Annotated in this window: 54 protein-coding genes and 3 pseudogenes (1 of these 57 cut by a window edge); 32 read left to right on the plus strand and 25 right to left on the minus strand. The window is 65.0% G+C overall.

The features are described 5' to 3' along the window. The 5 genes and pseudogenes from QU595_RS28975 to QU595_RS28995 all read right to left on the minus strand — a co-directional run. Nucleotides 1-122, minus strand: a pseudogene (locus QU595_RS28975) (S-(hydroxymethyl)glutathione dehydrogenase); the annotation flags it as partial. A 54-nt stretch (nucleotides 123-176) separates the two neighbouring features. After that, nucleotides 177-824 (minus strand): glutathione S-transferase, encoded by a 648-nt coding sequence (locus tag QU595_RS28980; RefSeq protein WP_315928589.1) that lies wholly within the window; start codon nucleotides 822-824, stop codon nucleotides 177-179. Between the two features lie 11 nt (nucleotides 825-835). Beyond that, complete coding sequence (locus QU595_RS28985) at nucleotides 836-2,602, minus strand: Rieske 2Fe-2S domain-containing protein (protein WP_315928591.1); 1,767 nt, start codon at nucleotides 2,600-2,602, stop codon at nucleotides 836-838. A gap of 37 nt (nucleotides 2,603-2,639) precedes the next feature. Further along, a complete protein-coding gene (locus tag QU595_RS28990) occupies nucleotides 2,640-3,545 on the minus strand; it encodes an aromatic ring-hydroxylating dioxygenase subunit alpha (protein ID WP_315928593.1) in 906 nt (301 codons plus the stop codon). Nucleotides 3,546-3,580: 35 nt separating this feature from the next. Then, nucleotides 3,581-4,447 carry an aromatic ring-hydroxylating dioxygenase subunit alpha gene (locus tag QU595_RS28995; RefSeq protein WP_315928595.1) on the minus strand — a complete coding sequence of 289 codons (867 nt, stop codon included), beginning with the start codon at nucleotides 4,445-4,447 and terminating at the stop codon, nucleotides 3,581-3,583. A 223-nt stretch (nucleotides 4,448-4,670) separates the two neighbouring features. On the opposite strand from QU595_RS28995, the gene QU595_RS29000 reads away from it, so the two are divergent. From QU595_RS29000 to QU595_RS29020, 5 genes are all read left to right on the plus strand, one after another. Then, nucleotides 4,671-5,474, plus strand: coding sequence for a GntR family transcriptional regulator (locus QU595_RS29000; RefSeq protein ID WP_315928597.1), 804 nt, complete (start codon nucleotides 4,671-4,673; stop codon nucleotides 5,472-5,474). Nucleotides 5,475-5,571: 97 nt separating this feature from the next. Continuing rightward, entirely contained in the window at nucleotides 5,572-6,666 is a 1,095-nt protein-coding gene (locus tag QU595_RS29005; protein ID WP_315928599.1) for a BMP family ABC transporter substrate-binding protein, read from the plus strand. An 85-nt stretch (nucleotides 6,667-6,751) separates the two neighbouring features. Beyond that, nucleotides 6,752-8,293, plus strand: a complete 1,542-nt coding sequence (locus QU595_RS29010) for an ABC transporter ATP-binding protein (protein ID WP_315928602.1) — start codon at nucleotides 6,752-6,754, stop codon at nucleotides 8,291-8,293. Continuing rightward, nucleotides 8,277-9,344, plus strand: coding sequence for an ABC transporter permease (locus QU595_RS29015; RefSeq protein ID WP_315928604.1), 1,068 nt, complete (start codon nucleotides 8,277-8,279; stop codon nucleotides 9,342-9,344). The genes QU595_RS29010 and QU595_RS29015 overlap by 17 nt, the downstream gene beginning before the upstream one ends. Continuing rightward, on the plus strand, nucleotides 9,344-10,264 hold the full coding sequence (locus tag QU595_RS29020; RefSeq protein WP_315928607.1) for an ABC transporter permease: 921 nt from the start codon (nucleotides 9,344-9,346) through the stop codon (nucleotides 10,262-10,264). Before QU595_RS29015 ends, QU595_RS29020 begins: the two co-directional genes overlap by 1 nt. Nucleotides 10,265-10,337: 73 nt before the next feature. Here the strand turns inward: QU595_RS29020 and QU595_RS29025 are convergent, their stop codons facing one another. Both QU595_RS29025 and QU595_RS29030 read right to left on the minus strand, forming a co-directional pair. Then, nucleotides 10,338-10,592 (minus strand): hypothetical protein, encoded by a 255-nt coding sequence (locus QU595_RS29025; protein WP_315928609.1) that lies wholly within the window; start codon nucleotides 10,590-10,592, stop codon nucleotides 10,338-10,340. A gap of 360 nt (nucleotides 10,593-10,952) precedes the next feature. After that, nucleotides 10,953-12,236 (minus strand): MFS transporter, encoded by a 1,284-nt coding sequence (locus QU595_RS29030; RefSeq protein ID WP_315928611.1) that lies wholly within the window; start codon nucleotides 12,234-12,236, stop codon nucleotides 10,953-10,955. A 464-nt stretch (nucleotides 12,237-12,700) separates the two neighbouring features. On the opposite strand from QU595_RS29030, the gene QU595_RS29035 reads away from it, so the two are divergent. The 8 genes from QU595_RS29035 (at nucleotide 12,701) to QU595_RS29070 (ending at nucleotide 20,246) form a co-directional block, all read left to right on the plus strand. Then, a complete protein-coding gene (locus QU595_RS29035; RefSeq protein WP_315928613.1) occupies nucleotides 12,701-13,252 on the plus strand; it encodes a MaoC family dehydratase in 552 nt (183 codons plus the stop codon). Nucleotides 13,253-13,254: 2 nt separating this feature from the next. Next, nucleotides 13,255-14,409 (plus strand): CaiB/BaiF CoA transferase family protein, encoded by a 1,155-nt coding sequence (locus QU595_RS29040; RefSeq protein WP_410000595.1) that lies wholly within the window; start codon nucleotides 13,255-13,257, stop codon nucleotides 14,407-14,409. Nucleotides 14,410-14,423: 14 nt separating this feature from the next. Next, nucleotides 14,424-15,554 carry an ABC transporter substrate-binding protein gene (locus QU595_RS29045; RefSeq protein WP_315928740.1) on the plus strand — a complete coding sequence of 377 codons (1,131 nt, stop codon included), beginning with the start codon at nucleotides 14,424-14,426 and terminating at the stop codon, nucleotides 15,552-15,554. A gap of 37 nt (nucleotides 15,555-15,591) precedes the next feature. After that, nucleotides 15,592-16,776 (plus strand): substrate-binding domain-containing protein, encoded by a 1,185-nt coding sequence (locus QU595_RS29050; RefSeq protein WP_315928617.1) that lies wholly within the window; start codon nucleotides 15,592-15,594, stop codon nucleotides 16,774-16,776. Nucleotides 16,777-16,851: 75 nt separating this feature from the next. Beyond that, on the plus strand, nucleotides 16,852-17,589 hold the full coding sequence (locus QU595_RS29055) for an ATP-binding cassette domain-containing protein (RefSeq protein WP_315928619.1): 738 nt from the start codon (nucleotides 16,852-16,854) through the stop codon (nucleotides 17,587-17,589). After that, a complete protein-coding gene (locus tag QU595_RS29060) occupies nucleotides 17,582-18,325 on the plus strand; it encodes an ATP-binding cassette domain-containing protein (RefSeq protein WP_315928621.1) in 744 nt (247 codons plus the stop codon). The genes QU595_RS29055 and QU595_RS29060 overlap by 8 nt, the downstream gene beginning before the upstream one ends. Beyond that, on the plus strand, nucleotides 18,322-19,278 hold the full coding sequence (locus tag QU595_RS29065; protein WP_315928623.1) for an ABC transporter permease: 957 nt from the start codon (nucleotides 18,322-18,324) through the stop codon (nucleotides 19,276-19,278). Before QU595_RS29060 ends, QU595_RS29065 begins: the two co-directional genes overlap by 4 nt. Beyond that, nucleotides 19,275-20,246, plus strand: a complete 972-nt coding sequence (locus QU595_RS29070; protein WP_315928625.1) for an ABC transporter permease — start codon at nucleotides 19,275-19,277, stop codon at nucleotides 20,244-20,246. The genes QU595_RS29065 and QU595_RS29070 overlap by 4 nt, the downstream gene beginning before the upstream one ends. Nucleotides 20,247-20,295: 49 nt before the next feature. Here QU595_RS29070 and QU595_RS29075 read toward each other — a convergent pair whose 3' ends face one another. Together QU595_RS29075 and QU595_RS29080 are read right to left on the minus strand one after the other, a co-directional pair. After that, a complete protein-coding gene (locus tag QU595_RS29075; RefSeq protein ID WP_315928627.1) occupies nucleotides 20,296-21,390 on the minus strand; it encodes a lactonase family protein in 1,095 nt (364 codons plus the stop codon). An 83-nt stretch (nucleotides 21,391-21,473) separates the two neighbouring features. After that, the gene (locus QU595_RS29080) at nucleotides 21,474-22,259 is read right to left on the minus strand and encodes an IclR family transcriptional regulator (protein ID WP_315928629.1); all 786 of its coding nucleotides are present in this window, start codon (nucleotides 22,257-22,259) and stop codon (nucleotides 21,474-21,476) included. Between the two features lie 163 nt (nucleotides 22,260-22,422). Here QU595_RS29080 and QU595_RS29085 point away from each other — a divergent pair, with 163 nt between their 5' ends. The 9 genes from QU595_RS29085 to QU595_RS29125 all read left to right on the plus strand — a co-directional run bounded on the left by QU595_RS29085 (nucleotide 22,423) and on the right by QU595_RS29125 (nucleotide 30,508). Further along, nucleotides 22,423-23,742: a sugar ABC transporter substrate-binding protein gene (locus tag QU595_RS29085; RefSeq protein ID WP_315928631.1), complete on the plus strand. Its 1,320-nt coding sequence runs from the start codon at nucleotides 22,423-22,425 to the stop codon at nucleotides 23,740-23,742. Nucleotides 23,743-23,905: 163 nt separating this feature from the next. After that, entirely contained in the window at nucleotides 23,906-24,802 is an 897-nt protein-coding gene (locus tag QU595_RS29090) for a sugar ABC transporter permease (protein WP_315928633.1), read from the plus strand. A gap of 2 nt (nucleotides 24,803-24,804) precedes the next feature. Beyond that, on the plus strand, nucleotides 24,805-25,671 hold the full coding sequence (locus QU595_RS29095) for a carbohydrate ABC transporter permease (protein ID WP_315928635.1): 867 nt from the start codon (nucleotides 24,805-24,807) through the stop codon (nucleotides 25,669-25,671). 4 nt (nucleotides 25,672-25,675) lie between these two features. Further along, entirely contained in the window at nucleotides 25,676-26,773 is a 1,098-nt protein-coding gene (locus QU595_RS29100; protein ID WP_315928637.1) for a sn-glycerol-3-phosphate ABC transporter ATP-binding protein UgpC, read from the plus strand. 2 nt (nucleotides 26,774-26,775) lie between these two features. Further along, complete coding sequence (locus QU595_RS29105; protein WP_315928639.1) at nucleotides 26,776-27,897, plus strand: mandelate racemase/muconate lactonizing enzyme family protein; 1,122 nt, start codon at nucleotides 26,776-26,778, stop codon at nucleotides 27,895-27,897. Nucleotide 27,898: 1 nt separating this feature from the next. Next, nucleotides 27,899-28,228 (plus strand): L-rhamnose mutarotase, encoded by a 330-nt coding sequence (locus tag QU595_RS29110; protein ID WP_315928641.1) that lies wholly within the window; start codon nucleotides 27,899-27,901, stop codon nucleotides 28,226-28,228. Next, nucleotides 28,221-29,294: a Gfo/Idh/MocA family oxidoreductase gene (locus QU595_RS29115; RefSeq protein WP_315928643.1), complete on the plus strand. Its 1,074-nt coding sequence runs from the start codon at nucleotides 28,221-28,223 to the stop codon at nucleotides 29,292-29,294. The genes QU595_RS29110 and QU595_RS29115 overlap by 8 nt, the downstream gene beginning before the upstream one ends. 8 nt (nucleotides 29,295-29,302) lie before the next feature. Further along, the gene (locus QU595_RS29120; protein WP_315928645.1) at nucleotides 29,303-29,755 is read left to right on the plus strand and encodes a MaoC/PaaZ C-terminal domain-containing protein; all 453 of its coding nucleotides are present in this window, start codon (nucleotides 29,303-29,305) and stop codon (nucleotides 29,753-29,755) included. 18 nt (nucleotides 29,756-29,773) lie between these two features. Then, nucleotides 29,774-30,508, plus strand: coding sequence for an SDR family oxidoreductase (locus QU595_RS29125; RefSeq protein ID WP_315928647.1), 735 nt, complete (start codon nucleotides 29,774-29,776; stop codon nucleotides 30,506-30,508). A gap of 126 nt (nucleotides 30,509-30,634) precedes the next feature. Here QU595_RS29125 and QU595_RS29130 read toward each other — a convergent pair whose 3' ends face one another. From QU595_RS29130 to QU595_RS29150, 5 genes and pseudogenes are all read right to left on the minus strand, one after another. Further along, complete coding sequence (locus QU595_RS29130) at nucleotides 30,635-31,117, minus strand: 3-hydroxyacyl-CoA dehydrogenase family protein (protein WP_410000598.1); 483 nt, start codon at nucleotides 31,115-31,117, stop codon at nucleotides 30,635-30,637. Continuing rightward, nucleotides 31,091-31,581, minus strand: a pseudogene (locus tag QU595_RS29135) (3-hydroxyacyl-CoA dehydrogenase NAD-binding domain-containing protein); the annotation flags it as partial. The gene QU595_RS29130 and the pseudogene QU595_RS29135, both read right to left, overlap by 27 nt. Beyond that, the gene (locus QU595_RS29140; RefSeq protein WP_315928653.1) at nucleotides 31,582-32,382 is read right to left on the minus strand and encodes an SDR family oxidoreductase; all 801 of its coding nucleotides are present in this window, start codon (nucleotides 32,380-32,382) and stop codon (nucleotides 31,582-31,584) included. A gap of 86 nt (nucleotides 32,383-32,468) precedes the next feature. Then, on the minus strand, nucleotides 32,469-33,608 hold the full coding sequence (locus tag QU595_RS29145; protein WP_315928655.1) for a ring-hydroxylating oxygenase subunit alpha: 1,140 nt from the start codon (nucleotides 33,606-33,608) through the stop codon (nucleotides 32,469-32,471). 125 nt (nucleotides 33,609-33,733) lie between these two features. Next, nucleotides 33,734-34,816, minus strand: coding sequence for a GlxA family transcriptional regulator (locus QU595_RS29150; protein ID WP_315928657.1), 1,083 nt, complete (start codon nucleotides 34,814-34,816; stop codon nucleotides 33,734-33,736). A 238-nt stretch (nucleotides 34,817-35,054) separates the two neighbouring features. Here QU595_RS29150 and QU595_RS29155 point away from each other — a divergent pair, with 238 nt between their 5' ends. Beyond that, nucleotides 35,055-35,507 carry a pyridoxamine 5'-phosphate oxidase family protein gene (locus QU595_RS29155; RefSeq protein WP_315928659.1) on the plus strand — a complete coding sequence of 151 codons (453 nt, stop codon included), beginning with the start codon at nucleotides 35,055-35,057 and terminating at the stop codon, nucleotides 35,505-35,507. A gap of 144 nt (nucleotides 35,508-35,651) precedes the next feature. Continuing rightward, nucleotides 35,652-35,981: a hypothetical protein gene (locus tag QU595_RS29160; protein ID WP_315928661.1), complete on the plus strand. Its 330-nt coding sequence runs from the start codon at nucleotides 35,652-35,654 to the stop codon at nucleotides 35,979-35,981. A gap of 78 nt (nucleotides 35,982-36,059) precedes the next feature. On the opposite strand, the gene QU595_RS29165 is transcribed toward QU595_RS29160, so the two are convergent. The 8 genes from QU595_RS29165 to QU595_RS29200 form a co-directional block, all read right to left on the minus strand. Continuing rightward, entirely contained in the window at nucleotides 36,060-36,857 is a 798-nt protein-coding gene (locus tag QU595_RS29165) for an ABC transporter permease subunit (RefSeq protein WP_315928663.1), read from the minus strand. Further along, the gene (locus QU595_RS29170) at nucleotides 36,841-37,716 is read right to left on the minus strand and encodes a 2-aminoethylphosphonate ABC transporter permease subunit (RefSeq protein ID WP_315928665.1); all 876 of its coding nucleotides are present in this window, start codon (nucleotides 37,714-37,716) and stop codon (nucleotides 36,841-36,843) included. The genes QU595_RS29165 and QU595_RS29170 overlap by 17 nt, the downstream gene beginning before the upstream one ends. After that, nucleotides 37,709-38,917, minus strand: a complete 1,209-nt coding sequence (locus tag QU595_RS29175; RefSeq protein WP_315928667.1) for an ABC transporter ATP-binding protein — start codon at nucleotides 38,915-38,917, stop codon at nucleotides 37,709-37,711. Before QU595_RS29175 ends, QU595_RS29170 begins: the two co-directional genes overlap by 8 nt. Then, nucleotides 38,917-39,945 carry a 2-aminoethylphosphonate ABC transporter substrate-binding protein gene (locus tag QU595_RS29180; protein ID WP_315928669.1) on the minus strand — a complete coding sequence of 343 codons (1,029 nt, stop codon included), beginning with the start codon at nucleotides 39,943-39,945 and terminating at the stop codon, nucleotides 38,917-38,919. Before QU595_RS29180 ends, QU595_RS29175 begins: the two co-directional genes overlap by 1 nt. A 335-nt stretch (nucleotides 39,946-40,280) precedes the next feature. Then, nucleotides 40,281-41,642 (minus strand): aspartate aminotransferase family protein, encoded by a 1,362-nt coding sequence (locus QU595_RS29185; protein WP_315928671.1) that lies wholly within the window; start codon nucleotides 41,640-41,642, stop codon nucleotides 40,281-40,283. A gap of 114 nt (nucleotides 41,643-41,756) precedes the next feature. After that, on the minus strand, nucleotides 41,757-43,211 hold the full coding sequence (gene phnY / locus QU595_RS29190; protein WP_315928673.1) for a phosphonoacetaldehyde dehydrogenase: 1,455 nt from the start codon (nucleotides 43,209-43,211) through the stop codon (nucleotides 41,757-41,759). 10 nt (nucleotides 43,212-43,221) lie between these two features. Next, nucleotides 43,222-44,499 carry a phosphonoacetate hydrolase gene (gene phnA / locus QU595_RS29195; RefSeq protein ID WP_410000596.1) on the minus strand — a complete coding sequence of 426 codons (1,278 nt, stop codon included), beginning with the start codon at nucleotides 44,497-44,499 and terminating at the stop codon, nucleotides 43,222-43,224. Between the two features lie 29 nt (nucleotides 44,500-44,528). Next, entirely contained in the window at nucleotides 44,529-45,728 is a 1,200-nt protein-coding gene (locus QU595_RS29200; RefSeq protein WP_315928675.1) for a 2-aminoethylphosphonate--pyruvate transaminase, read from the minus strand. Between the two features lie 119 nt (nucleotides 45,729-45,847). Here QU595_RS29200 and QU595_RS29205 point away from each other — a divergent pair, with 119 nt between their 5' ends. Further along, nucleotides 45,848-46,717, plus strand: a complete 870-nt coding sequence (locus QU595_RS29205; RefSeq protein ID WP_315928677.1) for a LysR substrate-binding domain-containing protein — start codon at nucleotides 45,848-45,850, stop codon at nucleotides 46,715-46,717. Nucleotides 46,718-46,893: 176 nt separating this feature from the next. After that, nucleotides 46,894-47,606 (plus strand): annotated as a pseudogene (locus QU595_RS29210) (DNA helicase). A gap of 6 nt (nucleotides 47,607-47,612) precedes the next feature. On the opposite strand, the gene QU595_RS29215 reads toward QU595_RS29210, so the two are convergent. From QU595_RS29215 to QU595_RS29225, 3 genes are all read right to left on the minus strand, one after another. Further along, a complete protein-coding gene (locus QU595_RS29215; RefSeq protein ID WP_315928679.1) occupies nucleotides 47,613-48,755 on the minus strand; it encodes a GNAT family N-acetyltransferase in 1,143 nt (380 codons plus the stop codon). Between the two features lie 76 nt (nucleotides 48,756-48,831). After that, a complete protein-coding gene (locus QU595_RS29220; protein ID WP_315928744.1) occupies nucleotides 48,832-50,196 on the minus strand; it encodes a lipopolysaccharide biosynthesis protein in 1,365 nt (454 codons plus the stop codon). Nucleotides 50,197-50,290: 94 nt separating this feature from the next. Beyond that, a complete protein-coding gene (locus QU595_RS29225; protein WP_315928746.1) occupies nucleotides 50,291-51,544 on the minus strand; it encodes a cysteine desulfurase-like protein in 1,254 nt (417 codons plus the stop codon). A 137-nt stretch (nucleotides 51,545-51,681) separates the two neighbouring features. Here QU595_RS29225 and QU595_RS29230 point away from each other — a divergent pair, with 137 nt between their 5' ends. The 6 genes from QU595_RS29230 to QU595_RS29255 all read left to right on the plus strand — a co-directional run. After that, complete coding sequence (locus QU595_RS29230; protein ID WP_315928681.1) at nucleotides 51,682-52,392, plus strand: FadR/GntR family transcriptional regulator; 711 nt, start codon at nucleotides 51,682-51,684, stop codon at nucleotides 52,390-52,392. Then, a complete protein-coding gene (locus QU595_RS29235; protein ID WP_315928683.1) occupies nucleotides 52,389-53,405 on the plus strand; it encodes a zinc-binding alcohol dehydrogenase family protein in 1,017 nt (338 codons plus the stop codon). The genes QU595_RS29230 and QU595_RS29235 overlap by 4 nt, the downstream gene beginning before the upstream one ends. A 2-nt stretch (nucleotides 53,406-53,407) precedes the next feature. Continuing rightward, complete coding sequence (locus QU595_RS29240) at nucleotides 53,408-54,190, plus strand: SDR family oxidoreductase (RefSeq protein WP_315928685.1); 783 nt, start codon at nucleotides 53,408-53,410, stop codon at nucleotides 54,188-54,190. A gap of 52 nt (nucleotides 54,191-54,242) precedes the next feature. Beyond that, the gene (locus QU595_RS29245) at nucleotides 54,243-55,214 is read left to right on the plus strand and encodes a C4-dicarboxylate TRAP transporter substrate-binding protein (RefSeq protein ID WP_315928748.1); all 972 of its coding nucleotides are present in this window, start codon (nucleotides 54,243-54,245) and stop codon (nucleotides 55,212-55,214) included. Between the two features lie 144 nt (nucleotides 55,215-55,358). Further along, entirely contained in the window at nucleotides 55,359-55,829 is a 471-nt protein-coding gene (locus QU595_RS29250; protein ID WP_315928687.1) for a TRAP transporter small permease, read from the plus strand. Continuing rightward, on the plus strand, nucleotides 55,826-55,876 hold the start of the coding sequence (locus QU595_RS29255) for a TRAP transporter large permease (RefSeq protein WP_315928689.1). Its footprint extends 1,224 nt past the window's final position; only the first 51 of its 1,275 coding nucleotides appear in the window; it begins with the start codon at nucleotides 55,826-55,828; the stop codon falls past the right edge of the window. Before QU595_RS29250 ends, QU595_RS29255 begins: the two co-directional genes overlap by 4 nt.

Here is a 55,876-nt window from a genome sequence, read left to right on the forward strand (position 1 = left end):
TGGCAGATGCCCGTCGCCTTCACCTCGACCAGGACCTCGCCCTCGCGCGGCCCCTCCAGGTCCACCTCCATCACCTCCAACGGCTTGCCGGCTCCAACGGCAACTGCGGCGCGGGTTTTCATGTCTTGCTGCTCCAGTTTTTCTTTCGGGCCGCGACGCGGCAGATGTTTCGACGACTAGGCCGCCTTGGCGGGACCGGCCGGGAACACTCCCGACATCACCGTAAAGCCCTTGATGCGCTTGACCCGGTCGCACCAGCGCCGGATCGCCGGATAGTCCTGGCGCGGAATGCCGCCCTCCTCGGACAGCACGATGTAAGGGAAGCAGGCGATGTCGGCGACGGTCGGCTGCGGTGCCGAACAGATCCAGTCGCGTCCCTCCTGCTCCGCGAACCACAGGTGCTCGTCCAGGATGCGAAACAGGCGGTGGGCGCCGGCGCGCGCGGCCTCGACGTCGAAATCGTAGAACAGCGCGTCATGGAGACGGGCCGCCGAGGCCGTGCCGGTGATGGAGTCGGCAAAGGCCAGCCATTGGCTGATCTCGCCCAGCAGCGCCGGATTGTCGCGCGGATACCAGGTGCCCGACGCGTCGTATTTCGCGGCGAGATAGACCAGGATGGCCTGCGCGTCGCGCAGGACGAGACCGTCGTCCTCGATGACCGGAAGCTGGCCGAGCGGATTGATCTTGAGGAACCATTCCGACTTGTGCTCGCGGCCGGGATAGAAGTCGACCGGTACGGTCTCGTGCTCGATGCCGAGAAAGCTCATCAGCAGCCGCAGCTTGTAGCAATTGCCCGACAGTTCGTAGTCGTAAAGCTTGATCATCGGGGAAACTCCTAGAGGTCGAGGACCAGCCGCGCCGATTTCGCGCGCGACACGCAGGTCATGATCCTGGTGCCGGATTTCTTTTCGACATCGTTGAGGTAGACGTCCTGATGGTCCGGCTCGCCTTCGATCACGGTGGCGATGCAGGTGCCGCAGGCGCCCTGCTCGCAGGAGGACGGCACGTCGATGCCGCTCTCGCGCATGACCTGCAGGATCGTCTTGCCGGCCGGCACCTGGAGCGTGACGCAGGACCGCGCCAGCGCCACCTCGAAGCTGGAACTGTCGTCGATCTTGTTGGTGTTCTTGAAATATTCGAAATGCACGGCGGTGTCCGGCCAGCCCTGCTCCGCCGCGATGGCGCGCGCCGCCTCCAGCATCGGGCCGGGACCGCAGATGTAGAGATGCATGCCGTTGCGGTAGCCGGCGAGCACGCGGCGAAGCTCGGCGCCGGTCGCGTCCGGCGACAGCCCGAGATGCGGCTTCAGCGCCGCGCCGAGCTCTTCCAGCCGATCGGCGAAAGCCAGATGCGCCTCGCCCTGCGCGAAATAATGCAGCTCATGCGCCAGCTCCTGGTTCTTCAGCGCCTGCGCCATGGCCAGCAGCGGCGTGATGCCGATGCCGCCGGCGACGAAGATCGTCTGGATCGCGTCGCGGCGCAGCGGGAAGTTGTTGCGCGGCTCCGAGATCGCCAGGACGTCGCCCTCGCGCACCGTCTCGTGCATGCATTTCGAGCCGCCCTTCGAGTCCCGCTCCAGCTTGACGCCGATGGTGAAGCTGTCGGTCTCGCCCGGCCCGTTGGTGATCGAGTACTGCCGGACCTCGCCGTTGGGCATATGCACGTCGATATGCGCGCCCGGCTGGAAGGTCGGCAATATGCCCTTGATCGGCCGCAGCTCGAAGCCGGCGATGCCGTCGGCCGCCTGCCATTTGCGGGCTACCGTGACGCGCAGCGCCGCCTTGCGTCCATGCGCGGTCGGTTCGGGCATTTCGGCAAGCTCGGGCGAAACGCGCTCGATCACGGGTTCGAGCGGCGTGGGCGCCGGCATCGCGGCGGCTTCGCGCTCCGCGGCGTCGCGCAGCCTGGACAGGCGTTCGTTGTGATGGCGAAGGACGGCGATGCGTTCGGCGCCTTCCGGCTGCGCATCGAGAACGCCGCGGATGACCGAACGGTTGGAATCGACCGGCTGCACGAAGAACACCGCCAGCGTGCTTGCCTGGTTCTCGCTGGAGCGGATCGCCACCGAGAAATCGTTTGCGGCTTCGACGGAAATCCCGGCCCCGTCTCCCGCCAGGCTGCCGATCGGCTGAAAGCGGTAGGATTTGAGCTTCGAGGCGACGAGATGGGCAGGTGCGGCGACGGCAATGCCGCGCAGCGCCAGCAGGCTTCCCTCGGCGAGGCCGCCGACATCGGGCACCTCGCCCTGCGGCTCCTCCGCCGACCAGACCAGCCCGTAGCGCTCCACCGCCGCGAAGGTGCGGTTGGTGATGGTGCGGGCCGGCGCGTCGGCCGGATGCGCGGGGATATAGGTGCAGCCGGCGGTGCGGTTGGAATAGCGCCAGCCATGATATTGGCACTTCAGCTCGCGGCCGTCATTGATGCCGATCGACAGCCTGACGCCGCGATGCAGGCAACGGTTCTCCCACACGTTCACATAACCGTCGTCGGCGCGCCAGACGGCGAACTCGCGACCGAGCAGCTGGGCGTGGAAGACATGGCGGAACGGCAGGTCATCGGACGCGGCGATGGGATGCCATCTGGTCTTGGCGGTATCAAACATTGCAGTCTCCGGAATTTGGGGCTGACGCGGCTCACGCTCACACGGCGGCGGGGATGACCCCGTAGGTCACGCCCTTCTGACTGAGCCAGCGGCGATAGGCGATGGCCGACTTGTCGGCCCTGATGGGGGTTTCGGCGCGCGGATCGAGCGGCAGCCGCTTCGGGAACTGGTTCTCCAGGATCGGCTTGTCCTGACCGAAGATGGTCTGCTGGAAGCGCTTGATCACCTTGTCCTCGTTCTCTTCGTCGAGGATGCACAGCATCATGTGCGCGCGCACGTGCTCCTGGTCGATCGGCTGGAGGAAGACGGCGATGACATCGCGCCGGCTTTCGTCCATCGGGCTCGATTTATAGAGCACCGAGCAATAGGGATGCGGCACGCGGTAAACGTAGTCCACGTCGGCGCCGCCTTCGGACGTCGCCGCCGCCATCGGCTGGAAGAAGCGGCAGCGGGTGGCGAGAATCTCGTCGCGATCCACCGAGATCTCGACGTCGTATTCCTTCACCTCCGTATGCGGCTCCGCGCCGAGGATATCGGTGTGGACATAGGGGAAATGCCCCATGTCGAGGAAATTCTCGATGGCGCGCGGCGCCGAGACATTGACCCCGAACGTCGCTGCGTTGAGCCGGCGCCGGTCCGCCTCTTCGAATTCCGGGATGGGAAACAGGTCGGCCGGCGGCGTGCCGAGCGAGGTCCAGATGTAGCCGTAAGCCGTCTTGGTCGGCAACGCATCCTTCAGCGCCGCGGCGTCGATCCTGCCGCCGGCCGGCACATCCGGGCGCGCCTTCCAGGCGGTGGCGTTGCCCTCGGCGTCGAGCGCAAAGCCGATGCGTTCTTCGAGCAGCACCGTTTCGGATACGACGCCGGGCACCGTTTCGGCAACGGCGGCTAGCGGGTGCCAAAGGTTGAGGATCACCTGATCCTGGCATCGGGTCTGGTTCATGGAGATGGTTCCTTCATGAAGGCACTGACCGTATCTCACAGCCGCGCGGGGATCGCGCCGTACGAGACCGAACGGTCGCGCAACCAGCGGCGATAATAGACGGAAACGGCATCCGCCCGGATCGGCGTCTCGGCGCGCGGATCGAGCGGCAGCCGCTTGGGCAACTGGTTTTCCAGGATCGGCTTGTCCTGGGCGAAGATGAGCTGCATGAAGCAGCGCACGGCGGCCTCGCCGGTGCCGTCCTTGACATAGCACAGGAACGGGTGGGCGATGCAGTTCTCCTCGTCCACCGGCTGCACGAACAGGGTGATCGTGTCCAGCCGGTCCTTGTGGACGGAATTGCTCTTGTAGAGCGCCACCGTGTAGGGCCGGACCACCTTGTAGATGTAGTTGACCAGGAAACCGTCCTTGGCCGAGGGCGATGCGAAAGGCTGGTAGAACTTGCATTCCGTCGCCAGCACCTCGTCGGCTTCCGTCACCCGGACATTGTAGGGCGCCACTTCCGTATGCGGCTCCTCCCCCAAATAGCCGGGATGGACGAAGGGAAGATGCCCCATGTCCAGGAAATTCTCGACGGCGCGCAGGCCGGAACTGCGGACCGCAATGGAGCCGCCGGTCACCAGATAGCGATCGGGTTCCTCGGCCTCCGGCACGAAGACGATGTCGCGCTCCGGCGTGCCCAGACACGCCCACAGGAAACCGTAACGCTTGGCCGAGTTGATCTCGCGGCCGGTGTCGTCGCGGACGATCTCCTTGTTGTAGCGGCCGCGGCAATGGACCGTGAGATCGACGCCCAGAAGACGCGTATGGAACGGTTTGTCAGGCGACAGGTTCGTCAAGTCGGCAATCACGTGCCAATCGTTGAGAAGAACCCGGTCGCTGCAAAGGGCTGCTCTGCTCATCGCACCCTCCCTTGGCTAGCACTTCCCCATGAACCTAGCTCTTGTATGGCTCTATTGGAAACATAAGATTGGATACCAATCAATCAGATTTTGCTCATCAATGGCTTTTTTTTGATTGACACATCCGTGCGATTGAATACCGATATGGAACTCGTAACCAGAGATATGAGCTACCGTCGGCAGTGCTCGATCGTCGAGCGCACTGGCAGGGAAGGATATCCTCATGAGCAGCCGCTCGCAGGCGATTGCCGATATCTTGACCCGGGCCATCATTGAGCACCGGCTGGTACCCGGCTGCAAGCTCGGCGAGCGCGAGCTTTCCGAAATTTTCGACGTCAGCAGGATCGTCGTGCGCCAGGCCCTGATCAGGTTGGCCGACGACGGGCTGGCGCAGATCGAGCGCAACCGCGGCGCCTTCGTGGCAAAACCCTCCATCCAGGAAGCGATCGAGATCTACGACGCGCTCACGCTCGTGGAGCAGGGCGTGGCCGCGCAATTGTGCGACCGGCTCGGACCCGCCGGCTGGGCGGAACTGCGCCAGCATGTGGAGCGGCAGCGCCAGGCCTATGCGGCCGGCAACCACGCCCTCGCGGACGTGCTCGGGCAGGAATTCCACACCATCTTCGTGCGGCTCAGTCGCAACCGGGTGATGCAGGAGATCCACGCCCAGCTGGTGCGGCGCACCAACCTCCTGCGCTCGCTGATCACGGCAGACTTCGACTATTGCAATCTGCTGGACGACCATTCGCGCGTCGTCGATCTCCTGGAAAAGGGCCGGCTCCGGCCGGCGATGGACCTGATCGACACGCATCACCGGGCCGTGGTGCGCGGCTACATCATGGACCGGCAGGTCTTTCCGGAGCTGACGCCGGCCGAAGCGCTCGCTCCCTATCTGGGACAGGAAGAGACCGGCGCCGGCGACGCCGCGAAGGCGAAGAAGCGGCCGGCCAAGGCAGCGGGAGGCGCCGCTTCGGGCAACGGCAGGACGCACAGGCACTCGCACCCCCATTCGCATGACCGCGAATAGCCGCGGCCGGTAGCGTCCGGCAGCGGCATCGAGCAAAAACCAACCGGCGTGAACAAGCCGGACAAAGCCAGAAACCAATAGCCAAAGAGGGAATTCCATGAACCGGCCTACCAGACGTCAATTCCTGCAATATACCGGCGCCGCGGCGGCGGCCCTGGGCACCGGCGGCCTTGTCGGCCCTGCCCGTGCCGAGGAGCCGCTCAAGATCGGCGTGGTCTATGTCTCGCCGATCGCCGAGATCGGCTGGACCAAGCAGCACAGCCTCGCCGTCGACGCGGTCAAGGCCGAGCTGGGCGACAAGGTGTCGTTCACGGTCATCGAAAACATCTTCATGCCGCAGGACGCCGAGCGCGTCTTCCGCGAGCTGGCCTCTTCCGGCAACCGGTTGATCTTCGGCACCAGTTTCTCGCACGGCACGCCTTTGCAGAAGGTCTCCCCGCGCTTCCCCAAGGTGGCGTTCGAGCACTGCTCGGGCATCGTCCACCGCGCCAATCTCGGCAGCTTCGAGGCCAAATACTACGAAGGCTGCTTCGTCGCCGGTGCGTCCGGGGCGCATATGAGCAAGAGCAACAAGATCGGCTTCATCGGCGGCTTTCCGATCCCCGACATCGTCGGCCCGGCCAACGCGCTGCTGCTCGGCGCCCAGAGCGTCAATCCGGACATCACCTGCAACGCCATCTTCCTCAATTCCTGGTTCGATCCGGGCAAGGAGAAGGAGGCCGTCAACACGCTGGTTTCGCAGGGCTGCGACGTCATCTGCTCGATGACCGACACGGCCACCGGCGTGCAGGTCGCCGGCGAGAAGGGAGCCTGGTCAATCGGCTATGCCAGCGACATGGCGAAGTTCGGCGGCGGCAAGCAGCTCACCGCCTTCACGCTCGACTGGTCGAGCGACTATCTGCGCGCCGCCAAGGGAGTGCTGGCAGGCGACTGGAAGTCGGAAGTGCGCTGGGACGGCCTCGCGGCAGGCGTGGTCAAGATGGCGCCCTACAACGAAGCCATCCCGGCCGAGACCATCGCGAAACTCAAGCAGCTCGAGGCCGATATCGGCTCCGGCAAGGTCCATCCCTATGCCGGCGAGATCAAGGACCAGGCCGGCAACGTCAAGGTTGCCGCCGGGTCGGTGCTTTCGGACAGCGATATCCGCGGCATGAACTGGTTCGTCAAGGGGATGATCGGCAAGCTTTCCTGATCCGCCACGCCAGGGCCGAAACCGGGACGGCGCGACCGTCCCGGTTTTCGGCTGCCCCACCCGCTCATGCATGGCAGGACCCGCGATGACGCCTCGTCTCGAACTGCGAAATATCTGCAAACGCTACCCCGGCGTCGTCGCCAACGACGCCGTCTCGCTCTCGATCATGCCGGGGGAAATCCACGCCGTTCTCGGTGAGAACGGCGCCGGCAAATCGACCTTGATGAAGATCATCTACGGAGCCGCGCAGGCGGATTCCGGCGAGATCCTGTGCGACGGCAAACTGATCGCGTCGCACGACCCGGCCACCTCGCGCACGCTCGGCATCGAAATGGTGTACCAGCATTTCGCGCTGTTCGAATCCGTGACCGTGGTGGAGAACATCGCCCTGTCGGTTAGCAGCAGCTTCCATCTGGAAACGCTGGCTAGGCAGATCACGGAGCTGTCGCAGCGCTACGGCATGCCTATCGATCCGTGGCGGCGCGTGCACGACCTGTCGGTCGGCGAGCGGCAGCGCGTCGAGATCGTGCGCTGCCTGCTGCAGGCGCCCAAGCTTCTGATCCTCGACGAGCCGACGTCCGTGCTGACGCCTCAGGCGGTGGTGAAGCTGTTCGACACGCTGCGCCAGCTCGCCGCCGAGGGCTGCTCCATCCTCTATATCAGCCACAAGCTGGACGAGGTGCAGGAGCTTTGCGATTCCGCGACGGTGCTGCGCAACGGCCGCGTCACCGGCACCGCGCGCCCCAAGCAATCCACCTCGCTCGAACTCGCGCGGCTGATGGTCGGCTCCGAGCTGCCCGAAATGCGCGTCAGCCCCTCCGTGCGCAGCCCGTCTCCGGTCCTGCGCGTGCGCGATCTTTCGGCGCCTGCCAGCCGCAGCGGCATCGAGCTGAAGGACGTGTCCTTCGAGGTCCATGGCGGTGAGATCGTCGGCCTCGCCGGCGTTTCCGGCAACGGCCAGGCCGAGCTGATCGCCCTGCTGAGCGGCGAGCGCCAGCATTCCAGGGCCGAGGTCATCGAGATAGGCGGCAAGCCTGCCGGCCGTCTCGACGCGCGGGCAAGGCGCCGGCTCGGCATGGCTTTCGTGCCCGAGGAAAGGCTGGGCCGCGGCGCGGTGCCGCCGCACGCGCTGTGGGAAAACGCGGTGCTGACCGGCCATCGCACGGGGCTCGTGCGCAACGGGCTGGTCGACCGCAAGCGGGCGCGGAACTTCGCCGGCTCGATCATCGAGAAATTCAAGGTCAAGGCCAACGGCCCGCAGGCGAGCGCCCAGAGCCTTTCGGGCGGCAACTTGCAGAAATTCATCGTCGGCCGCGAGATCGCCCTGCAGCCGAAACTGTTTCTGGTGTCGCAGCCGACATGGGGCGTGGACGTAGGCGCGGCCGCTTTCATCCGCCAGACGCTGGTCGACCTCAGCCGCTCGGGCGCGGCGGTTCTGGTGGTCTCGGAAGAGCTGGACGAGCTGTTCGAGATCAGCGACCGCCTACTGGTCATCTGCCAGGGCCGCGTCTCGCCGCCGCTGCTGCGCAGCCAGACCAATCGCGAGGAAGTCGGGCTGCTGATGACGAAGATCGCCCCAAACCCCACCGAAACCGGCAGGAGAAGCGAAGTTGCGCTTCAAGATTGAACAACGACCGGAACCCTCCGCCGCGATGCGCCTGGCCGCTCCCGTGGCGGCGACCGCCCTGACCCTGGCGGTCGGCTCGCTGCTGTTCGCGGCGCTCGGCTACGATCCGCTGACGACGATGAACGCCTTCTTCGTGGAGCCGCTGGCCTCCATGAACGGCCTGTCGGAATGGCTGCTCAAGGCCTCGCCGCTGATCCTGATCGGCTGCGGCCTCGCGGTGGGCTTCCGCGCCAATGTCTGGAACATCGGCGCGGAAGGCCAGTTCATCATCGGCGCCATCGCCGCCTGCGGCGTCGGCCTGTTCTATCCCGATCAGGAAAGTCCGCTGCTGCTGCCGCTTATGTTCGTGGCGGCCGCCTGCGCAGGCATGGCCTGGGCGGCGATCCCGGCCTTCCTGCGCGCCCGCATGAACACCAACGAGATTCTCGTCACGCTCATGCTGACCTATATCGCCACGCTGTTCCTGTCGTGGCTGGTGCACGGGCCGTGGCGCGACCCCGCCGGGTTCAACTATCCGCAGACCGCCCTGCTGGCGCCGGCGGCCATGTTCCAGCCCTTCAACGACGCCTACCGGCTGAATTCCTCGATCTGGATCACGGTGCTGGCGGTGGTGCTGACCTGGCTGTTCGCGGATCGCAGCTTCCTCGGCTACAAGATGTCGGTCAGCGGCGCGGCTCCCCTTGCTGCGCGCTACGCCGGTTTCCGCGAATCCTCCGCCGTCTGGACCGGCCTGCTCGCCGGCGGCGCGGCCGCGGGCATCGCGGGCATGGCCGAAGTCGCGGGGCCGCTCGGCCAGCTCTCGCCGCAGATTTCCCCCGGCTACGGCTTCGCCGCCATCATCGTCGCCTTCATCGGCAGGTTGAACGCCTTCGGCATCGTGCTGGGCGGACTCCTGATGTCGCTGCTGTTCCTGGGCGGCGAGGCGGTCCAGCTTTCGCTCGGCCTGTCTTCCGCCCTGACGCGGGTCTTCCAGGGCATATTGCTGTTCTTCCTGCTGGCGGCGGATTTCTTCATCTTCTACCGCATACGTCTGGTCCCGAGGTACGCCTGATGGAACTCTTCATCGCCATCTTCACCGGCACCGTCATCGCCGCCACGCCGCTGATCTTCGCCGCCCTCGGCGAACTCGTGGTGGAAAAATCCGGCGTGCTCAACCTGGGCATCGAGGGCATGATGCTGGTGGGCGCCGCCTTTTCCTTCTGGGCCGTCGTGGCCGGCCTGCCGATGCCGGTCGCGATCCTGGCCGGCGCGCTGGGGGGCGCGGCCTCCTCGCTGCTGTTCGGCGTACTGGCGCTCACCTTCCTCACCAACCAGTATGCCGCCGGGCTGGCGCTCGCCATCTTCGGCTCGGGCGTGTCGGCCTTCCTCGGCCGCAATTTCGGCAGCGCGCCCATCGACGCGCTGAAGCCGGTCCACGTCCCTTTGCTGTCCGACCTGCCCCTGGTCGGCCCGCTGCTGTTCGGCTTCGATCCGATGGTCTATCTGGCGCTGGCGATGTTCCTCGTCATCAGCTGGTTTCTCTACCGCACCAAGTCCGGCCTCGTCCTGCGCACCATCGGCGAGTCGCCCGAAACGGCGCATGCGATCGGCTATCCCGTGGTGAAGATCCGCTACATCGCCGTTCTGTTCGGCGGGCTGATGGCAGGCCTGGCCGGCGCCTATCTGTCGGTCGCCTATACGCCGCTCTGGGTGGAGAACATGACCGCGGGCAAGGGCTGGATTTCGCTGGCGCTGGTCGTCTTCGCCACCTGGCGGCCGCTGCGCGTGCTCATCGGCGCCTGGCTGTTCGGCGGCATGACCATCCTGCAATTGCAGGGGCAGGCGCTCGGCCTGTCGGTGCCGTCCGAACTGCTCTCCGCCCTGCCCTATTTCGCGACGATCGTGGTGCTGGTCATCATCTCGCAGAACCGGCAGATCCTGGCCCTGCACTTCCCCGCCTCGCTGGCGAAACCGTTCAGGCCGGCGACCTAACATTCCGCGCCGTCAACAAAAATGGCCGGTCGATGCCGGCCATTTTCGCTATCCCGCACCGGCCGCGCCGGTCTCATTCCCGCGCATAGGACATGCCGAGGCGAGCCGGCTGGCCTGTGCGGAAACGCACCCCCATAAGAAGCGCGATCGAAGCGAGATAAGGCAGCGCCAGAAGCAGCTGTCTGGGCACGTGAGCCCCCAGGACCTGAAGGTGCGTCGCCAGCGCTTCCAGGAAAGCGAAGGCGGTGACGGCCATGAGCACGCCGCGCGGCTTCCAGTTGCCGGCGATCAGGGCGACGATGACGATCCAGCCGCGGCCGGCGGACACCAGCCGATGCTTTCGCGAGACACGGATCCGTTATCGATCGAGCATCGTAACTTGAAGGATGTATGCGCTCATCTGAACTAGGCGCCGCGCAAATGCCTCGGATTCAGGACACCGCAGAAGTGTCGTGGCAGAAGGTGTCGTCGGCAAAGCAGTGAAGTAGCTACTTTACCCGAGTTGCCTGTCGCACTTCAGTGAGAACTCACAGCAGGCGTCATTCCGGCGCATCAAACGCGCGACAGCGCAGATATTGCGCCCCATGTGAGAGCTTGGCCGGTTCTTTTGTGACCCCGGAGGCCGCGCCACTGACGCGTCGCGCCCAAGCTCAATCCGCAACGGATTCTGAGGTGAACGGCAGCCGGTTCAGCCCGGCCGCTGCTCGCGAACCGCCAGCAGCAGGACTGCGGTCAGCGCGCACAGGGCTGCCAGGGTGTAGAATCCGGCATTCTGGTTCCCCGCCGCCATGTCCGCATAGTTCTTGATCTGCGGCGCGAAGAAGGAGCCGAGATTGCCGATCGATACGATGAAAGCGATGCCGCTCGCCGCCCCCACGCCGCTCAGGTAGCGCGTCGGCAGGCTCCAATAGACAGGCTGCGATGCCGTCAGCCCCGGAATGGCGATGCAGGCCGCGACCAGCATGACATAGGGGTTGGAAGTCAGCCCTATCGCCGCCAGCGCGATGACGCCGCACACGACCATCCAGAAGCAGATCATGCGATGCCTGTTCGTGTTATCGGCCAGGACGGTGAAGTAACGCGTGGCAATCAGGGAACACACCCACGGCAGGCTGAGGAGCGTGCCCACCTGAAGGCTCATGACGCCACCGGAGAAGGTCTGGGCGAAGCGGGACGGAAAATAGAATGTCAGCGGCGCGGTGCCCACCTGCATGAAGAAATAGATGCCGATGAAGATCCAGACCCGCACGTCCTTGAGAACGGACAAGGCGGAATGGGTGACCGCGCGTTTTTTCTCCGCCTCCTCCTGACGGATTGCTTCGGTCAGCGCCTCGCGCTCGGATGCCTCCAGCCATTTGGCTTTTGCCGGGCTGTCCGAAAGGTAGAAAAGCGCGATGACGCCCACGACGCTCGCCGCCAGCCCTTCCACAAGGAACATCCATTGCCAGTTGGCGAGCCCGAATATGCCGTGTTGGGTCAGCAGCCAGCCGGACAACGGGCTCCCGAGCACCAGGGAAAGCGGCACGCCCAGATAGAACAGGCCCGTCGCGCGGGCCCGTTGCCGAGCCGGGAACCAGTAGGTCAGATAGAGGAGAACGCCGGGATAGAACCCTGCCTCGCACACGCCCAGCAGGAACCGGAGAACGTAGAACGTGGTTTGCGTATGCGCGAACATCATCGCGCCGGACACGAGGCCCCACGAGATCATGATGCGCGCCAGCCAGAGGCGCGCTCCCACCCTGTGCATCACGATATTGCTGGGAACCTCGAACAGGGCATAGCCGATGAAGAAGATGCCGGCGCCGAAAGCGTAGGCCGTGTTGCTCAGCCCGGTATCGGCCTGGAACGCATCCTTGGCGAAACCGATATTCGCCCGGTCGAGAAACGCCAGGATGAGCATCAGCGCAAGGAAGGGCAAAAGCCGCCACGTCGCCTTCCGTACGGCGGATTCCACAGCGGGTTCGTTCAGCAATGTCGTCTCCTCCACATGTCAGACCGAATGGCTTGGGTCCATATATCTTTATTTGTAGGCGTACAATACATTCATATGTAAATTATCGAGACCTGCGGACCGGATATCGTGCGGAGAGCGGCCCCTGCCCCGCGCCTTCTACCCGGATATGAATTGGGCGCTTTATTGCCGAAGGGGAGCATCGAAATCCTCCGGCATCGCCAGCACAACATGCTTGCTCTCACGCGCATCCACAGTGCTCCTCCGAAGCGTGGAACCCATGCCGGACGTGTGGTGCATAAGCAGTGCGCCCTGCTTTGCCGTCCCGGTCGCGTAAATTCCGGGCCAATCACGGCTTGTAAAGCTGCCCCATATGTGAATATATTTTTTAACGGAGAAGATTTGTGGAGGACCGGTTGACGCCGGCGCGCCGGATTAGGGGCGCGGCGGACGCAGACCCCTCCCCGACAGCATATGGATGGAAAATGACCAGCTTCTCGCCGACGGTCGGCGTCGCCTCGACCTTTCCCACGGACATGCCCGCCGATCATGCCGAGCTGCCGGTGTGGAACGCCGAAAACTGGTTCTACGAGGACTGGCCGGTCGGACAGAAGATCCGGTCGCTCCGGCGCACCATGGCCGAGGGCGACAGCCATCTGTTCAACGCGCTGGTGCTCGATATCCACCCCTACGTGCAGGACCAGATGTTCGCCGAGCGCGAAGGGATCTTCGGAAAGCGGCTGATCGCCGGCGCCTTCGTGTTTTCCGCCGGCCTGGGCCTGGTCGCCACCAACTGCGTGAACGCTTTCTCCTACGGCTACGACAAGCTGCGTTTCATCAAGCCGGTCTTTATCGGCGACACGATCTATTCGATCCGCACCAATATGGAGAAGACGCCGCGCTACAAGGAGATGGGGCTTATCCGCGCCAGCTACCAGGTGTTCAAGGGCGAAGGCGAACTGGTGCTCTACTGCGAGCATCTGCAAACGGTGAAATACCGGAACCCCGCCGATTTCGCCGGCAAGACGGAGAAGTGACCATGGCCAACGACCTGCCGCTTTCCGGCCTCGTCGTCGTCGATATGAGCCAGTTCCTGTCGGGGCCGTATTGCTCGCTCAGGCTTCTCGACCTCGGCGCCCGCGTCATCAAGGTCGAACGGCCCGACGGCGGCGACCTGTCGCGCCGGCTCTATCTCAGCGACACCGAGATCGGCGGCGATTCCACCATCTTCCATGCCATCAACCGGGCCAAGGAAAGTTTCGCCGTCGATCTGAAGAACGAGGACGACCTCAAGGCGCTGCGCGGCCTGCTCGCCAAGGCCGACGTGCTGATCCAGAACTTCCGGCCGGGCGTGATCGAGCGCCTCGGCCTCGACTATGAGCATGTGCGGTCGATCAACCCGCGCCTCGTCTATGCCTCGATCAGCGGCTATGGCGAGGAAGGGCCGTGGGTCAAGCGGCCGGGGCAGGATCTGCTTGCCCAGGCGCGCTCGGGCGTCATGTGGTTGAACGGCGACGAAGACCAGGGGCCGGTGCCGTTCGGGCTGGCCATCGCAGACATGCTCGCCGGCGCAGCCTGTGCGCAAGGCATCCTCGCCGCGCTGGTGCGTCGCGGCGTCACCGGGCTGGGCGGCCATGTCGAGACAAGCCTGTTCGAGGCGTTGATCGACTTCCAGTTCGAAGTGCTGACCACCCATCTGAACGACGGCCAGCGCCTGCCGCGCCGCTCCTCCTTCCGCAGCGCTCATGCCTATCTGGCGGCGCCCTACGGCGTCTATCAGGCGAAGGACGGTTTCCTGGCCATCGCCATGACGCCGATCCCGAAGCTGGCCGACCTGCTTGAGCTCGACGCGCTGGCGCCCTATCGCGACCAGCCCGCGACCTGGTTCACGGCGCGCGACGAGATCAAGGCGATCATCGCCGAGCGCATAGCGCAGAAAACGGTCGGCGAATGGCTGGCCGTCCTCGAACCGGCCGATATCTGGTGCGCCAAAGTGCTGAACTGGCAGGAAATGCTGAACAGCGACGGCTTCAAGGCGCTCGATCTGTTGCAGACGGTGACGCGTGAAGACAACGTCTCGATCCGGACCACCCGCTCGCCGCTGAGGGTGGACGGCGTGCGGGCCAAGGCCGAGAAGGCGGCACCCCGTGTCGGGGAGCACAGCGCAAAGATCCGCGCGGAGTTCGGACTGTGACAGTGCTCAAGGGCATGACCTGGAACCACCCGCGCGGCTACGACCCGATGGTCGCCTGCTCGGCGCAGTGGAAGGAAAAGACCGGCGTTTCGATCGTCTGGGAAAAGCGTTCGCTTCAGGATTTCGAATCCTTTCCTGTGGAGGAACTGGCGCGCGCCTATGACCTGATCGTCATCGACCATCCGCATGTCGGCCAGATCACCGCCGAAAACTGCCTCGTGCCGCTGGACGTCGCCGGCCGCGAGGCGGAGCGCGACGCGCTTGCCGCGGGAAGCGTCGGCCAGTCCTATCCGAGCTATGGCTGGCAAGGCCGGCAATGGGCGTTTCCCATAGACGCGGCGGCGCAAGTGCAGGCATGGCGGCCCGACCTGATCGATGCAGCGCCCGCGAGCTGGAACGAGGCGCTGGCGCTCGCCCGTCAGGGAAAGGTGTTGCTGCCGCTCAGGGCGCCGCATTCGCTGATGTGTTTCTACACCCTCGCCGCCAATTTCGGCCGGGCCTGCGCCAATGACGGCCCGTGCGACCTGATCGATGCCGAAACCGGCGAGAAGGTCTTCGAAATGCTGCGGGAGATCGCGGCGCTGGTCGATCCGGAATGTCTCGCCATGGATCCGATCGCCGTGTCGGAAGAGATGGCGAAAGCCGGCTCCCGCATTGCCTGCGCGCCGCTGATCTACGGCTACGTCTCCTATGCGACGGAGGGGTTTCGTCCCAACCGGCTGGCCTTCTGCGACATGCCGGCCGCAGGCGGCGCCGGGCCCGTCGGCTCCGCCCTCGGCGGCACCGGCATCGCCGTTTCCGCCTTCTCCGCCGCGAGGAGGGAAGCCATCGATTTCGCCTATTGGATCGCCAGCGGCGACGTGCAGCGCGGGCCTTACGCGTCGGCGGGCGGACAGCCCGGCCATGCAGGCGCCTGGGAGGACGCGGCCGTCAACGCAGCGACCGGCGACTTCTATCGGGGCACGCGCGCGACGCTCGAACATGCCTGGGTTCGTCCGCGTCACGACGGCTACATGGCCTTCCAGGAGGCCGCGTCCGCCCGGATCAACGAAGGTCTTACCGAGAGGCAGGACGCGCGAAGCGTCGTCGCCGATCTCAATCGCCTGTATCGGGAAAGTTTCGCGCCGGTCGGCAAAAGCGGTTAGGTGCAATCCAAGGGAGGAGAAAATGTGGGAGGAAAGAATGTCTGGCCTGATGCGCGGTCTTTGCGCCGCGACCGCAATGCTCGCGGTTCCGGCGGTGGCCCATGCGGCGGATGTCAAGACCGTGGTCGACGGCCTGCCTGCCGAACTCAAGGCGCAATATGAAAATGCGCCGCAGAAGATCCTGCCGTCCGCGTGGGACAAATATGCCCCGCCGGCGAAGCCATGGAAGTGGTGCCACTCCGAGAGCTACCAGGGCAATCCGTGGCGCGTGAGCGTCACCAAGGAACTGAAGCGCCTGGTCGACGGCCTGATCGCCGACGGCGCGGTCGCCAGCTTCGAGGTCTCGGACTCCAACAACGACCCCAGCCAGCAGATCAACCAGATCCGCGCCTTCATCGACAAGGGGTGCTCGATCATCACGTCGATCCCCGGTTCGGCCACCTTGCTCGACGACGCGATCGATGCCGCCGCCAAGGCCAACATCCCCTTCGTCACCGCGGCCGGCTCCGTGACCAGCCCGAACGCGATCAATGTCGATTCCAACTATGCCCGCTGGGGCTACGACATGATAACCGCGATCGGCAAGGCGAAGTCCGACGCCAGCGTGCTGATGGTCGAAGGCATCGCCGGCCACCCGATCGTCGTGCAGGAGCGCCAGGGCGCGGACAAGGCGCTTGCCGAGAACGCCGGGCTCAAGGTGGCGCGGTCGGTCAACGGCAACTGGACGGCCAATGTGACGAAGACCGTGGTGTTGCAGGCGATCGCCACCAACCCGGCGCCCATCGACGCCGTGTGGACGACGGGCAGCGAGAGCCGCGTCGTGGCAGAGGCTTTCGCTCAGGCCGGCAGGCCGGCTCCGCTCATCACCGGCTCGATCACCGGCGACGCGCTCGGTTATTGGAAGGCCAATCCGGACAAGTATCGGTTCGAGGGCCATGCCGTGCTGCCCGGCTGGACCGCGCAGACCCTGTTTCGCGTCGGCGTGCGTATGCTGGACGGCCAGAAGCCCAAGCTGAACACGTTGCTGATCCCGATTCCGGCCGTGCACGGCACCGAACTGGACAAGTGGTACAAGGACTGCATGACCCCGGACGCGGTTTCGGTGTTCCCCGTGCCGCCGACCGACCCCATGCCTGAGGAATGGCTTGATGCCTATTTCTCCAATCCTGCGCCGACCAAGGGGTGGGATTACTCGAAGGTTCCGGACGCCTGCGCCAAGTAACCGGCGGCAAAGCATATCGGCTCGAAGCCTGCCCGACATTGGCCGGAAGCAGCGGCTTCGAGCCTGGAGGAAACCATGCTCAAGGTCGAAGGCGTCTCCAAGCGCTATGGTGAAACGGTCGCGCTCGCGGACGCCTCGATCGATTTTCGCGCCGGCACGGTTCATACCATTCTGGGCGAGAACGGTTCCGGCAAGAGCACGCTGGTGAAGCTTTTGTCGGGTATCGTCCAGCCGGATTCCGGAGGGATCGTGCTGAACGGCAAAACATTCTCGGGACGCAATCCCGTGGCGTTCCAGAGTGCCGGTTTCGCTACCGTCTTCCAGGAAGTGCTGATCGCCCCCGAACGGTCGGTGACCGACAATATTCTGCTGGGTCTCGACGGACTGCTCAAACGCAACGTCCCGCGCGGCGAGCGCCGGGAAAGGGCCAGAGCCGCGCTGGCGCGAGTCGCGCGCACGCCGGTGCCGCTGGCCCGGCCGGCCGGTCTTTTGCCGCTCGCGGCCCAGCAGCTCGTCGTGCTGGCGCGAGCCGTGGCTCGCGACCCCAGGATCCTCATCTTGGACGAGGTCACCGCGGCGCTCGACTTCGCCGACCGCGCGACGGTGTTCGAGCTGATGCGCGCTCTGGCGGACAAGGACCGCCTCGTTCTTTTCATCACCCACCGCATGGACGAGGTCATGGCCCTGTCCGACCGCATCTCGATCCTGCGCGGCGGCAAGGTGGTGCGCACGGAAGAGCGCGGCGTTTCCTCCCCCGACGAACTGTTGAAGGCGATGGCGCCGCTGACTGCCGCGGAACTCGTTCATGACTGATGCGATGACCCTTCATACGCGCAATCTCGCCATCGCGCCGGGCAAGGCGGGCATCACCCAAAGCATATCGTCCGGCGAAATCATCGGCCTTGCCGGGCTGGACGGACACGGCCAGGAAAGCTTCCTGAAAATGCTGGCGGGACTGGACGTTCCCGCTGGCGGCGGGATCGTGATCGAACGTGGCGCCGTCCAGACGCCGGTGACCGGATTCAGGAAGGCTGTCGCGAACGGCATCGCCTACCTGCCGCGCGACCGCCGCGCCACCGGCATCTTCCCGACCCAGTCGGTGCTCGACAATTTCGCCATCTCCACCGTCCGCCGGGACGTTCGGCTGGGCCTGATCAGCGGCAAGGAGCGGCGGCAGCGTTACGAGACCTACAGGCAGAAGCTGTCGATCGTCGCGCCACGGCCCGACGCGCCCATCACGACATTGTCGGGCGGCAACCAGCAGAAGGTGCTTCTGGCGCGCGCGCTGGCGCTGGAGCCGGACGTGCTTCTGCTCAACGACCCGACGCGCGGCGTCGACGTCGCCACCAGGCACGTGCTCTATGACGTGTTCCGCGACCTGGCCGCCGGGGGGATGGCGCTTGTGGTGCTGTCGAGCGAGATCGAGGAGATTCTGCTGCTGTGCCGTCGCGTCCTGGTTTTTCGCGAACAGGAACTTTCGGCCGAGATCGCAAGCGGCACCATGTCCAGCGAGGCCGTCATCGCCGCCATGTTCGGACGCGCCGCATGAACCGCCTCGGCAACATTTCCCGCACATTGCGCGGCGCCGGTTTCGCGCTGGTGCTGCTCGTCGTCCTGCTGGCTGTCAACCTCGTGCTCAACCCCGTGCGCTTCCAGCCGTCGTCATGGGGCATATTGATCGGCCTTGCCGCGCCTCTGATCGGCGCGGCGGCGGCATCGACGCCCGTCATCCTCGCCGGCCGTGGCGGCATCGACATTTCCGTCGGTCCACTGATGGGGTTCGTCAACGCGATCGTGATCCAGTCGCTGTTCCTGAAGGCCGGCATCGACTCGCCGCTGCTGCTCGTGCCTGCGGCGCTCGCCATCGGCGCGGCGGTCGGCGCCGCGAACGGTTTCATGGCCACGATCCTGCGCATCCAGCCGATCGTGGCGACGCTCGGTACATATCTCATCCTGGCCGGCGTCACCTTGACGATACTGCCCGCACCGGTGGGGCCGGCGCCGGGCTGGCTCAAGGAAATGGCCGGACCGCTCTCGGTGGTGCCGCTCGCCGCCATCTTCCTGTTCTGGTGGCTGGTGCGCCAGACACCCTATTACGACCAGCTCATGGCCATCGGCAGCGACGACCGCGCCGCCTACACGGCGGGCGTGGCCGTGACGCGGGTCCGCTTCATCGCCTATGTGATCACCGGCCTATTTTCCGGCGTGGCCGGGCTGATGCTGACCGCGCTGATCGGTTCGGCCGATCCCGGCATCGGCCCGACCTACACATTGATCGCAATCGCGGCGGTGGCGCTCGGCGGCGTCAGCCTGGCCGGCGGCAAGGGCGGACTGGCGGGCGCGGTCATCGGGGCCGTCGATATTTTCCTCCTGCAAAGCCTGCTCACCATGTTCAACGTCTCCACCTACGTGCTCCAGATAGCCTATGGCGCGATACTCGTGGCTGCCGTGGTCCTGACGGCGTTGCAGGACCGGTTTTCCCGACGGGAGACATCGCGATGAGGTTCGATCGCACCTGGTTCGCCACGACCAACGGCCGTATCGCCGGCGCCTTCATCGTCGCGGCACTGCTGCACGTCGCCGGCACGGTGCTCATTCCAGGCTATTCGGCGCCGTTCGCGGTACGCGCGATTCTGGTGATCTCGGCGCTGCTGGCGGTCGCATGCATCGGCCAGACGCTGGTGGTCATCCTGGGCGGCATCGACCTGTCGATACCCTTCGTCATCGGTTTCGCCAATGTCGTGGCGGCGCAACTCTACGGCCAAGGCTGGAATTTCGCTCTCGTCTGCCTTCTGGTGGCCGTCCTCGCCATCATGATCGGCGCGCTCAACGGGTTGATCTCGCGGGGGCTGGAAATCCATCCGCTGATCGTCACGCTGGGGACCGGAATGGTCATCCAGGGCGCGGTCCTGCTGTGGACCAAGGGCTTTCCGTCCGGGTCGGCGCCGCCGGCGGTGTCGGCTTTCGTCTCCATCGGCGGCTCGATCGGGCCGCTACCGGTGCCCGGCGTGGTGCCGGCGGTTGTACTCCTGGCGCTGCTGGTGACGTTGGTGCTGGCGCGCACGCCCTATGGCAGGCGGCTCTATGCACTGGGCAGCAATCCCGGCGCCGCCCCCCTCGCCCTGATCAAACCGGTCGGCATGTGGATGACCACCTTCGCGGCCAGCGCCTTCTTCGCCGCGGTCACAGGGATCCTGCTGCTCGGCTTCACCGGGTCGGCATATGGCGATGTCGGCCAACCCTACCTGTTCCAGACCATTGCCGCGGTGGTGGTCGGCGGCACGGCGCTGATCGGCGGGCGCGGCAGCTATGTCGGCACCATCGCCGGCGTGCTCGTGCTGACCGAAATCAACACGCTGCTGATCGGACTCGGCTTCCAGCCGGCGGCGGTCCAGGCGGCACTGGGATTGATCATCGTGCTGCTGGTGTCGCTCTACGGCCGCGAGCGCCATGTGAGCACGACGATCTAAGGCCTGCCGCCCGCAGGGCCTGCGGTGTTGGGCCAGCCGTCCTTCGTCGTCAGACGATCCTGACGCACATCGGCGTGCCGATCTCGATCGCCTGCCCGGAATCCGTCAGCCGGCCGGTCGCCTCGTCGCGCGCGAAGATGGTGATGCGGTCGCCGTTCTGGTTGGCGCAGAACAGGTGCTTCCCGGAAGGCGTCAGGCACAGATTGCGAGGCGTCGCGCCGCCGCAGGGGGTGTAGTCCACCAGGGCCAGTTCCCCGGTTTCTGGATCGACGGCGAAGATCGCCACCGAATCGTGCCCGCGGTTCGAACCGTAGAGGAAGCGGCCGTCAGGCGAGATCTGGATGTCGGCGCAATGGTTGTGGTCGCGCGCCTCGGCCGGTACGGCCGGTTTGGTGTCCGCGATTGCGAGCGCGCCACTGTCGGCATCCAGCGTCAGGCTCACCACCGTCGAATCGAGCTCGTTCATGACAAAGACGAACCGGCCGTTCGGATGCAGCGCCACATGGCGCGGACCGGCAGCGGGTTTCAGGGCCGTCTCGGCCAGCCGCTGGAGCGCCCCGTCGGGCTCGATCCGGTAGGTGACGAGCCGGTCGATGCCGAGATCGGCGACGATGGCGACGCCGCCCGCGATGGTTTCGGTGACGCTATGCGCATGGCTGCGCTCCTGGCGCGCGGCGTTGGGGCCCGTGCCCCGGTGCGCAACGCTGGCGAGCGGCGGAGTGAGCCCACCGTCTGGCCGGATGCCATAGACCGCCACGGCCTGGTCGGGGCCGCCCTCCCCCATGCCATAATTGGCCACCAGCAGCTTTCTGCCGTTGCGCGTAAGACAGTTGTGCGCGGTGATGCTGCCCAGGCTCGGCTGCTTGTTGACATAGCTCAGCCTGTTCGTTGCGCGCTCGAAACGGTAAGCCGACACCATGCCCTCGCGCCATTCGAACACTTCCGAATTGGCGAAGACCCCGCTGCCGTCCGCCGTGACGGACAGGAAGGTCGGATTGTCGATGTCTCCGGTTTCGCAAAGCCGGACCGTCTCCAGCGTCGCCTCGTTGAAACCGTAAACGGATAGCCCCACTCCCCGCGCGCCCTGGAAATAGGGCGTCTCGCGGTTGAGCGAACCCACGAACACCAAAAGATCGTCCGCCATAACTCCTCCCGATCGCCTTCGATATCCCGGATACCTGCCGCGCTAAGATACTCTCACAGGGGAATTTACTATTCAAATAAGAATTACAGCGCCATCTTCATGTCCGAGCCGGCGAGTTGCGAAAGCCTCGTCGCCGCGGCTTGCAGCAGCGTTATGGTCTTGGTGATGTCCGGTGCGGCCGGCGCGTTGACCAGCGTGATATAGGGAATGGTAAGGGCCGCGATGCCCCGCCCGTCCGAGCCGAGGACCGGAGCCGAGAGATTGTAGACGCCGGCCGTCTGAAGCGAGGCCATCATCTCGTAGCCGCGGTCGCGTACCTGGTCGAGGCGGGCGAAGAAGTCCGGCGACTGCTTCATCTCCTCGTTGCTGCGCAGATGCTCGGCTATCATCATCTCGCGTTCCTCCTGCGAGCGGAATGCCAGCAGCACATGGCCGGAACCGGTGTCGAACAGGCTGATATGCGAGCCGACCCTGATCGATATGCCCCAGTAATGCGGCGCTTCCTGCTGGGCAATGACCACGGCGTTGCCGCGGTCGAACACGACGAGCTGGTTCGCCTGCCAGGAGGTCTCGGCAAGTTCGCGCATGATCGACGTGGCGTAGGAAACCAGCCGGCGCACCGGAGGATGCAGTTGCGCCAGGCCGAACAATTTCAACGTCAGGGAATAGCGGTCGCCGTCGGAGCGGGTGACATAGCCGCGCCTCACCAGCCGATCGAGCATCCTGTAGAACTCGTTCGGGCTGCGGTCCAGCCGCTTGGCGATCTCGGCCTGGGTCAACCCGCCGTCGACGTCCGCCAGCAACTCCAGAATGTCCAGTCCCTTGTCGAGCGCCGGCGCGCGATACCGGTCTTCTTCGTCTTCCTGCACGGGCTGTCTCTCCGGCGTATATGAATATGGCGATTCATATACGCCGGAGCCCGGTCTTGGGAAGAGTTTTGGCTTGACGGTGTATGAATATGTTGTTTGTATATAAATGAAGCAGCGGAGGCTTCAATTCGGCAGGCCTGCTGCCGTCCCAGGGAGGATTTTCATGAACAGATTGCTTTCCGGCGTCGCCGCCGGTGTCTTGCTCCTGGCGTGGGGCACGGGCGCAGGGCTCGCAGCCGATTTGCCGGGCAAGTTTCCCGGCGTCACCATCGACGCCAAGCTGATCGGCGGCCAGCAATACGAGAAGCTCTACGAGCGCATCGGCGAATGGGAAAAGGCGACCGGCGCCAAGGTCAACGTCGTTTCCAAGAAGAACCATTTCGATCTCGACAAGGAGATCAAGTCCGACATCGCCTCCAATTCGATCACCTGGTGCGTCGGCTCCAACCACACCTCGTTCGCGCCGCAATATCCGGGCATCTACACCGACCTCTCCAAGCTGCTCCCCAAGGAAGAGATCGACGCCTTCGTTCCGGCGAACATCGCCGCCGCGACGCTGGACGGCAAACTGGTGATGCTGCCGCGCGCGCAGTTCGACGTCTCGGCGCTCTACTACCAGAAGAGCCTCTATCAGGACGAAGCCAAGAAGAAGGCCTACAAGGAAAAATACGGCGAGGAACTGGCACCGCCGGACACGTTCGAGGAGATGGCGCAGCAGGCCGAATTCTTCGCCAGCCCGCCGGATTTCTACGGGACGCAATATGCGGGCAAGGAAGAGGCCATCAACGGCCGCTTCTACGAGATGCTCGTTGCCGACGGCGGCGAATATCTCGACAAGGACGGCAAGCCCGCCTTCAATTCCGAGGCCGGCGTCAAGGCGCTCGACTGGTTCGTCAACCTCTACAAGGCCAAGGCAGTGCCCGCCGGCACGACCAACTATCTGTGGGACGATCTCGGCCAGGGCTTCGCTTCCGGCACCGTGGCGCTCAACCTCGACTGGCCGGGCTGGGCCGGGTTTTTCAACGATCCCAAATCGTCGAAGGTCGCCGGCAATGTCGGCGTGAAGGTCCAGCCGAAAGGCGCGTCGGGCAAGCGTTCGGGCTGGTCGGGCGCGCACGGCTTCTCGGTGACCGAGAACTGCGCCAACAAGGAGGCGGCGGCTTCGCTCGTGTGGTGGCTGACCAACGAGGACAGCCAGAAGCTGGAAGCCGCGGCCGGGCCTCTGCCCACCCGCACCAAGGTGTGGGAATGGGACCTCGAGCAGGCCAAGTCCGATCCTTACAAGACGGAGGTCCTGCAGGCTTTCCAGGAAGCCGCCAAGAACGCCTTCCCGGTGCCGCAAACGGCGGAATGGATCGAGATTTCCAACGCGGTCTATCCCGAACTCCAGGCCGCCATCCTCGGCGACAAGACTTCCAAGCAGGCGCTGGACGAGGCGGCGGCCAAGGCCACGCAGATCCTCGAAGACGCCGGCAAGCTGTAAGGATCGACCGGTGGCGTGTCGGGCATCTGGTGCGCCACCGTCTATCCTGATGAACACCCCGCACCCGACTTCGCTTCGCTTGGCTGCCTTGTTCCCTTGTGCGGGACGGCCGAGCGTAGCGGGATCGGGTCAGGGGTAAATTCAGGTACCCGAAATCACCAGAATGAAACGCTCGCGCCTCTCGCCGCCATTCCTCCTGCTGCTGCCGGCCGTGATCGTGCTGGCGGCGGTGGTGATCGTGCCGCTTTGCCTGTCCTTCTATTCCAGCTTCACCCCGTTCCGCCTGACCAGGCCGGAGACGTTTTTCACCTTCATCGGCCTGCGCAATTATCTGCGCATCATGTCCGACGCGAATTTCTGGTGGGCCTTCGGCCGCACCGTCCTGCTTCTCACCGTCGCCCTCAACCTCGAAATGCTGCTCGGGCTGGGGCTGGCGCTGCTGGTTGAGAAGGCCACGCGCGGCCAGCGCATTTTGCGCACCATCATGATGTTCCCGATGATGTTTTCGCCGATCCTGGTCGGCTTCCAGTTCAAGTTCATGTTCAACGACAATATCGGCCTGGTGAACAATGCCTTGCAGTCTCTCGGCCTGACCGGGCAGGCTATTCCGTGGCTCATCGAAGGACGTCTCGCCTTCATCGCCATCTCCATCGCTGAAATCTGGTCGTCGACCTCGATCTTCGCCATCCTCATCCTGGCCGGCCTGCTGGCCATGCCGAAGGAGCCGCTTGAGGCGGCGCGCGTCGACGGATGCACGCCCTGGCAGACCTTCCGCTATGTGACATGGCCCTTCGTCATGCCATTCGCCTATATCGCCATGACCATCCGCTCGCTCGACGTGGCCCGCGCCTACGACATCGTCAAGATCATGACCGACGGCGGCCCGGCCGGCCGCACCGAACTTCTGTGGACGCTGGTCGCGCGCACCGCCTATAGCGACGCGCGCATGGGAGTCGCTAACGCGATGGCCTATTTCTCGATTCTGCTGTCCATCCTTTTCACCGTCTATTTCTTCAGGAAGCTCGCCGCGGCGCGTACCCAGATCGGCGCGGAGTGGTGATGATGGACGCCAACGCATCCGCCCGCCTGAAGCGCCGGCTGTCGACGGCCGCCCATGGCATCGGCCTGTTCCTGGCCATGCTGGCGATCTGCCTGCCCGGCCTGTGGATCGTCCTGTCCTCACTGCGCCCGACGGTGGAAATCCTGGCCAAGCCGCCGGTCTGGATCCCGCAGCAGCTCTCGTTCGACGCCTATGTCGCCATGTTCAGCGGCGTCGGCAAGGGCGGCATTCCCGTCGTCGACTATTTCCGCAATTCGCTCATCGTCTCGGTGACGTCGACGGTGATCGCAATCGCCATCGGCATGGCCGGCGGCTACGCCTTCGCCCGCTACCGCTTCCGCGGCAAATCGGCGATGTTCCTCGGCCTGATGCTGACGCGCACCGTGCCCGGCATCGCCCTGTCGCTGCCGCTGTTCTTCGTCTATGCGCGCCTCGACATCATCGACACGCATTTCGGCCTGATCCTGGCCTATGTCGCCCTCAACGTGCCGTTCACCATCTGGCTGATCGACGGCTTCTTCCGGCAGGTGCCGCGCGATCTCGCCGAGGCCGCCCAGATCGACGGCTGCACGCGCTGGCAGGCTTTCTGGCAGGTCGAATTCCCGCTTGCAGGGCCCGGCATCGCTTCCGCCGGCATCTTCGCCTTCCTCACCTCCTGGAACGAGTTCGCGCTGGCCTCGCAACTGACGCGTTCGATCAACTCCAAGACCCTGCCGGTCGGGCTGCTCGACTACACTGCCGAATTCACCATCGACTGGCGCGGCATGTGCGCGCTGGCCGTGGTGATGATCGTTCCCGCGCTCCTGCTCACCTTCATTGTCCAGAAGCACCTCGTCGGCGGCCTGACCTCCGGCGCGGTGAAAGGTTGACCTCATGGCGACTGTCTCGCTGAAAAAACTCACCAAGCGCTACGGCAACATGGAGATCGTCCACGGCATCGATCTCGACGTCGCCGACCGCGAATTCATCGCCCTGGTCGGGCCGTCCGGTTGCGGCAAGTCGACCATGCTGCGCATGATCGCGGGGCTGGAGGAGATTTCGGGCGGCGCCATCGAGATTGGCGAGCGCGTCGTCAACGACCTGCCGCCGCGCGCGCGCAACATCTCCATGGTGTTCCAGTCCTACGCGCTCTATCCGCATATGACTGTGCGCGAGAACCTGGGCTTCTCGCTCAAGATCGCCGGCGTCGCCGATGACGAGAAGGCGCGCCGCGTCGCCGAGGCCTCCGCCATCCTCGGCCTCGATGCGCTGCTGGAGCGCCGGCCCTCGCAGCTTTCGGGCGGCCAACGCCAGCGCGTGGCCATGGGTCGCGCCATCGTCCGCGACCCGGAGGTGTTTTTGTTCGACGAGCCGCTTTCCAACCTGGACGCCAAGCTGCGCACCCAGATGCGGACGGAAATCAAGAAGCTGCACGCCAAGGTGCAGTCCACCGTCATCTATGTCACGCACGATCAGGTCGAGGCAATGACGCTGGCCGACCGCATCGTCATCATGCGCGACGGCCATATCGAGCAGGTCGGCACGCCCGACGAAGTCTTCCGGCGGCCGGCCACGCGCTTCGTCGCCGGCTTCATCGGCTCGCCTCCGATGAACCTGCAGGAGGCCACCGTGGCGGACGGCCGGATCGTCTTTGGCGGCGGCCAGAACCTGCCGTTGCCTGACCGGTTCAAGCCGGCCGTCAATGCAGGCGACAAGGTTGTACTGGGCCTGCGTCCGGACGATCTTTATCCGGCCGGGCACGGCCTGCACTCGGGCGACGCCGCCGACGTCCATGAGATTGAATTGCCGGTGACCGTGACCGAGCCGCTCGGCAACGAAACGCTCGTGTTCGTGGAATTCGACGGCAAGGAATGGGTCTCGCGCATGTTGAACCCGAAACCGCTGAAGGCGGGAGACCGTGTTCCCATGAGCTTCGACCTGTCGCAGATGCATCTGTTTTCGGCCGAAACGGGCAAATCTCTGAGGAGCTGATCATGGCGAAGATCGAAAAGGTTGAGCTGTGCATGGTGGATCTGGTGCCGAAGGTGAAGCGCACCGACGCGATCCAGAGCTTTGTCAGCCAGGAGACGCCGATCGTCACCATCACCGATTCCGATGGCGCCGTGGGCATGGGCTACAGCTACACGATCGGCACCGGCGGCTCCTCGGTCATGCGGCTGCTGGCCGATCACCTGGCGCCGCGTATCATCGGCCGCGACGCCGACTGCATCGAGGCGATCTGGCACGAGCTGGAATTCGCCACTCACGCCACCACCATCGGCGCCATCACCTCGATCGCGCTGGCGGCGATCGACACCGCGCTGTGGGACCTGCGCGCCAGGAAGCAGAAGCTGCCTCTTTGGAAGCTCGCCGGCGGCGCCAAGGACCGCTGTCCGCTCTACACCACCGAAGGCGGCTGGCTGCATATCGAAACCGAGGCGCTGGTGGAAGACGCGCTCGCCGCTAAGGCCAAGGGCTTTCGCGGCTCCAAGGTGAAGATCGGCAAGCCGCACGGCGCCGAGGACCTCGCTCGGCTTTCAGCGGTTCGCAAGGCCGTCGGCGACGACTACGAGATCATGACCGACGCCAATCAGGGCTTTGCGGTGGACGAGGCGATCCGGCGCGCGGCGCGGCTCGCCGAGCTCGATCTCGCCTGGATCGAGGAGCCGCTGCCGGCCGACGACATCGACGGCCATGTGCGCCTCAACGCGTCGGCCACGACGCCGATCGCCATCGGCGAGTCGCTCTATTCGATCCGGCATTTCCGCGAATACATGCAGAAAGGCGGCTGCTCCATCGTCCAGGTCGATGTCGGCCGCATCGGCGGCATCACGCCCTGGCTGAAGGTGGCGCATATGGCGGAAGCCTTCGACATGCCTGTCTGCCCGCATTTCCTGATGGAGCTTCACGTCAGCCTGGCCTGCGCGGTGCCGAACGGCAAATATGTCGAATACATTCCGCAACTCGACGAACTGACCGGCGCCAAGATGCGCATAGAGGACGGCCACGCGCTCGCGCCGAGCGAACCGGGCATCGGCATCGACTGGGATTTCGACGCGCTCAAGGCGCGCAGCATCGACGAGTTCAGCCTCACCATCGCCGAACGGAGTGACTGAGATGCAGCGCATGGGTATGGTGCTCGGCCTGAAGCCGGAAAAGGTCGAGGAATATGTACGCCTCCACGCCGCCGTCTGGCCCGACGTGCTGAAGATGATTTCGGCCTGCAACATCCAGAACTATTCGATCTATCTCAAGCGGCCGGAGAACCTTTTGTTCTCCTATTTCGAATATCACGGCGCCGATTTCGCGGCCGACATGGCCAGGATGGCGGCCGACCCGAAAACCCAGGAATGGTGGGCGCTGTGCATGCCCTGCCAGGAGCCGCTCGCGACGCGCAGGGAGGGCGAGTGGTGGGCCTCGATGGAGGAGGTGTTCCATCATGACTAGCGGTTTCGACCCCGCGTCCCTGGTGCAGTCCTGGCCGATGCCGTCGAAGCCCAGGCCCATCGTCACCTTCGGCGCCGGCTCGATCGTCGGCGATGCCCACTTCCCCGCCTATCGCAAGGCCGGTTTTCCGATAGCAGGCCTCTACGATCCCGATCAAGCCAAGGCGCGGAAGCTGGCGGCGGAATGGAACGTGCGTGCCTTTTCTTCGCTTGAGGAAGCGACTGCCGTCGAGGGTGCGATCTTCGACCTCGCCACCCCGCCCTCGCGCCACGCCGAGGTGCTGGAGGCGCTGCCCGAGCGCGCGGTCGCGCTGATCCAGAAACCGATGGGCAACGATCTCGCCGAAGCGACCGAAATCCTGCGGATCTGCCGGCAGAAGAACCTTGCCGCGGCAGTGAACTTCCAGCTCCGCTTCGCGCCGATGATGCTGGCGCTGAAGGACGCTGTCGCCAAAGGATGGCTCGGGGAGATTGTCGATTTCGACGCCTGGCTGGCGCTCGACACGCCGTGGCAGCTTTGGGAATTCCTGCTGAAGGCGCCGCGCGTCGAGATCGCCATGCACTCGATCCACTATCTCGACCTGATCCGGCAGCTTCTCGGTAATCCTCGCGGCGTGCACGCCAAGACGCTCGGCCATCCCAATCATCAGGTTGCGCAGACACGCACCAGCGCCATACTCGACTACGGCGACACGATCCGCTGCGCGCTTTCGATCAACCACGACCACAAGTTCGGCCGGCGGCATCAGGCATGCGAGTTCCGTGTCTCTGGCACCGAGGGTGCTGCCTGGCTGCAGCTCGGCCTCAATCTCGACTATCCGCGCGGCGAGCCGGACATGCTGGAGATCTTTCCGAAAGGCGGCTCCGACTGGGTCAGCGTGCCGCTGTCCGGCGCCTGGTTTCCGGATGCTTTCGTCGGGCGGATGGCCAATGTCCAGCGCTTCGCATCCGGCGAGGACGCCGAGCTTGTCAGCTCGGTCGAGGACGCCTGGAACACCATGGCGCTGGTCGAAGCCGCCTACCGGTCGAGCGCGGCGCCGGCGACGCCGCTGGCAGAGAAACCGTAAGGCACGACATGGAACAGACCACCTATTTCGAGGACTACGAGATCGGCTCGTCGCGCACGACCAGCGGGCGCACCATCACGGAAACGGATTTCGTCGTCCACGCCGGCCACACCGGCGATTTCTTTCCCCACCACATGGACGCGGAGTTCATGAAGACGACCCCGTTCGGCCAGCGCATCGCCCATGGTACGCTGGTGTTTTCCGTGGGTGTCGGCCTGACCGCGAGCATCATAAATCCCGTCGCCTTTTCCTACGGCTACGACCGGCTGCGCTTCATCAAGCCAGTGTTCATCGGCGACACGATCCGCACGCGCACGACCATCGCGGCGAAGGAAGACGATCCGAAGCGGCCTGGCTCCGGCCGCGTCGTCGAACGCCTGGAGGTTCTCAACCAGCGCGACGAGGTCGTTCTGGCGGCGGATCACATCTACGTCGTCGAACGGCGACAGCAGCACGGTTGAGGCAGACAGGAGGCCCGAATGGTTCAGAATCTCGACGGCAAGGTGGTGGTGATCACGGCGGCAGCGCAGGGGATCGGGCGTGCGAGCGCGCTGGCCTTCGCCGCGGCCGGCGCGACGGTGCATGCCACCGACATCGATGAGAACGCGCTTGCCGGCTTGGCGGACGTGCCCGGCATCGTCACCCGCAGGCTCGATGTCCTGGACGATGGCGCGGTCAAGGCCGCCTTCGCCGCCATCGGCGATGTGGACGTGCTGTTCAACTGCGCCGGCTTCGTCCATTCCGGCACCATCCTGGAAATGAAGGACGCCGATCTCGACTTCGCCATCGATCTCAACGTGCGCGCCATGATCCGCACCATCCGCGCCGTGCTGCCGGGCATGCTGCAGCGCGGCGGCGGCGCGATCATCAACATGGCCTCGCTGGCGAGTTCCCAAAAGGGCGTGCCGAACCGCTTCGCCTACGGCCTGACCAAGGCGGCGGTGATCGGGCTGACCAAGGCGGTCGCCGCCGACTATGTCACCAGGGGCATCCGCTGCAACGCCATCTGCCCCGGCACGGTGGAAAGCCCGTCGCTCGAAAGCCGCATGCGCGCGCAGGGCGACTACGAGGCGGCGCGCGCCGCCTTCATCGCGCGCCAGCCCATGGGCCGCCTCGGCACCGCCGAGGAGATCGCCGACCTCGCCGTCTATCTCGCCGGCGCCACCTATACCACCGGCCAGGCCTACAATATCGACGGCGGCTGGTCGGTCTGACCTGGCCATCGCTTGGCCGCCGCATGAACGCGACGGCTTTGCTGAACCACGCTATCGACGACGCCGGTGATGCGCTGGATTCGTCTTCAGCGCGCCCGACAACAGGTGGCTGGCCGGGCGGTCCCGTCAGCTGCCGCGAAGCGGAGCGATTGCCTTCTGGATGCCGGCGATCAGCGCGTCGCGGCGGGCGCAAAGATCCGCCGGCGACCGGCCATTCGCCTCCAGCGTCACGCCGGCGACAAGCGTGTCGGCAACGGCGGGGTCAAGGTGGAGGACGCCGAGATCATCCCACCAACGATTGAAGCTGTCCGTGTAGCGTTCGCAGAAGGCAGCAAGGCCGCCGTCGCCGGCGCCAAGATGGAAGAGCATGGTCGGGCCCATGGCCGCCCAGCGCAGACTGGGTCCGGCCCACATCGCCTTGTCGACGTCCTCCACGCTGGCGACACCGGATTTCACGAGGTGGATGGCCTCGCGCCAGACTGCGGCCTGAAGCCGGTTCGCCACATGGCCGGGCACCTCGCGATTGACGCGGATGGTGACCTTCCCCACCGCGGCGTAGAACCGTTCGGCCGCCTCGACGACACCGGCCGCCGTCCGTTCGTTTCCCATCACCTCGACCAGAGGGATGAGATGCGGCGGGTTGAAGGGATGACCGAGCACGACCCGGCCGGGACCTTCCAGCCCGCCTGCATTTCGCTGAGCGTGAGACCGGAGGCGGACGTCGCGACGACGGCATCGGGGCCGAGCGCGGGTTCGATCGTCGTGAAGAGCGCGTGCTTGATCTCGATGCGCTCGGGAACGTTCTCCTGGACGAAGGATGCGCCCTCGACGGCTTCCACGGCCGACTTGCAGAAGCGCACGCGCTCCGGATTGCCATCCTTTACGAGGCCGAGTTCTTCCAGCGTCGGCCAGACGCGACCGATATAGTCCCGGACATTCCTCTCGGTCGCCGCCGAAATGTCGTGCACGGCCACCTCGCGTCCGGAAGCAAGGAAAAGCGCCGTCCAGCTCGCGCCGATAACGCCGGCGCCCAATACCGCGGTTTGCTTGAATTCGGTCACGGATTTCGACATTCACAATCTCATTTGTTGAACCTGGGCCGAAAGGCCGCCATCCAGCACCCAAAGTTGCCCGGTGGCGTATCTGGCCTCGTCGCTCGCCAGCCAGTTCACGAGGTTTGCGATATCGTCGGGCGTGGCGTAGCTGCGGATCGGATGAACGTTCCGGACGGCTTCCTTCAGCGAATCGATCGTCCCGCCCTTGCCGCCCGAGCCGGCGCCGGAGAAGAAGCTCCGGAGCATCGGCGTATCGACATAGCCGGGACAGATCGCGTTGACGCGAATGCCTTCCGGCCCATGGTCGACCGCCATGGCGCGCGTCAGCGCGTGTACCGCACCCTTGGTGGCGCAATAGGCGGCAAGACCCGGATCGGCTATGAAACCGTCATAGCTCCCGAAATTGACGATCGAAGCGGTTGTCCCGCCCGCCGCCGCCTCGCGAAGCAGCCGCAGCGCATGTTTGGAGGCGAGGAACGTGCCCGTGACGTTCACGGCGAAACTCCGGTTCCATTCCTCCAGGGTCGTGTGTTCGATCGTCTTCTCGATTTCGATGCCGGCCGCGTTCACCAGAATGTCGAGCTTGCCGGACCCGCTCCCCACCTCCGCCATTGCGGAGACGGCACTTTCCTCGGAGGTCACGTCCAGCCGCACAAACCGCGTGCCGTCGGCAGGCGCTGCACCCACGCTTCCGGTGTCCGACAGGTCGGCGGCATAGACCGTCGCCCCTTCCCTGATGAAGCGCGTGCATATCGCCCGGCCAATGCCGCCGCGCCCGCCCGTGACGAGCGCAACTTTGCCCTCCAGGCATCCATTCATGCCAGGCTCTCCTCTTCGAGGTTTCTGCGGGTCCTGGTCTTCATGCTTTCGTGCTGCGGGTGCGGTGTCACATTCGCCGGCATGGCCTAGCCGACTGCCTTCGCATAGGCGTCCAGGACCAGGCCGTGGAAATGATGCACGGCATGTTCGGACTGGCCCGAGCCGTCGGGATCGTTGACGATGCGGCCCTGCGTGAAGGCGGGCGTGCCCATGCCCTTCTGGACGCTCTCGACAATGGCGATGTCTTCCGCCTGGAGGACCTCGTCGAGATATTTGATGGTCTGAAGTTCCATCTCGTTCGGCTCGGGCGTCTCGAGGAAAAAATCATAGGTTTCGAGCGTGCGGTCGGGAGCGACGGGAATGATGTTGAGCACGATCATCGACGAGCGGCCGGGATATCGCATCAGGCAGGTGGTCGGCCACAGCCACCAGACCGCATGCGTAGTGACTGTCGCGTTCGAAACGTCGTAGGCGCTGTTCGAGCTTTTGCCGGCATCCGCCATGTGGCTGGAATAGATGCCATGGGTGGTCACCTTGTAGGTGTCCATGTCGACGAGGGTGCAGAAATCCTTGTGCGCCGTCGGGCAGTGGTAGCATTCGAGGAAATTGTCGACGACGTTCTTCCAATTGGACTTGATGTCGTAGGTCAGGCGGTGGCCGAACGTCAGTTTGTCGATGTCCGGCGCCCAATGGCGGATCTCGGTTTCGAGATCGCCCGTCTGGGAGCGCAGCGAAGGGGCGTCGGGATCGAGGTTCACATAGATGAAGCCGCAGAATTCTTCGACCTGCACCTGGTCAAGGCAGATTTCCTTCGTCGAGAAGTCCTCGAGCGCTTCCGTGTGCGGCGCGCGGACGAGTTGTCCGTCCAGGCGATAGACCCAGGCATGATATGGGCACATGATGCGGTTGGACGTGCCCTCTCCCCTGAGCAGGGCGTGCGCGCGATGCTTGCACACGTTGTAGAACGCCCTGAGCACGCCTTCGCCGTCGCGGACGACCGCAATCGGCCGCCCCGCGATTTCGACGGTTACGTAAGATCCCGGCTTGCGAACCTTCTCGACATGGCAAACCCATTGCCAACTCCTGGCGGTGATCTGCGTCAGATCGACCGCGTGCCAGCGCGGATCCGTGTAGGCCGTCGCATTGAGCGACAGCGAACGCGACGCGTTGGGCGAATAGCCCTCTTGAATGGCGGCGAACTCGTCTTTCGAGGGAAGCGAGGTCATGGCGGCGTCTCCCGGGTCAGAGGCAACTGCCGTTGCCATTCATGATCCAGCTTCCCGCCAACAATCCTCCCGTTCTATGCGCAGTTCGCCACTGGTTTGACTTTTTTTGCCGTCGTTCCGCCGCTTCAGGCGTCGCCGCCGGCTTTGCGGTGCATTGGCCAAGCGCGGTATTCGAAAGGAATCCTGCCTTCCACGCGGTCGGTCCGGGGCGGCAATCCGAACCGTTCGCGATAAGCCCGGCTGAAGTGCACCTGGCCGGCAAATCCCGATGCGATCGCGATTTCCGACATCGTCATGTCGGTCTGGGTGACAAGACCGCGCGCTCGATCCAGCCGGATATCGCGGTAATAGACGGCCGGCGGCTTGCCGACATGGCGGATGAAGAGTCGGTTTAGCTGGCGATGGGAAATGTTGACACGCTCAGCGATTTCCGGAATCGGCAGCGCGTTCTCCAGATGCTGCTCCATGACCATGATGGCTTGGCGGACCGTGCCGGGCACATACGCTCCCAACGGCTCGGCACCGGCCGGATTCTGCGATGTTCCCGCCGGGCGAAGCGATGGGTGGAAGATGTAGCGCGCGGCGGCGTTCGCGAGCGCGTCGCCGGAACTCGCCCGAATGATGTGCAGCGCTATGTCCGACGCTGCGATGCCTCCCGAGCAGGTGAAGCGCTTCGCGTCCAGGACGAAGATATCCTCGCAAACCTCGACGTCACCATGCAATTCCTTGAATGCGTCGATATGTTCGTAGTGTACCGTGGCCCGGCGCCCTCTCAGCAGTCCGGCATCGGCGACGATGAACGCTCCGGTGTCCAGGGCGCCGATGACGCTGCCGGCGCGCGCCCACTTCCTGAGAGCCGCGAGCAATTGCGGTGTTCTTGCCGTCTCAGGGCTCCAACTGGCGGACATCACGACGATGTCGAACGCATCGCCCTGGACCGCCGCCAGCTTCCTGGTCTCCATGACAAAGCCGTTGCTTGCCTGGCAGGCGCCACCGGACGCCGATGCGATGACCCATCTGAAGCGGGTATCGCCTTCGAGATAGTTCGCTGCGCGGAACGGGTCGATAAAGGAGGCAGTCGCTGCAAGATTGAAGTTTGGCGTGACGAGGATCAATATCTGAATCACGCTTTCACCTTGGCCGGGCAACGGTCCAAAAATGTAAAACTGATGGCGCGACAAGCTAAGACGGCTGGATATCCGGCGCAACGGCGATCGTCCTCGCCATGCGACGTCACGCGCCGAAGGCCGATGCAAGCAGCATGCAGGAACACCGGCTGGACCGGGCGGAGCAGCGCCAGACCCGCGAGGCCAAGCCGGCATGCAGGTTTGACGCGGGTCAATGTCGCCCCGGGCCGAACGGCCTCTACATCATGTCCTTTACCCATTGGAACAACGGCGAGATCCGGCCGGCCGGAAGGAGCCCATCGGCAAGGGAGTTCGCACCATGTGGATCCGCACGCTGACAACGCTGGAATGCACGAAACTCCTGTCCGCCGAGCGCCTGGGGCGGCTCGCCTGCGCGGCGGAGGGCAAGCCCTACGTCGTACCCATTTACTATGCCTTTCAGGACTATCATCTCTATGCCTTCTCGATGCCCGGCAGGAAGATCGACCTGATGCGGGCCAACCCGCAGGTCTGCGTGCAGGTGGACGCCAGGGGCGAAGGCCGGGGTTGGCAAAGCGTCATCCTCGAAGGCAGCTACGAGGAACTTCCCGATCGCATCGGTTTCAAGCGCGAGCGCGACCACGCCTGGAGCCTGCTGTCCAAGCATTCCGACTGGTGGGAACCGGGCGCGTTGAAACCGGTGGGCGGGCCGCAGCAGGTGCTCAGCCATTCGCCGCACATCTTCTTTCGCGTCGTCGTGTCGGAGCTTTCCGGCCGCGAGGCGAGGGAATGAATTCAGCGCAGCGAGTTGACGCCCGCCCTGTGTCAGGCTTCGTCTCAAAGCTCGTGGCTATGACGCGGGCGTGATCGCCGCCGCCGTAATTTTTCCTTGAATGCGGCAGACCTTGTCAGCGGCTCTTATCGGTGGGCGGATGCCATGCCATATTTCCTCTGCGGCTACGTTGCCGACGGCGTGCATCGCACCGCCAGGATCGAGGCCGTCAGCGCCGAAGCGGCAGCTGCGAAGATGCGCGATCTTCCCTGGAACGACAGCAGCGGTCCCGTCGGCGCGCCGACGCCCGAAGCGGCGCAATGGTCGGCGCCGGCTCCGGTATGGGTTGCGCTGTTCGTGGCGGCCGCCGCGTCGGCGCCGTTCTACCGGCATCTCGACCACGAATTCCGCAAGGCTGAAATGGCGCTGAGTTTTTCCGGCAAGCATGATCCGGCCGCGCGCCACGTGCAGTCCGCCCCCTTCCGCGCGGCCTGATCCCGTCTCCTTCGAACGGCCGAAACGCCCCGTTGCCGGGGCGCTTCGGATTCTCGGGAGATTGCCGGCCGGACCTCGTCAGCGCAGCGCGGCCTTGTTGGAGATGCGCGAAAGGCCGATCAGCACCAGCAGCGTGGCGATGCCGAGGATCACGGTCAGCGTGGCCGCGTCGAAGATGGCGCCGCGATCGGACAGGGAGAAGATCCTCACCGGCAGCGTGACCCAGCCGGGCGGATAGATCATCACGGTCGCGCCCAGTTCGCCCATCGACAGCGCGAAGCTCAGGCTGAAGGCGGCGATCAGATAGGGCGTGAGCAGCGGCAGCGTCACCCGCCGCAGCCGGTAGAGAGGCCGCGCGCCGAGGCTCTCGGCCACCTGCTCGCAATCGGCCGGCAGGCGCGCCAGCCCGGCGGTGACGTTGCCGTAGGTGAAGGCCGAGATTAGCACGAAATGCGCGATCAGCACGATGAACCGCGTGCCGTTGAGCAGCAGCGGCGGATGGCTGAAGGCGACCAGCAGACTGAGGCCGATGGACACCGAAGGCACCGCGCTGGGAATGAAGAAGCAGACGTCGAGCACGCGCTTCGGCGCGGGTTTCATGCGCCTGAGCGCCAGCGCCGCCCAGGTGCCGCACACAAGCGCGGCCAGGCTGGCGATGGCGCCGGTCAGCAGGCTGGCCTTCAGTGCATCGAAGGAATCGGCGCGGAAGGCGTCGCCGTAATGCGCAAAGGTCAGGTTGGAAGGCAGAATGTCGTTCCATTGCCCGCTGAGCGAGGCCAGCGCGATGACGCCGATCGGCAGGCCGTAGACGACGAGGAACAGCGGCACGACCACCGCCCAGGTGGCGAGGCGCCCGGCTCTAGACCATACCAGCACGGTTGCCTCCGAAATGCGCGATGACGATCCGGTAGAAGGTGTAGAGCCCGAGCGAGAGCGCCACATTGACCACGGCGATGACGCAGGCGGTGGTGTAGTCGAACTCCTGGATCGCCTTGCCGTAGATCAGCAGCGGCAGGGTGATGACGTCCTTGGCGCCGATGAACAGCACGATGCCGAACTCGTTGACGGTGAGCAGCAGGCAGAGGCTCCCCCCGGCCGCCAGCGCCGGCAACGCCGCCGGCAGGATGACCTGCCGCACGATGCGCAACGGACGCGCGCCGAGGCTCGATGCCACTTCGATCTGCGCCTGGTCGATGGTGGAGAAGGTGGCCAGAAGCGGCCGCATGACGAAGGGCGTGTAGACGGTGATCTCGGCCAGGATCACGCCCCATTGCGAATAGAGGAAATCGACCGGCGGCAGTTCGAAGCTGAAAAGATGGATCAACGTCTCGTTGAGCAGGCCGGCCGAACCGTAGATGAAGGTGAAGGCCAGCGTCACCAGAAAGGTCGGCAGGGCGATCACCGTGTCGATCAGCCGGCCCGCCAGCTTCACGCCGGGAAACGGCACGAAGGCGATGACCAGCGACAGCAGGAACCCGAGCACGAGGCAGCCGGCAGTGGCGCTGACCGCGATGACGATGGTGTGATATAGCCCGTCAAGGAACTGGCTCGAGGCCAGCACTTCCTCGAAATGGGCGAGCGTCGGGGGGCCTTCGTCGCCGAGCGCTGCGCGGAAGATCAGGCCGAGCGGATAGAAGAACAGCGCGGCCAGGATGAGCAGCGGCGGCGCGATCCACAGGCTGTCGAGCCTGGGCCCCGGCGCCCGGACAGGCGCCGCCAGCGCGACGTCAGCCATGACCGTTCCTCCCCGGACCCGCCTTGGCAACATCGTCCTCGGGCACGAGCGTCACCTCGGTTGCCTCGAAGCTGACATGCACGGGCTGGCCGAGGTCCGGCGGGTTGGCCATGGGCGTCGAGGTCATGCGAACCGCCTCGCCGCCGATGTCGAGGGTGATGTTGTGGACGTCGCCCTGCCATTGCACGGAGCGCACGAAGCCGGTCAGCGTATTGGGGCCGGAGGCCTCCCGGGTGAAGCGGAAATCATGCGGCCGTACGCACAGCAGGCAGTCGCTGCCCTTGGCAAGCTGGTGATGATTGCGGGCGGCAAGGAGCGTCTCGCCGAAGCGCACGCGCGCATGGCCGTCCTCCGCCGGTTGCAGGCCGGTGACAGGCAGCAGGTTGGCGCGGCCGAGGAATTCGGCGGCGAAACGGTTGGGAGGATGCCTGAACAGCGATTGCGCGCCGCCGAAGGCCTTGAGCTTGCCGTCGCGCATGATGCCGATATGGTTGGCCAGCGTCAGCGCCTCGGTCTGGTCGTGGGTGACGTAGAGCACGGTCAGATTGGGCAGGTCGCGGTGCAGCTTGGCCAGTTCGTCCAGCATGGAGCGCCGGATCTGCGCGTCGAGCGCCGAGAGCGGCTCGTCGAGCAGCAGGACCTGCGGCCGCGTCGCCAGCGCGCGGGCGATGGCGACGCGCTGCTGCTGGCCGCCGGAAAGTTCGCGCGGGTAGCGCTTGCTGTAAGCCGACATGCCGACCATGGCCAGGCATTCGGGCACGCGGGCGACGACCAGATTTTCCGCCGCGCCTAGGGCACGCAGGCCGAAGGCCACGTTTTCCTCCACCCGCATATGCGGGAACAGCGCATAGTTCTGCACCACCATGCCGATCTTGCGGTCGTAGGGCGCCAGATGGGTGACGTCGCGGTCGCCGATCAGGATGCGGCCCGCCGAGGGCCGCACGAAGCCGGCGACGGCGCGCAGCGCCGTCGTCTTGCCCGAGCCCGAGGGGCCGATCAGCGCGACGATCTCACCCGGGTTGACGGTCAGCGTCAGCGATTCCAGCACGGTCAGCGCGCCATAGGCGACCGAGACGTTCTCGAAGCGGATGCGGCTGCCGCCGTTCGGGGCGACGGCGGCGGCGCCGGTAGCCGCCGCCGGCGAAGCGGCGGCGGGGTTTGCGGCGGCGGACGCCCGTTCCATGACCATCGACTGGGACATCAGTTGCTCGAGATCGCCTTGTTGTAGGCCGCTACGTCCTCTTTCAGCGTTCCGAGCACCTTGTTCCAGTCCGGTGACCATATCTCGACACCCTCCAGCATGGCGTTCAGTTTCTTGAAGTTCTCGTCGTCAGGCTTGACGTCGGTGCGCACCGGGAAGCCCTGAGCGACCGAGCTGACTTCCTTTTGCGCTGGTTCGGAAAGCAGGAAGTCGATGAGCTTCTTGCCGTTGTCGCTGTCCGGCGCGCCCTTCACCAAGGCGATGTAATAGGGCAGCGCGAAAGCCGTCTTCTTGCCGTCCGGGCCGGTGGGGAAGAAGATCTTGATGTTCGGGTTGTCGGCCGACTGCGCCATGTTCATCTGCATGTCGCCGTTCGCCACGTAAAGCTCGCCCTTGTTGACCAGCGCCGTCAGCTTGCCCGTGGAGGCGGAAGGGCCGAGATTGTTGACCTGGAGCTTCTTCAGATAGTCCAGGCCCTTCTCCTTGTCGCCGAAGGCATGGAAGGCCTGGAGCATCAGCGCCGTGCCGTCGCCGGCCTGGCCGGGGGTAGAATACTGGATCTTCTGCTTGAACTTGGGATCGAGCAGATCGTCATAGGTGGCCGGCGCCTTCTTCAGCACCGAAGCATTGTAGATGAAGTTCGGATAGTTGTTGACCATCGCCTGATAGAGGCCGCCGGCGTCCTTGTCGCGCGCGTCGATCTTGTCGTCTCCGGCCGGCTTATAGGCTTCCAGCAACCCGTCGGCGGCAGCCTTCTGCATGAAAGGGGGCAGCGTCACCAGCACGTCTGCCTGGGTGTTGGACTTCTCCTTCGAGAGCCGGTCCACCACGCCGCTCGACCCGGCTTCGACATATTGCACCTTGATGCCCGTGGCCTTGGTGAACGCAGCGAACTGGTTGCCGAACCAACTCGGCTCGCCGTCATGCAGACCGTCGGCGCTGTAGATGGTGACCACCCCTTCGGCAAAGGCCGGCATGGCTGTGCCCGCCAGCATGAACGCCGCGACCAGTGTGAATTTCGTTTTCATGGATTCTCCCTTTGATTGACACGCACGAGTGTCCTGATGGGCCGGTCTTTTCCGGATCGCTTCTGGTGGCGGGCCTCCATCTTGAGGGGAGTGTGTTGGCGCTGCATCGATAAGTAAAATCTATTTATTTTATAGATGGGAAATTTGTACTTATGATCTGGCCAAGCCAAAACCATACCCGGAGACACTCCACACATCCGCCATATGAGGAGGTCCTGCCACCGTCGCTGCGGACCGGAGCGCATCGAAGTTCGAGGTCAGGTGGATGACAACGGGCGCGGCAAAGCCCTCGCCGTTTTCCGGTGCATTCAGACGAGCAGGGTCATCGCTTGAGGCTACCCGGCCAGCACCGCGGCTTCCACGATGTCCAGCGCGCGGTCGAGATCGGCGCGCTCTATCACCATGGGCGGCGACAGCGTCAGCACGTTGCCCTGGCTGATCTTGAAGCTCAGGCCCTCTTCCAGGCAGCGATAGTAGACGCGCTCGGCCAGCGCGCGGGCGGGCGTCATGCCGGCCTTGTCCTCGACCAGTTCGACGCCGAACATCAGCCCCCTGCCCCGCACGTCGCCGACGAAGGGCGAGCGTGCCATCAGGTCGCGCATTCTGGCGAGGGCATGGCCTCCCAGCTCGGCGGCGCGCTCGGCCAGCCCCTCCCCGCGCACAATGGCGATTGTGGTGAGCGCGGCACGCGTGGTCACCGGGTTCTTTTCGTGCGTGTAATGGCCGATGGCGTAGTCGCCGGCGACGTCGAGGTCACGCCGCGCCACCACCGCCGCGATCGGCAATATGCCGCCGCCCAGCGACTTGCCCATGACCAGAATGTCGGGCACCACGCCGTCATGCTCTGAGGCGAAGAACTTGCCGGTCTTGCCGAGACCGGTCGGGATCTCGTCGAAGATCAAGAGCGTGCCGTGCCGGTCGCAGGCCTCGCGCACCGCCTTCCAGAAACCGGGCGCCGGCACCAGCGGCGTCGCCCGCATCGGCTCGGCAACGAAGGCGGCGAAATCGCCCTCGCGGCCGAGCACGTAGGAGATCATGGCCGCGCAGGCGCGCGCCGACTCTTCCAGCGAATTGGTGCCGTATGGGCAATTGTGCGGCGCCCAGGGCGCGACATGCTCGGTGCCCGGCAGCAGCGGCCCGGCGATGCCGGAGCGGAAGGTGGCCTCGCCGCCGACGCTGGACGCGCCGAAGCCGGCGCCGTGGAAGGCGTCCCAGAAGGACAGCGTCTTGAAGCGGCCGGTGGCGGCGCGCGCCACCTTCAGCGCCACCTCGATGGCGTCCGAGCCGCCGGTGGTGAAAAGCACCTTGCCGAGGTCGCCGGGGGCGAGAGCGCCAAGCGTTTCGGCCAGTTCCACCGCAGGCTCGCAGGCAAAGCGGCGTGGCGCGAAGGGCAGTTCGTCCATCTGGCGGCGGATCGCCTCCTTCAGGCGCGGATGGCCGTAGCCGATATGGTGGACGCTGTTGCCATGGAAATCCATGTAGCGGCGGCCGGCGACATCCTCGATCCAGATGCCCTCGGCCCTGGCTATTGTTGAAACGCAGGGGCTGGAAAGGCTCTGGTGCAGGAAGGCGGCGGCGTCGCGCTCCAGCAGGCTGCGGGTGGCCGCGTCCTCAAGCTTCGCCGCCCACTCCACCCTCGCCGCGGAGGTGTTGGATTCACCCTCGGTATGGACGATAGCGGCGCGATTCTTCGGCATGAAAACCCCTGGCGATCACAAAGCCGAACGGCGCGGGACCGGATGTCCTCGCGCCGATGATAGCGAAGGAAGCCGGCGCGGGAGAGTTTACCGCGCCGGCAGATCCGTGGGGGTTCACCACGGCAGGGAGAAGGTCTTGACGTTGGTGTAGGACTTCATGGCCTCGATGACGCCCTCCTTGTAGCCGTTGCCGCTATCCTTGATGCCGCCGAAGGGGCTCATCTCGATGCGGTAGCCCGGCACTTCCCAGATGTTGACGGTGCCTACCTTCAGGCCGGCGATGTATTTCTGCATGCGGCGGAAGTCGTTGGTGCAGACCCCCGACGACAGGCCGAAGGCGGTGGAGTTCGACAGCGCAATCAGTTCCTCGTCATTGTCGGGCGCGCGGATGATCGGCACGATCGGGCCGAACGTCTCCTCCATCACCAGTTCCGACTGGTGCGGCACGCGGTCGACGACGATGGGCGGCAGCAGCGCGCCCTTGCGGCCGGGATTGTAGAGTATTTCCGCCCCCTGCTCGGCGGCCATGTGGACGCGCTTCTCGAACAGGGTCGCCGCCTGTTCGTGCACCACGGTGCCGAGATCGGTCGAGCGATCCATCGGGTCGCCGAATTTGATCTTCTTCGCCCGTTCCAGCACCAGCGGCACGAAGCGGTCGGCCACCTTCTCCTGCACCAGTATGCGCTTGACCGCCGTGCAGCGCTGGCCGGAATTCTTGGTGGCTCCGGCCACGGCGAGGTCGGCGGCCTTGGCGAGGTCGTCGTCGGAGAGGTCGTTGAGGACGATGAGCGGATCGTTGCCGCCGAGCTCCAGCACCTGGCGCCTGTAGCCGGCGGTGCGGGCGATCAGCTTGCCCACCGGCACGCCGCCGGTGAAGGTGATCAGCTCGATATTGTCGTTGGTGATCATCTCGTTGCCGATGTCTGCGGGCATGCCCGTCACCACCGACAGCATCTCGGGCGGCAGGCCGGCCTCGTAGAGGATGTCGGCCAGGATCAGCGCCGTCATCGGCGTCAGTTCGGTCGGCTTCACCACCGTGCAATTGTTGGTGGCGATGGCCGGCGCCACCTTGTGCGCCACCATGTTGAGCGGATGGTTGAAGGGGGTGATGGCCGAGATCGCCTTCAGCGGCTCGCGGATGGTGAAGATCTTGCGCGCCTTGCCGTGCGGGGTGAGGTCGCAGGAGAAGATCTGGCCGTCGTCCTGGATGCACATCTGCGCGGCCAGCGTGAACACGTCATAGGCGCGGCCGACTTCGTAGAGCGAATCCTGCTTGGAGATGCCGAGTTCCAGCGTGATGACGTCGGAGATCTCCTCCTTGCGCTTGGCCAGCGCTTCGGCCGTGCGGAACAGGATCTGCTGGCGCTCGTAGCGGGTGAGCTTGGAGGTGTAGCCCGCCGCGATCTCGAAGGCCTTGCGGACATGCTCGGCGCGGCCGGCCGGCACGGTGCCGATGACGGCGTCCGTATAGGGATAGCGGACATCGACCACGCCGTCGGCATCGACCTTCTTGCCGGCGATGCGCATCGGCTCGTGGCGGACCTTGATCGATGTTTCAACCTTGTTCATGTCTCGCTCCTTATCCCGCCAGCGCCGCCGCCATGGCGGCATAGTGGAACGCATCGAAGTTCCGAAGTACCGGCGCGCTCGGCAGGTCCGGCAGCTTGCGGTTGACGATGAACGGCACCGCCTGTTCCGTCAGCCCACCATGCGAGCGCAGCGGCTCCTTCAACGCGGCCAGGTCGTGACGATGCTCGCTGGTGCCGATGGTCTTGTTTTCCGACGACAAAAGCACGATGTCGCCGATGCGGTCGGACGGCAGTTCGAAGCGTTCGCAGGCTTCCGCATTGTCCACCACCACCGTGATGCCGTCGATGGCCGCAAGCCGCTTCATGATATCGGCCTTGTCCGCGTTCTGCGGCAGATAGGCGGTGGCGAAAGAGCCCAGCGCGCCGTGATGCACGACGTAGGGGTCGGTGATCGGCAGGATGACGCGGGCGGCATCCTTGCCCAGCCACTCGTCCAGCAGGTCCTGCACATAGACCACGTCGGGCTTGCCGTCGGCCGTGTGCTTGGGCTTCATGCCGTGGTCGGCGGTGACCACGATGGCGGCGCCCAGCGCGTCCAGCTCGCCGAGATATTTGTCGAACATCTCGTAGAAGGCGTTGGCCTGCGCGTCTCCCGGCGCATATTTGTGCTGCACATAGTCGGTCGTGGTCAGGTACATCACGTCCGGCTTGAATTCCTTGAGCAGCTTGACGCCTGCGGCGAAGACGAATTCCGAAAGCTCGGCCGAATAGACCTCCGGCACCGGCCGGCCGAGCCAGGCGGAGGCGTTGTCGATGCCGTTCTCGGCCTTGGTCGCCTTGTCCGATTTCTCGGAGGAGAAGCACACGGCACGGCCGTCGGCAAATTGCAGGCCATGGCCGAGCAGAGCGCGCAACTTATCCTTGGCCGTGACCACTGCGACGCGCGCGCCGGCATCGTAGAAACCCTTGAAGATGGTCGGCGCGCGCAGGAAGCGCGGGTCGTTCATCATCACTTCCTTGCCGGTCTCGCGCTCGTAGAGATAGTTGCCGCAGATGCCGTGCACGGCGGGCGGCCGGCCGGTCGCGATGGACATGTTGTTGGGATTGGTGAAGGACGGGATCACCGAATGGGCGGTGCGCACGGTACCCTTCTCCATGATCTTGACCAACGAGGGCATCAGACCCCGCTTGATCGCCTCGTCCAGATAGGCCGGTTCGCATCCATCCAGGCAGATCGCGATGGCGCACACACGGGGCCAAGCATAGTGCCGGCCGTTGACGCTGACATCAACCTTTCCGGTGCTGTTCATGGGGCTCATCTGGTTCATCGGGGGAAAATCCTTTGCGATCTGGCGTCTCAGGCGGCGAGCTTTGCGCGCTCGGCGATTGCGATGGCGGGCGGCGCGGCGTCCGCGACGCCCATTTCCTTGAGCGACTGGCCGGCGGCTTCCACCACACGGCGCATGACGTGCTCGTCCATGCGGCCGATGCAGCCGACCCGGAAGCTGTCTACCACCGTCAGCTTGCCGGGATAGATGATGAAGCCCTTGTCCTTCATCAGTTCATAGAAGCGGTCGAAGGCGAAATTTCCGTCGGCCGGACAGAAGAAGGTGACGATGATGGGCGACAGCCAGCGGTCCTTGAGCAATGTCTCGAAGCCGAGCTCACGCATGCCGGCCACCATCACGTCACGGTTTTTCACATAGCGCGCGCCGCGTCCGGCAATACCGCCCTCCTCCTCATGCAGTTTCAACGCCTCGAGGAAGGCCGCTACCACATGGGTCGGCGGGGTGAAGCGCCACTGGCCGGTCTTGTTCATGTAGGCCCATTGCGCATGCACGTCGAGGCTGAGCGAATGGCTGCGGCCCTTGGCGGCCTCCAGTTCGCTCTTGCGCGCGATGACGAAGCCGAAGCCCGGCACGCCCTCGATGCATTTGTTGGCCGAGGACACCATGGCCTCGTAGCGGATCTCGTTCACATCCAGCGGAATCGCGCCGAAAGCGCTCATGGAATCCACCAGCAGCTTGCGTCCCTTGGCGTAGACGGCCTGCGAAATCTCGGCGACCGGGTTGAGGATACCCGAACTGGTCTCGCAATGTATGACGACGACATGGGTGATCGCCGGGTCGGCGTCGAGCGCGGCCGCCACCTCGTCGCCACGCGGCGGCAGGTAGTCGCCCTTGTCGATAAGGGTATGCGCCCGGCCGAGATATTGCAGCGTCTGCGCGGCGCGCAGGCCATAGGCGCCGTTGGCCAGAACCAGCGCCTTGCCGTCCTTCGGCACGAAGGAGCCGAGCATCGCCTCCACCGCGAATGTGCCGCTGCCCTGGATCGGCACGCAGTCGAATTCGCCCTTCGTATCGCCGGTCAGCACGATCAGCCTGTTGCGCAACTCCGCCGTCATGGCGCGGAAATCGCCGTCCCAGGACCCCCAGTCGCGCAGCATCGCCTGCTTGACGGAATAGGCCGTCGTCAGCGGGCCGGGGGTGAGCAGATAGGGCTCGCCCAGCGCCGGCGGCTCGAAAGCGGCGACCGAGGTGTTGGCTGTAACCGGCATTGGAGCGATCTCCCGGATGCTTGATGACCGCCCCATATAGGCGCTGACGAATGTATTTGAAAAATCGTTATTTTGTATCTATCGATAAGTGCAATTTATCTTTGGTTCGGAGATGCCAGATGCGCTATGTCCAGCTCCGCGCGTTCCACTATGTCGCCATCTCGGGCGGTTTCTCGCGCGCGGCGGAAGAACTCTACCTGACCCAGCCGGCGATCTCCGACCAAGTGCGCAAGCTGGAGGAAGAGTATGACATCCTGTTGTTCAACCGGCAGCGCAAGCAGGTCACCCTGACGCCGGCCGGCGAAAAGCTGCTGGCCATCACGCGGCGCATGTTCGACACCGAGAGCCAGGCGCTGGAGCTGCTTTCGGAATCGCGCGCGCTGCGGGCCGGCACGCTGCGCATCATGGCCGACGCCGCGCACCACCTGCTGCACATACTGGGCGAGTTCCGCGAGCGCTATCCCGGCGTCAAGGTGACGATCCACGCCGGCAACACCGAGACCGTGATCGAGAGCCTGTACAGCTACGACGCCGACATCGGCGTGCTGGGCGAGGTGCCGGCCGGGCGCGATTTCGAGATCGTGCGGCTGAATTCGACGCCCATCGTCGCCTTCGCCGCGCGCAACCATCCAATGGCCGGGTGCGCGACGGTGAGCTTCGACGAACTTGCCGGCCTGCCGCTGGTGATGCGCGAGCGCGGCTCCAAGACGCGTCGCAAGCTGGAGGAAGGCGCGGCCAAGGCAGGCGTGGAGTTGAAATACGCCATAGAGGCGGAGGGCCGCGAGGCGGTGCGCGAGATCGTGGCCTCGGGCGCGGGCGTCGGCTTCGTCTCGGAGGCCGAGTTCGGCGAGGACGCTCGGCTGGCCAAGATCCCGATCGCCGGCCCGCCCATGCTGATGGACGAGGCGCTGATCTGCCTCACCGAACGCAGCCGCGCCAAGACCATGCGCGCCTTCCTCGACATCGCCAAGGCGATGTCGGCGGCGTAAGGCCTGACCCGTTTTCGCTTCGCCGCGACTCACCTATCATCATTCCCCGGCGCGGCCCGCGCCTCCTCCCTCCGCCGGGAAGCATTTCTTCATGCAGGGCACAGCATCACCGAGCCGACTGTCCGGGCATCGCGCATAAGGAGGGATTGCGAAGATTGCCCGCGATAGGAGGTATCATGCAACCGTCCGCACCCGTTCATCACCTGAAGCGCAGGGCAAGGCTTCTTTCGCGCAAGGAAAGTATTCCGCTGCACCTTGCCCTCGACCGCATCGCCGCAGGGGAAGGTTTCTGTAGCTGGAGCCTGCTGGCGGCCAGGGTTTCCGCAGCCACGCCGGCTCAAAAACTGTTCGCCTGAAACCGGGCGACATGGTTCTGGTCGGCGCACGGCCGGGTCAGGGCAAGACGCTGCTCGGCCTCAGCCTTACCGTCGAAGCCATGAAGTCCGGCAGGCGCAGCGTGTTCTTCACGCTCGAATATACGGAACGGGACGTGCTGGAGCGCTTGCGCGCCACCGGCGTCGAGCCGGCATCCTTCGATGGGCTGTTCGAGTTCGACAATGCCGATATGATCAGCGCCGGCCATATCGTCGAGGCATTGAAGGCCGCGCCGCACGGGACGCTGGCGGCGATCGACTATCTGCAACTTCTGGATCAGAAGCGCGAGAACCCGGACCTGATGACGCAGGTGCGCATACTGAGATCGTTCGCGCGTGAAAGAGGACTGATCCTGGTCTTCATCTCGCAGATCGACCGGTCCTACGATCCGGCGACGAAGCCGTGTCCGGACCTCGGTGACGTGCGCTTGCCCAACCCGCTAGACCTGTCGCTCTTCGACACGGCGTGCTTCCTGAACGGTGGCGAATTCCGTTTCCAGGCAACGAGCGGATAGACGCGCCTAGTCCTCGCCGGAAACACTACCGAACTTGGCGCCATGGCGCAGGCGGCGGCGCAGGTGGCGCAGGCCGAACACGGCGTCGGCCGAAAGGCGCGCGACCGAGCCGCTCCAGAAATCGTGCTCGCCTTCCATGGTGACGACGCGCCCGGCCTTGCCCGCCAGTCCGTTCTTGAACTGGCGCAGGCCCGGTTCATGCGCGGCCCCGCCGAGGTCGTACCAGCGCAGGCCCTCGCTCCGCAGCCATTGGAAGATCCACCAGTGCAGCGCGTAGCCGGCCTTCAGCGGCAGGGCTTCGGCGGAGGTCGCGCCGAACATGTAGTAGGCGGTGTCGCCGAACAGGCCGATCGTCGCGCCTGCGACCAGCCGGCCCTCGTGGAAGGCCAGCACCTGCCGCGGCTTCAGTCCTTCGGGCAGGCTGGCGATCAACTCGCCGGTCAGGTGCACCGGCGTGCTGCTGGAGAAGCGCTTTCGCTCCATCATCGAGGCGTAGAGCCGCTGGAACTCGCGGATTTCTTCCGCATCCTGCGTCAGGCGGATGGCGAGCGGGGCCGAAAGGGCGTGGCGCAGGTTATAGCGCCACTTTTGCCCGAGGCTCTTGCGCTGGGCTTCGTCGTCGAGCGCGGTGTCGACCAGATAGCGCTCCGCATCCTCGAATTTGCGCCGTTGCACGAAGCCGAGATCACGCAGCCAGCCGCATTCCACCCTATGATAATCGGGGTGCGGGCGCGGCAGGATGGTCAGGCAATGGCCGCGCGCGATGCAATATTCATTGATCAGCGCGGCGATCACGGCGCGGTAGGTTTCCGGGTCGGCCGCCTCGCCTTGCCGCCAGAAAGGCCCGAAGCGCAGGAAGGCAAGCCCGCGCCCGACCAGCGGCAGCCCCACCAGCGCCACGCGCGCACCCGCCACCGGCTCGCCGTTGCGGCGCAGGAGCAGGTGGCTGTCGCGGCCCTTCCAGTGGTTCCCAGCATAGGCGGCGGTCTGCTCGGGATTGATGTCGGCGAAGGCGGCGGCGATCCCGTCCCACTCCTCGTCGGCAATGCAATCGACCTCCACGCTGTAGGCGCGGCCGATCGGGGCGACGGAAGCCGCCCCGCGTGCCGAAGGCATGTTTTCCGCAAAGACCTTTGCCTGGTCCACCATCCCCGAGGCTCCCCGAAAACCTGCCGGCACGTTAGGGATGGCCGGTTAAGGTGAGGTTCAACCGAAACGCGAGATTTTAGCTGTCGCGTTCGCGCGGGGCGATGAAGGCACTGATGCCGAAGCGCCTGCGCATCGTGGCGTAGATCAGCGCCGATTCCAGAACGATGGACACGGTGGCGGCCACGGCCGCGCCCATGGCGCCCCATTGCGGGATCAGCAGGAAACAGAAGATGAGGTTCAGCACGAAGGCGGCGGCGTAGATCGTCGCGGAGGTGCGCTGCTGGCCCATCATGTTGAGGAACTGCTCTCCCGGCCCAATCGCCGTGCGCAGGGCAAGGCCCGCCACCATCACCCACATCAGCCCGTAGCCGGCCGTGAACTCCTGACCGAACAGCCACAGTAGCGGCTTGCCCACCGCCAGTATGCCGCCGCCCACCAGCACCGTGGGCCAGAACATCCAGCGGATAGAGCCGGCATAGAATCTCTCCAGGCCCGGCCGGTCGCCCGCCGCCTCCAGCGCGGCGAAGCGGTAGGCGGCGGAAGCGGAGACGGCGAAATAGACCATGGACACGATCGCCGTCACCTTGGTCGCAGCATAGAAGACGGCGACGTCGTTGGGCGAACGGAAGGCCTGGAGCAGGAACACGCCGACATAGCTCAGCATGAACTGGAAGACGTTGGCGAACAGGATCGGCAGGGCGGAAACCAGCCAAAGCCGGTGCGAATAGGCGCGCGGCCCTTGCTCCACGCGCGTATCGACGCGTCGGTCGAGCACGAGAATCTGGCCGATTGCCGTCAGCCATGTGGCGGCGACGGCGGCCCACATGGCCGTGGCCGCATCCAGTGGCAGGCCCGCGGCGAACAGCGCCAGCATGATGGCAAGGAGCAGCAGCGGCCGCAGGATGAAGGGCGGCACCAGCGCCAGGTTGATCCAGCCGAAGGAGCGCGCCACCCCGTCCTGCGCGCCGGTCAGGCCATAGGGCGGCAGCGCCAGGCAGGCCAGATAGAGCGGAAACACCAGATAGGCGTCCATTCGCCCCGAAAGCAGCCAGATCGACAGCGCCGCCGCAACGGCCAGGAGCGTGACGAAGAACCCCGGCACCCAGCGGCTGGCGTGAATGAAACCGCGCACGCGGTCGAGGTCGTTCTCCTGCGTGTAGCGCGGGATGAAGCGCTGCGCCGTCACGGCGAAACCGAGGTCGGACACGGTGCCGATCAGCAGCACCCAGGTCCAGACATAGACATAGACGCCGTATTCGAACGCGCCCATCCAGCGCGCCATGATGATTTGCGACAGATAGGCGATCGCTGCGTTGGCGATGCGGATGAAGAACGCCGCGCCAGCCGCACGCTGGACGCCGCCATTGGGGCTGCCTTCGCGCCCCAGCCATCTCAGCAGCTTCCAGCGTTGCCTTTCGGGCAACGGGCCGGTCTGGTCCATCACCGCCTCTGTTCCTCGAACCCTGTCGGGCGACGCCTAGCGCAAAACCTCTAATATTCGGTGCGCGGCAAAGGAAATCCGCAGCCGCAATCCTTCAGGCGCTCAGCCGCACGATCGTCTCGACGGCAAGGTCCACCTCGTCCTCGGTCGTGTAATGCGACAAGCCGAGACGCGCCACGCCGCCCTTTTCGCGCAGGCCGAGCCGGCCGATCGCCTCCCAGGCGTAGAAGTCCCCGGCCCAGCCGAAAATGTTCTCCTCTGCCATCATCGCCATGATCTCCTGCGGCGAGCGATAGGCCAGCCGGAAGGAGAAGGTGGGCACGCGCGCATCCAGCCGGTTGCGGCTGCCGATACCGTAGAGCGTGAGGCCCGGCACCCCGGCGATGCCGGCGAGGAAGCGGTCCATCAATCCTGCCTCATAAGCTGTCGTGGCCTGCAATCCGGCAACGACGCGCTGGCGCAGCGGCGCTTCCTTCGCCGCGCCGCCGAAGCGTTCTCCGAGCCAGGCGATGTGCTCGATCGCCGCCTGCGTGCCGGCTTGCGCCTCGAAGGAGGGCGTGCCGGGCGCGAACCGCCACGGCATTTGCCATGAGGATGGCCGCACCTTCAGCGGGGTCAGGCGATCGCGCAGCGCGGCGCTGACATAGAGCACGCCGGCATGAGGGCCGAAGAACTTGTAGGCCGAGCAGGCCAGCAGGTCGCAGCCGATGGCCTTCACGTCGACGGGCAGGTGCGGCGCGGACTGCACGGCGTCCACCACGGTCACGGCGCCGACCGCCCTGCCCGCCGCAACGATGCGGGCGACGTCGTTGACCGTGCCGAAGATGTTGCTGGCGTGGTTGCACGCCACCAGACGCGTGCGCTCGCTGATCAGCCCGTCCAGTTCGTCATAGCGATATTCGAAGGTTTCCGGATCGAAGTCGAGCCAGCGCACGGTGACGCCGCGTTCCTCGGCCACCGCCAGCCAAGGCCCGACATTGCCGTCGTGGTCCATGCGGGTCAGCACGATCTCGTCGCCTTGGCGCCAGTCGCGCGCGATCATGCGCGAGAAGTGGAACATCAGCGAGGTCGAGTTCAGGCCGAATACGATCACGTTCGCCCCGCCCGCGCCGAGGAAAGCGGCCACGGCTTCGTGCGCCTCGGCCACGATGCGGTCGGTATCGCGCGAGGTGCGGAAAGCGCCGCCGTCATTGGCGCAGCTGCGCACCATCACGTCGCCCATGCGTGCGACCACGCGCGCCGGCACCTGCGAGCCGCCCGGCGCGTCGAGATAGACGCGCGGCTTGCCTTCATCCTGCAGCGCCAACGCCGGAAAGGCGGCGCGTACCGCTTCGATGTCCCACTGCATACCGGTCACGACCTCCTCCATCGCTGGTCCCCGGCCACCTTTTACACAGGAATCGCGAAATGAATCGACAGGCCTGTCGAAGATGTGTTAATCGCCCCTCTGTCTTTGGTCCTATTGTTGGACCAAACGGAGGAGATATGACCCGCACCAGCGCAGTTCAGGGCGTCGTCGACACTTTGCGCGTCGAAATCCCGCAGAACTACCGGCCCGGCGATTTGCTGCAGAACGAGCGGCTCATTGCCGAGCGCCTCGGCGTCAGCCGCAACACCGTGCGCGAGGCGCTGATCCATCTGGAAGCGTTCGGCGTCATCGAGAAGACGCAGCGCGGTCCGCGCGTCTGCGCGCCGAATGTCGGCGCGGTCTTCCACATCATGGATCAGTATTTCGACCGCAGCCTGAAGACCTGCCTCGACCTGCTCGACTTCCGCCGCATGATGGACATCGGCGCGCTGCCTCAGGTGGTTGAGCGCGTCACCGAGGCCGATATCCAGACCTTGGAACGGCATGTCGGCCAGATGCAGCGCTCGCTGACTGCGCGTGAGGACGCGCTGGCCGACTACGCCTTCCACAACGAGATCGTACGCATCTCCGGCAACCACGTGCTGGAAACGCTCTACAAGGTGCTGTCGCACACGCTGGTCTTCTACATGGAGATCGGCAAGAGCAATCCGGTCAACCGCGAGAAGACCTTCGACGACCACCGCGCCATCATCAAGGCGCTGGCCGACCGCTCGCTCGACGCCGCGGTCAAGGCCTTTTCCGAGCACTACAACTATAGCGAGCGCAGCGTGCGCGCAGCCTACGACAAGGCCGGGCAGCAGGAGCGCGCCATGGAAGGCAGCGAATGAAAGCCCTCAGGATCGAACAGGAAAACCTAACCCGCTTTCACGATGTCGAGCCGGCAGCTCTCGGCGAGGGGCAGGTGCGCATCGCCGTACGCCATGTCGGCCTGTGCGGCAGCGACTACAACACCTTCAAGGGACTGAACCCGCTGGTGCAGCTTCCGCGCATCCCCGGCCACGAGATCGGCGGCGAGATCGTCGCCGTCGGCGCCGGCGTGGATGCGTCCTACAAGCCTGGCCGCCGCGCCATCGTCATGCCCTACACAAATTGCGGGAAGTGCGCGTCCTGCCGCAAGGGCCGGCTGAACGCCTGCCGCTACAACAAGACGCTGGGCGTGCAACAGGACGGCGGGCTGGCCGAGGAGATCGTGCTGCCGGCCGAGAAGGTGATCCTCAACGACACGCTGGCGCCGCGCCATCTGGCGCTGGTGGAACCGCTTTCGGTTGGCTTCCACGCGGTGGAGCGCGGCCGCGTCGCCAAAGGCGACACCGTCGCCGTGCTCGGCTGCGGCATGATCGGCATGGGCGTGCTGATCGGCGCGGTCGCGAAAGGGGCACGCGTCATCGCCGTCGATCCCAGCGAGGAGAAGCGCAACCTCGCCCTGAAGTTCGGCGCCGAACATGCGCTGCCGGCGGGCGGCGAGGACCTTCTGGCCAAGGTGGCGGAACTGACCGGCGACGACGGCGTCGATGTCGCCTTCGAGGCGGTCGGCCTGCCTGCCACCTTCACGCAGGCGGTGGACCTTGCTGGCTTCGCCGGACGGGTGGTCTATGTCGGCTATTCCAAGGCGCCCGTCACCTACCAGACCCAGTTCTTCAACCTGAAGGAACTGGACATCATGGGCTCGCGCAACGCCACGCTGCAGGATTTCCGCAACGTGATCGCCCATTTGGAGACCATCGGCGAGGCTGCCGACCTGCTCATCTCCAAAGTCTTTCCATTCGAGGAAGCGGAAGCCGCCCTGCCCTATTGGGACGGCCACCGCGACGCCCTCAAGATCGTCATAGAGCGGAATTGACCATGACAGAAAACTCCCAAACGGCACTCCAGCAGGCGTTCGGCCTTGCCGGCAAGCATGCGCTGGTCACCGGCGGCGGCAGCGGGCTCGGCCTCGCTATCGCCAGGTCGCTGGCCGCGGCGGGCGCCAGCGTCACCATCGCCGGACGGCGCACGGAGTTGCTCGACCAGGCCGCGGCGGAAATCGGCAACGGCGTGCGCGGCATGAAGCTGGACCTGCGCGACATGGCCTCGCTCAAGGGCTTCGCCGCCGAGGTGGAGGCCGCGCACGGGCCGGTGGACATTCTCGTCAACAATGCCGGCAACACGGTCAAGAAGCCGTTCGAGGAACAGACCATGGAAGACCTCGACCAGGTCTTCGACGTGCATGTGCGCGGCGCGCTGGAACTGACGCGCCATATCATCCCCGGCCAGGCGGCGCGCGGCGGCGGCTCGGTGCTGTTCATCGCCTCGATGACCTCCTTCATCGGCCAGCCCTACGTCATCGGCTACACCACCGCCAAATCGGCGCTGACCGGCGTGGTGCGCGGGCTGTCGGCCGAATATTCGGGCCGCAACGTGCGGGTGAACGGTATCGCGCCGGGCTGGATCGACACTCCCCTGTTCCGCGCCGCCACCTCCAACGACAAGGCCCGCTACGACAAGATCATCGGCCGCATCCAGATGGGCCGGGTGGGCAAGCCCGAGGATATCGGCTGGGCTGCCGTCTTCCTCGCATCGCCCGCAGCCGCCTACGTCACCGGCCAGACGCTGGTCGTGGACGGCGGCGCCCTCGTCGGCTTCTGAGCCGGTTTCCCATGAATTCCAACGCCAATCCCAGGGAGGGATCATCGTGAAAATGCTTATGAAATGCCTTGTCGCCGCCGGCGCTCTGCTGGCCTCCAGCGCCATCGCGCTCGCGGCAAACGTGACCATCAAGGTCGCCTATGAGAACAATCCCGGCGAGCCGGTCGACCAGGTCATGCATCACTGGAAGGAGGACCTGGAGAAGCGTTCCAACGGCGAGATCACGCTGGAGCTTTATCCCTCCTCGCAGCTCGGCTCCAAGAAGGACGTGACCGAGCAGGCCATGATGGGCCTCAACGTCATCACCATCACCGATGTCGGCTTCCTCGCCGACTACGATCCGGACCTCGGCGTGCTGTTCGGCCCCTATCTCGCGGACGATCCTTCCAAGCTGTTCAAGATCTATGACGGCGATTGGTTCAAGCAGAAGTCCGAGGCGCTGAAGGCCAAGGGCATCCATGTGGTGATGCGCAACTATCTCTACGGCGTGCGCCAGCTCATCACGCGCAAGCCCGTGCGCACTCCCGACGACCTGAAGGGCCTGAAGATCCGCGTGCCGAACAACAACATGCAGATCAAGATCTTCGAGGCCATGGGCGCGACGCCCACGCCGATGCCGCTTGGCGAGACCTTCCCGGCCCTGGCGCAGGGCGTGATCGACGGCGTCGAGAACCCGATCTCCGTGCTCTACGGCCAGAAGTTCCACGAGGAAGCCAAGAACCTCAGCATGATCGGCTATCTCACCAACACCGCCATGTTCGTCGGCGGCGAGGCCTTCTTCTCGACCCTGCCGGAAGAGCAGGTCAAGCTCATCGAGGACACCGCCTACGACGCCGGCCTCTACAGCCAGAAGCTGACCACCGATCTCGACAACCAGATGGTCGCCAAGATGAAGGAGGCGGGCGTCGAGGTGGTCGACGTGGACAAGGCTCCATTCAAGGAAATGACCAAGAAGGTCTATTCGGAGTTCCCCGACTGGACGCCCGGCCTCTACGACCAGATCCAGGCCGAACTGAACAAATAAGCATCCTCCCGGACGGCGGAGGGGGAGTGGCGGCGCCGCTTCCCCTTCACCGCGAAGACCAACCAGGGCCGCCCCGCTCCTGACGACGGAGACTGGCCGCCAGGGATCGCTCCACCAAGGAACGCCCCGCCTAGGAACGCCCCAATGAAACTCATAGCCCGCCTTACGGACTGGCTGGCGGCGCTGCCGCTGTTCGTCCTGCTCGCGATCTTCAACGTCGCCGTGGTGATGCGCTACTTCGTCGACCGGCCGCTGCAATGGACCGAGGAGGTCGCCGGCCTGCTGATGATCTGGATCGTCATGCTGGGCGGCATCGCCGCCGAGCGCGACAACCAGCACCTCGCCATCCCGGTCGTGGTGGACCTGCTGCCGCCCAAGGCGACGGCCGCCGTCAATCTCGTCGTGTCGCTGCTGTCTGCGGCATTCCTGCTCTACGTGTCCTATGTCGGCCTGATGCTGGCGCTGACCGTGAAGTTCAAGGTCACCGACATATTGCGCATTTCCTATTTCTGGATCGACATCGCCATCCCGGTCGGCTTCGTCGTCATCGCCGCCTACATGGTGGGACAAGGCGTCGCCCAGGCCCGCAAGGCGTTTGCGGAGACCGCCCGATGAACCTGACCATCATCTTCCTCGTCATGCTGGCCCTGTTCGCGCTCAAC

Origin of the sequence: Mesorhizobium sp. SP-1A (genome assembly GCF_032460275.1) — a bacterium.
In the GTDB taxonomy this organism is placed as follows: domain Bacteria; phylum Pseudomonadota; class Alphaproteobacteria; order Rhizobiales; family Rhizobiaceae; genus Mesorhizobium.

Bases quoted from the DNA above. Each gene is read 5' to 3' on its own strand.
- QU595_RS29205 (WP_315928677.1), top strand. From the start codon at position 45,848: ATGCGCTATGTCCAGCTCCGCGCGTTCCACTATGTCGCCATCTCGGGC.
- QU595_RS29145 (WP_315928655.1), bottom strand. From the start codon at position 33,608: ATGACCTCGCTTCCCTCGAAAGACGAGTTCGCCGCCATTCAAGAGGGC.
- QU595_RS29055 (WP_315928619.1), top strand. From the start codon at position 16,852: ATGCTCAAGGTCGAAGGCGTCTCCAAGCGCTATGGTGAAACGGTCGCG.
- QU595_RS28995 (WP_315928595.1), bottom strand. From the start codon at position 4,447: ATGAGCAGAGCAGCCCTTTGCAGCGACCGGGTTCTTCTCAACGATTGG.
- QU595_RS29160 (WP_315928661.1), top strand. From the start codon at position 35,652: ATGCCATATTTCCTCTGCGGCTACGTTGCCGACGGCGTGCATCGCACC.
- QU595_RS29065 (WP_315928623.1), top strand. From the start codon at position 18,322: ATGAACCGCCTCGGCAACATTTCCCGCACATTGCGCGGCGCCGGTTTC.
- QU595_RS29130 (WP_410000598.1), bottom strand. From the start codon at position 31,117: ATGGGAAACGAACGGACGGCGGCCGGTGTCGTCGAGGCGGCCGAACGG.
- QU595_RS29240 (WP_315928685.1), top strand. From the start codon at position 53,408: ATGACAGAAAACTCCCAAACGGCACTCCAGCAGGCGTTCGGCCTTGCC.
- QU595_RS29010 (WP_315928602.1), top strand. From the start codon at position 6,752: ATGACGCCTCGTCTCGAACTGCGAAATATCTGCAAACGCTACCCCGGC.
- QU595_RS29105 (WP_315928639.1), top strand. From the start codon at position 26,776: ATGGCGAAGATCGAAAAGGTTGAGCTGTGCATGGTGGATCTGGTGCCG.
- QU595_RS29170 (WP_315928665.1), bottom strand. From the start codon at position 37,716: ATGGCTGACGTCGCGCTGGCGGCGCCTGTCCGGGCGCCGGGGCCCAGG.
- QU595_RS29200 (WP_315928675.1), bottom strand. From the start codon at position 45,728: ATGCCGGTTACAGCCAACACCTCGGTCGCCGCTTTCGAGCCGCCGGCG.
- QU595_RS29250 (WP_315928687.1), top strand. From the start codon at position 55,359: ATGAAACTCATAGCCCGCCTTACGGACTGGCTGGCGGCGCTGCCGCTG.
- QU595_RS29085 (WP_315928631.1), top strand. From the start codon at position 22,423: ATGAACAGATTGCTTTCCGGCGTCGCCGCCGGTGTCTTGCTCCTGGCG.
- QU595_RS28985 (WP_315928591.1), bottom strand. From the start codon at position 2,602: ATGTTTGATACCGCCAAGACCAGATGGCATCCCATCGCCGCGTCCGAT.
- QU595_RS29000 (WP_315928597.1), top strand. From the start codon at position 4,671: ATGAGCAGCCGCTCGCAGGCGATTGCCGATATCTTGACCCGGGCCATC.
- QU595_RS29070 (WP_315928625.1), top strand. From the start codon at position 19,275: ATGAGGTTCGATCGCACCTGGTTCGCCACGACCAACGGCCGTATCGCC.
- QU595_RS29095 (WP_315928635.1), top strand. From the start codon at position 24,805: ATGGACGCCAACGCATCCGCCCGCCTGAAGCGCCGGCTGTCGACGGCC.
- QU595_RS29075 (WP_315928627.1), bottom strand. From the start codon at position 21,390: ATGGCGGACGATCTTTTGGTGTTCGTGGGTTCGCTCAACCGCGAGACG.
- QU595_RS29175 (WP_315928667.1), bottom strand. From the start codon at position 38,917: ATGTCCCAGTCGATGGTCATGGAACGGGCGTCCGCCGCCGCAAACCCC.
- QU595_RS29110 (WP_315928641.1), top strand. From the start codon at position 27,899: ATGCAGCGCATGGGTATGGTGCTCGGCCTGAAGCCGGAAAAGGTCGAG.
- QU595_RS29050 (WP_315928617.1), top strand. From the start codon at position 15,592: ATGTCTGGCCTGATGCGCGGTCTTTGCGCCGCGACCGCAATGCTCGCG.
- QU595_RS28990 (WP_315928593.1), bottom strand. From the start codon at position 3,545: ATGAACCAGACCCGATGCCAGGATCAGGTGATCCTCAACCTTTGGCAC.
- QU595_RS29005 (WP_315928599.1), top strand. From the start codon at position 5,572: ATGAACCGGCCTACCAGACGTCAATTCCTGCAATATACCGGCGCCGCG.
- QU595_RS29125 (WP_315928647.1), top strand. From the start codon at position 29,774: ATGGTTCAGAATCTCGACGGCAAGGTGGTGGTGATCACGGCGGCAGCG.
- QU595_RS29215 (WP_315928679.1), bottom strand. From the start codon at position 48,755: ATGGTGGACCAGGCAAAGGTCTTTGCGGAAAACATGCCTTCGGCACGC.
- QU595_RS29045 (WP_315928740.1), top strand. From the start codon at position 14,424: ATGACCTGGAACCACCCGCGCGGCTACGACCCGATGGTCGCCTGCTCG.
- phnY (WP_315928673.1), bottom strand. From the start codon at position 43,211: ATGAACAAGGTTGAAACATCGATCAAGGTCCGCCACGAGCCGATGCGC.
- QU595_RS29020 (WP_315928607.1), top strand. From the start codon at position 9,344: ATGGAACTCTTCATCGCCATCTTCACCGGCACCGTCATCGCCGCCACG.
- phnA (WP_410000596.1), bottom strand. From the start codon at position 44,499: ATGAACCAGATGAGCCCCATGAACAGCACCGGAAAGGTTGATGTCAGC.
- QU595_RS29120 (WP_315928645.1), top strand. From the start codon at position 29,303: ATGGAACAGACCACCTATTTCGAGGACTACGAGATCGGCTCGTCGCGC.
- QU595_RS29185 (WP_315928671.1), bottom strand. From the start codon at position 41,642: ATGCCGAAGAATCGCGCCGCTATCGTCCATACCGAGGGTGAATCCAAC.
- QU595_RS29140 (WP_315928653.1), bottom strand. From the start codon at position 32,382: ATGAATGGATGCCTGGAGGGCAAAGTTGCGCTCGTCACGGGCGGGCGC.
- QU595_RS28980 (WP_315928589.1), bottom strand. From the start codon at position 824: ATGATCAAGCTTTACGACTACGAACTGTCGGGCAATTGCTACAAGCTG.
- QU595_RS29040 (WP_410000595.1), top strand. From the start codon at position 13,255: ATGGCCAACGACCTGCCGCTTTCCGGCCTCGTCGTCGTCGATATGAGC.
- QU595_RS29115 (WP_315928643.1), top strand. From the start codon at position 28,221: ATGACTAGCGGTTTCGACCCCGCGTCCCTGGTGCAGTCCTGGCCGATG.
- QU595_RS29060 (WP_315928621.1), top strand. From the start codon at position 17,582: ATGACTGATGCGATGACCCTTCATACGCGCAATCTCGCCATCGCGCCG.
- QU595_RS29100 (WP_315928637.1), top strand. From the start codon at position 25,676: ATGGCGACTGTCTCGCTGAAAAAACTCACCAAGCGCTACGGCAACATG.
- QU595_RS29220 (WP_315928744.1), bottom strand. From the start codon at position 50,196: ATGGACCAGACCGGCCCGTTGCCCGAAAGGCAACGCTGGAAGCTGCTG.
- QU595_RS29090 (WP_315928633.1), top strand. From the start codon at position 23,906: ATGAAACGCTCGCGCCTCTCGCCGCCATTCCTCCTGCTGCTGCCGGCC.
- QU595_RS29230 (WP_315928681.1), top strand. From the start codon at position 51,682: ATGACCCGCACCAGCGCAGTTCAGGGCGTCGTCGACACTTTGCGCGTC.
- QU595_RS29180 (WP_315928669.1), bottom strand. From the start codon at position 39,945: ATGAAAACGAAATTCACACTGGTCGCGGCGTTCATGCTGGCGGGCACA.
- QU595_RS29245 (WP_315928748.1), top strand. From the start codon at position 54,243: ATGCTTATGAAATGCCTTGTCGCCGCCGGCGCTCTGCTGGCCTCCAGC.
- QU595_RS29225 (WP_315928746.1), bottom strand. From the start codon at position 51,544: ATGCAGTGGGACATCGAAGCGGTACGCGCCGCCTTTCCGGCGTTGGCG.
- QU595_RS29235 (WP_315928683.1), top strand. From the start codon at position 52,389: ATGAAAGCCCTCAGGATCGAACAGGAAAACCTAACCCGCTTTCACGAT.
- QU595_RS29035 (WP_315928613.1), top strand. From the start codon at position 12,701: ATGACCAGCTTCTCGCCGACGGTCGGCGTCGCCTCGACCTTTCCCACG.
- QU595_RS29155 (WP_315928659.1), top strand. From the start codon at position 35,055: ATGTGGATCCGCACGCTGACAACGCTGGAATGCACGAAACTCCTGTCC.